Source organism: Pseudomonas sp. G3-39, assembly GCF_054790485.1.
Genome location: NZ_CP186497.1, coordinates 4,173,294 through 4,230,964, shown reverse-complemented (window position 1 = coordinate 4,230,964; position 57,671 = coordinate 4,173,294). Strand labels below are relative to the sequence as shown.

General features: G+C 56.5%; 46 protein-coding genes (2 of these 46 cut by a window edge). 37 read left to right on the top strand and 9 right to left on the bottom strand.

Annotated features, from left to right (window positions below):
• Positions 1–1,567, top strand: the 3' portion of a protein-coding gene (locus ACOYXG_RS18870) for an ABC transporter ATP-binding protein (protein WP_460353348.1). The gene continues 251 nt to the left of window position 1, outside the view; 1,567 of the gene's 1,818 nt are visible here — the last part of the coding sequence; the start codon falls outside the window, past its left edge; its stop codon occupies positions 1,565–1,567.
• Here the strand turns inward: ACOYXG_RS18870 and ACOYXG_RS18865 are convergent, their stop codons facing one another.
• Positions 1,568–6,184 carry a deaminase domain-containing protein gene (locus ACOYXG_RS18865; protein ID WP_460353344.1) on the bottom strand — a complete coding sequence of 1,539 codons (4,617 nt, stop codon included), beginning with the start codon at positions 6,182–6,184 and terminating at the stop codon, positions 1,568–1,570.
• Positions 6,185–6,357: 173 nt separating this feature from the next.
• Between ACOYXG_RS18865 and ACOYXG_RS18860 the strand changes: the two genes are divergently transcribed.
• Both ACOYXG_RS18860 and ACOYXG_RS18855 read left to right on the top strand, forming a co-directional pair.
• Entirely contained in the window at positions 6,358–8,817 is a 2,460-nt protein-coding gene (locus ACOYXG_RS18860) for an EAL domain-containing protein (RefSeq protein ID WP_097088389.1), read from the top strand.
• 79 nt (positions 8,818–8,896) lie between these two features.
• Positions 8,897–9,658 (top strand): TenA family transcriptional regulator, encoded by a 762-nt coding sequence (locus ACOYXG_RS18855; protein ID WP_440131030.1) that lies wholly within the window; start codon positions 8,897–8,899, stop codon positions 9,656–9,658.
• A 136-nt stretch (positions 9,659–9,794) separates the two neighbouring features.
• Here the strand turns inward: ACOYXG_RS18855 and ACOYXG_RS18850 are convergent, their stop codons facing one another.
• The 5 genes from ACOYXG_RS18850 to ACOYXG_RS18830 form a co-directional block, all read right to left on the bottom strand.
• On the bottom strand, positions 9,795–10,721 hold the full coding sequence (locus ACOYXG_RS18850) for a GGDEF domain-containing protein (protein ID WP_027612413.1): 927 nt from the start codon (positions 10,719–10,721) through the stop codon (positions 9,795–9,797).
• A 362-nt stretch (positions 10,722–11,083) separates the two neighbouring features.
• Positions 11,084–11,824, bottom strand: a complete 741-nt coding sequence (locus ACOYXG_RS18845; protein WP_460353340.1) for a YciK family oxidoreductase — start codon at positions 11,822–11,824, stop codon at positions 11,084–11,086.
• A gap of 167 nt (positions 11,825–11,991) precedes the next feature.
• Positions 11,992–12,663, bottom strand: a complete 672-nt coding sequence (gene mupP, locus ACOYXG_RS18840) for an N-acetylmuramic acid 6-phosphate phosphatase MupP (protein WP_003226921.1) — start codon at positions 12,661–12,663, stop codon at positions 11,992–11,994.
• A gap of 4 nt (positions 12,664–12,667) precedes the next feature.
• Complete coding sequence (gene ubiG / locus ACOYXG_RS18835; RefSeq protein ID WP_027612415.1) at positions 12,668–13,366, bottom strand: bifunctional 2-polyprenyl-6-hydroxyphenol methylase/3-demethylubiquinol 3-O-methyltransferase UbiG; 699 nt, start codon at positions 13,364–13,366, stop codon at positions 12,668–12,670.
• 58 nt (positions 13,367–13,424) lie between these two features.
• Positions 13,425–14,759, bottom strand: a complete 1,335-nt coding sequence (locus ACOYXG_RS18830) for a TRZ/ATZ family hydrolase (RefSeq protein ID WP_027612416.1) — start codon at positions 14,757–14,759, stop codon at positions 13,425–13,427.
• 108 nt (positions 14,760–14,867) lie between these two features.
• Between ACOYXG_RS18830 and mtnA the strand changes: the two genes are divergently transcribed.
• From mtnA to fabF, 29 genes are all read left to right on the top strand, one after another.
• Positions 14,868–15,944 (top strand): S-methyl-5-thioribose-1-phosphate isomerase, encoded by a 1,077-nt coding sequence (gene mtnA, locus ACOYXG_RS18825; RefSeq protein WP_096794920.1) that lies wholly within the window; start codon positions 14,868–14,870, stop codon positions 15,942–15,944.
• Positions 15,945–16,370: 426 nt separating this feature from the next.
• Positions 16,371–19,025 (top strand): DNA gyrase subunit A, encoded by a 2,655-nt coding sequence (gyrA, locus tag ACOYXG_RS18820; RefSeq protein ID WP_027612418.1) that lies wholly within the window; start codon positions 16,371–16,373, stop codon positions 19,023–19,025.
• 231 nt (positions 19,026–19,256) lie between these two features.
• Positions 19,257–20,342: a 3-phosphoserine/phosphohydroxythreonine transaminase gene (serC, locus tag ACOYXG_RS18815; RefSeq protein ID WP_183785977.1), complete on the top strand. Its 1,086-nt coding sequence runs from the start codon at positions 19,257–19,259 to the stop codon at positions 20,340–20,342.
• On the top strand, positions 20,342–21,436 hold the full coding sequence (gene pheA / locus ACOYXG_RS18810) for a prephenate dehydratase (protein ID WP_003226907.1): 1,095 nt from the start codon (positions 20,342–20,344) through the stop codon (positions 21,434–21,436). Before serC ends, pheA begins: the two co-directional genes overlap by 1 nt.
• Positions 21,437–21,449: 13 nt before the next feature.
• Positions 21,450–22,562 (top strand): histidinol-phosphate transaminase, encoded by a 1,113-nt coding sequence (hisC, locus tag ACOYXG_RS18805; RefSeq protein WP_095137263.1) that lies wholly within the window; start codon positions 21,450–21,452, stop codon positions 22,560–22,562.
• A 28-nt stretch (positions 22,563–22,590) separates the two neighbouring features.
• Entirely contained in the window at positions 22,591–24,798 is a 2,208-nt protein-coding gene (locus ACOYXG_RS18800) for a bifunctional prephenate dehydrogenase/3-phosphoshikimate 1-carboxyvinyltransferase (RefSeq protein ID WP_247268177.1), read from the top strand.
• A complete protein-coding gene (gene cmk, locus ACOYXG_RS18795; RefSeq protein ID WP_015093983.1) occupies positions 24,795–25,484 on the top strand; it encodes a (d)CMP kinase in 690 nt (229 codons plus the stop codon). The genes ACOYXG_RS18800 and cmk overlap by 4 nt, the downstream gene beginning before the upstream one ends.
• Positions 25,485–25,603: 119 nt before the next feature.
• A complete protein-coding gene (rpsA, locus tag ACOYXG_RS18790; RefSeq protein WP_027612422.1) occupies positions 25,604–27,289 on the top strand; it encodes a 30S ribosomal protein S1 in 1,686 nt (561 codons plus the stop codon).
• 216 nt (positions 27,290–27,505) lie between these two features.
• Positions 27,506–27,784 carry a hypothetical protein gene (locus ACOYXG_RS18785; RefSeq protein WP_027612423.1) on the top strand — a complete coding sequence of 93 codons (279 nt, stop codon included), beginning with the start codon at positions 27,506–27,508 and terminating at the stop codon, positions 27,782–27,784.
• Between the two features lie 152 nt (positions 27,785–27,936).
• Positions 27,937–28,233: an integration host factor subunit beta gene (gene ihfB / locus ACOYXG_RS18780; RefSeq protein WP_003189779.1), complete on the top strand. Its 297-nt coding sequence runs from the start codon at positions 27,937–27,939 to the stop codon at positions 28,231–28,233.
• 30 nt (positions 28,234–28,263) lie between these two features.
• The gene (locus ACOYXG_RS18775) at positions 28,264–28,503 is read left to right on the top strand and encodes a LapA family protein (protein WP_103368355.1); all 240 of its coding nucleotides are present in this window, start codon (positions 28,264–28,266) and stop codon (positions 28,501–28,503) included.
• 280 nt (positions 28,504–28,783) lie between these two features.
• Entirely contained in the window at positions 28,784–29,704 is a 921-nt protein-coding gene (locus tag ACOYXG_RS18770) for a glycosyltransferase (protein WP_103368354.1), read from the top strand.
• Positions 29,705–30,125: 421 nt separating this feature from the next.
• Complete coding sequence (locus ACOYXG_RS18765; protein ID WP_460353329.1) at positions 30,126–31,106, top strand: glycosyltransferase family 2 protein; 981 nt, start codon at positions 30,126–30,128, stop codon at positions 31,104–31,106.
• A gap of 4 nt (positions 31,107–31,110) precedes the next feature.
• Complete coding sequence (gene rfbB / locus ACOYXG_RS18760) at positions 31,111–32,169, top strand: dTDP-glucose 4,6-dehydratase (RefSeq protein ID WP_103368353.1); 1,059 nt, start codon at positions 31,111–31,113, stop codon at positions 32,167–32,169.
• Positions 32,166–33,065 (top strand): dTDP-4-dehydrorhamnose reductase, encoded by a 900-nt coding sequence (gene rfbD / locus ACOYXG_RS18755; protein WP_134787043.1) that lies wholly within the window; start codon positions 32,166–32,168, stop codon positions 33,063–33,065. The genes rfbB and rfbD overlap by 4 nt, the downstream gene beginning before the upstream one ends.
• 2 nt (positions 33,066–33,067) lie before the next feature.
• A complete protein-coding gene (gene rfbA / locus ACOYXG_RS18750; RefSeq protein WP_134787042.1) occupies positions 33,068–33,949 on the top strand; it encodes a glucose-1-phosphate thymidylyltransferase RfbA in 882 nt (293 codons plus the stop codon).
• A 102-nt stretch (positions 33,950–34,051) separates the two neighbouring features.
• On the top strand, positions 34,052–35,179 hold the full coding sequence (locus ACOYXG_RS18745; RefSeq protein ID WP_134787041.1) for a DegT/DnrJ/EryC1/StrS family aminotransferase: 1,128 nt from the start codon (positions 34,052–34,054) through the stop codon (positions 35,177–35,179).
• Positions 35,176–35,670, top strand: a complete 495-nt coding sequence (locus tag ACOYXG_RS18740; protein ID WP_134787040.1) for a GNAT family N-acetyltransferase — start codon at positions 35,176–35,178, stop codon at positions 35,668–35,670. The genes ACOYXG_RS18745 and ACOYXG_RS18740 overlap by 4 nt, the downstream gene beginning before the upstream one ends.
• Positions 35,671–36,468, top strand: a complete 798-nt coding sequence (locus ACOYXG_RS18735; protein ID WP_460353324.1) for an ABC transporter permease — start codon at positions 35,671–35,673, stop codon at positions 36,466–36,468.
• Complete coding sequence (locus ACOYXG_RS18730; protein WP_167734166.1) at positions 36,465–37,214, top strand: ABC transporter ATP-binding protein; 750 nt, start codon at positions 36,465–36,467, stop codon at positions 37,212–37,214. Before ACOYXG_RS18735 ends, ACOYXG_RS18730 begins: the two co-directional genes overlap by 4 nt.
• A gap of 10 nt (positions 37,215–37,224) precedes the next feature.
• A complete protein-coding gene (locus tag ACOYXG_RS18725) occupies positions 37,225–39,801 on the top strand; it encodes a glycosyltransferase family 2 protein (RefSeq protein ID WP_460353321.1) in 2,577 nt (858 codons plus the stop codon).
• Between the two features lie 9 nt (positions 39,802–39,810).
• On the top strand, positions 39,811–41,055 hold the full coding sequence (locus ACOYXG_RS18720) for a class I SAM-dependent methyltransferase (RefSeq protein WP_460353318.1): 1,245 nt from the start codon (positions 39,811–39,813) through the stop codon (positions 41,053–41,055).
• Positions 41,045–42,244 carry a glycosyltransferase gene (locus ACOYXG_RS18715; protein ID WP_134787036.1) on the top strand — a complete coding sequence of 400 codons (1,200 nt, stop codon included), beginning with the start codon at positions 41,045–41,047 and terminating at the stop codon, positions 42,242–42,244. The genes ACOYXG_RS18720 and ACOYXG_RS18715 overlap by 11 nt, the downstream gene beginning before the upstream one ends.
• A gap of 208 nt (positions 42,245–42,452) precedes the next feature.
• Entirely contained in the window at positions 42,453–43,466 is a 1,014-nt protein-coding gene (locus tag ACOYXG_RS18710; protein WP_460358503.1) for a UDP-glucose 4-epimerase family protein, read from the top strand.
• Entirely contained in the window at positions 43,463–44,491 is a 1,029-nt protein-coding gene (locus tag ACOYXG_RS18705; protein WP_103368343.1) for an MraY family glycosyltransferase, read from the top strand. The genes ACOYXG_RS18710 and ACOYXG_RS18705 overlap by 4 nt, the downstream gene beginning before the upstream one ends.
• Before the next feature lie 107 nt (positions 44,492–44,598).
• Positions 44,599–46,593: a polysaccharide biosynthesis protein gene (locus ACOYXG_RS18700; RefSeq protein ID WP_460353314.1), complete on the top strand. Its 1,995-nt coding sequence runs from the start codon at positions 44,599–44,601 to the stop codon at positions 46,591–46,593.
• Between the two features lie 109 nt (positions 46,594–46,702).
• On the top strand, positions 46,703–47,038 hold the full coding sequence (locus tag ACOYXG_RS18695) for a ComEA family DNA-binding protein (RefSeq protein WP_097088338.1): 336 nt from the start codon (positions 46,703–46,705) through the stop codon (positions 47,036–47,038).
• A gap of 212 nt (positions 47,039–47,250) precedes the next feature.
• Entirely contained in the window at positions 47,251–48,048 is a 798-nt protein-coding gene (locus ACOYXG_RS18690) for an SDR family NAD(P)-dependent oxidoreductase (protein ID WP_097088337.1), read from the top strand.
• A 17-nt stretch (positions 48,049–48,065) separates the two neighbouring features.
• Positions 48,066–49,340 carry a beta-ketoacyl-ACP synthase II gene (gene fabF, locus ACOYXG_RS18685; RefSeq protein ID WP_097088334.1) on the top strand — a complete coding sequence of 425 codons (1,275 nt, stop codon included), beginning with the start codon at positions 48,066–48,068 and terminating at the stop codon, positions 49,338–49,340.
• Here the strand turns inward: fabF and ACOYXG_RS18680 are convergent.
• From ACOYXG_RS18680 to eat, 3 genes are all read right to left on the bottom strand, one after another.
• Positions 49,337–49,894, bottom strand: coding sequence for a TetR/AcrR family transcriptional regulator (locus ACOYXG_RS18680; protein ID WP_097088332.1), 558 nt, complete (start codon positions 49,892–49,894; stop codon positions 49,337–49,339). The two genes, fabF and ACOYXG_RS18680, sit on opposite strands and share 4 nt — an antisense overlap.
• A 158-nt stretch (positions 49,895–50,052) precedes the next feature.
• Entirely contained in the window at positions 50,053–50,220 is a 168-nt protein-coding gene (locus ACOYXG_RS18675; RefSeq protein ID WP_003226857.1) for a DUF2897 family protein, read from the bottom strand.
• Positions 50,221–50,347: 127 nt separating this feature from the next.
• Positions 50,348–51,712, bottom strand: coding sequence for an ethanolamine permease (eat, locus tag ACOYXG_RS18670; protein ID WP_007963671.1), 1,365 nt, complete (start codon positions 51,710–51,712; stop codon positions 50,348–50,350).
• A 399-nt stretch (positions 51,713–52,111) separates the two neighbouring features.
• On the opposite strand from eat, the gene kdpF reads away from it, so the two are divergent.
• The 5 genes from kdpF to ACOYXG_RS18645 all read left to right on the top strand — a co-directional run.
• Complete coding sequence (gene kdpF, locus ACOYXG_RS18665; RefSeq protein ID WP_007963673.1) at positions 52,112–52,201, top strand: K(+)-transporting ATPase subunit F; 90 nt, start codon at positions 52,112–52,114, stop codon at positions 52,199–52,201.
• 8 nt (positions 52,202–52,209) lie between these two features.
• Complete coding sequence (gene kdpA / locus ACOYXG_RS18660) at positions 52,210–53,904, top strand: potassium-transporting ATPase subunit KdpA (protein WP_460353308.1); 1,695 nt, start codon at positions 52,210–52,212, stop codon at positions 53,902–53,904.
• Positions 53,905–53,914: 10 nt separating this feature from the next.
• Complete coding sequence (gene kdpB / locus ACOYXG_RS18655) at positions 53,915–55,978, top strand: potassium-transporting ATPase subunit KdpB (RefSeq protein WP_049827884.1); 2,064 nt, start codon at positions 53,915–53,917, stop codon at positions 55,976–55,978.
• A 131-nt stretch (positions 55,979–56,109) separates the two neighbouring features.
• Positions 56,110–56,655, top strand: coding sequence for a potassium-transporting ATPase subunit KdpC (gene kdpC / locus ACOYXG_RS18650; protein WP_097088328.1), 546 nt, complete (start codon positions 56,110–56,112; stop codon positions 56,653–56,655).
• A gap of 130 nt (positions 56,656–56,785) precedes the next feature.
• Positions 56,786–57,671, top strand: partial view of a DUF4118 domain-containing protein gene (locus ACOYXG_RS18645; RefSeq protein WP_460353305.1) — the 5' end (the start) only. Its footprint extends 1,766 nt past the window's final position; 886 of the gene's 2,652 nt are visible here — the first part of the coding sequence; the start codon lies at positions 56,786–56,788; its stop codon lies off the right edge, out of view.

Sequence of the window (57,671 nt, the reverse complement as noted above, 5' to 3'; positions counted from 1 at the left end):
GGCGGGTTACATCGGCCTGATGCTGGTGGTCACCCTGACTCTGCGTTGCAGCGCCCTGTGTTTTGGCGTGTTGCAGGCGCGGCTGTTTGCCCGGCTGGCCAAGGACATCGTCTATCGCATTCGCGTGCGGCTGATCGAGCGCCTGAAAAGGATTTCCCTCGGCGAATACGAAAGCCTCGGCAGCGGCACCGTGACCACCCATCTGGTCACCGATCTGGACACCCTCGACAAGTTTGTCGGCGAAACCCTCAGCCGGTTTCTGGTGGCGATGCTGACGCTGGTCGGCACCGCGAGCATCCTGATGTGGATGCACTGGAAGCTGGCGCTGCTGATCCTGCTGTTCAATCCATTGGTGATCTACGCCACGGTGCAGTTGGGCAAGCGGGTCAAGCACCTGAAGAAACTGGAGAACGACAGCACCTCGCGTTTCACTCAAGCCTTGAGCGAAACCCTCGATGCGATCCAGGAAGTGCGCGCCGGCAACCGTCAGGGTTTCTTCCTCGGGCGACTCGGCTTGCGCGCGCAGGAAGTGCGTAACTATGCGGTCAACTCACAGTGGAAGACCGACGCGTCGAATCGCGCCAGCGGTCTGTTGTTCCAGTTCGGCATCGACATCTTCCGCGCGGCGGCGATGCTCACGGTGCTGTTCTCCGACCTGTCGATCGGCCAGATGCTCGCGGTGTTCAGCTACCTGTGGTTCATGATCGGCCCGGTCGAACAACTGCTAAATCTGCAATACGCCTACTACGCGGCGGGTGGCGCACTGGCGCGGATCAACGAACTGCTGGCGCGGGCCGACGAGCCGCAATACCCCGGTGGCGTCGATCCGTTCAAGGGTCGGGAAACCGTGGGCATCGAGGTGCAGGGGCTGAGTTTCGGTTACGGCGATGAGTTGGTGGTGGATCAGATGAACCTGTCCATTGCCCCCGGTGAGAAAGTCGCGATTGTCGGTGCCAGTGGCGGCGGCAAAAGTACTCTGGTGCAGTTGCTGCTGGGGCTGTACACGCCGTCGGCCGGGACCATTCGTTTCGGCGGTTCGACCCAGCAGGAAATCGGTCTGGAGCTGATTCGTGAAAACGTCGCGGTGGTGCTGCAGCATCCGGCGCTGTTCAACGACACCGTCCGCGCCAACCTGACCATGGGCCGCACCCGCAGCGACGAAGCCTGCTGGCAGGCACTGGAAATCGCCCAGTTGGAGGCGACCATCCGGGCGCTGCCGGACGGTCTCGACAGCATCGTCGGACGTTCCGGCGTGCGTCTGTCCGGTGGTCAGCGTCAGCGTCTGGCGATTGCGCGGATGATCCTCGCCGAGCCGAAAGTGGTGATTCTCGACGAAGCCACTTCAGCCCTCGACGCTGCCACCGAATACAACCTGCATCAGGCCATGGCGCGCTTCCTCAATGGCCGCACCACGCTGATCATTGCCCATCGCCTGTCGGCGGTGAAGCAGGCGGATCGGGTGCTGGTGTTCGATGGCGGGCAAGTGGCCGAGGATGGCGACCACCAGCAACTGATCGCCGATGGCGGCCTCTACGCCAAACTCTACGGCCATCTGCAGCGCCTGTAATCAGCCCCACAGCACCTGTAACGCCGCCTCGCCGCCGTCATGGCCGAACTGCTTCATCACCACCGAACAGGATTCGCACGGGCGCATCGTTGTTGCGATGTCGACCGCGCGGATTTCTGTCGGGTCGGGATATTTCTCGCGCAGCACGCTGATCAGTTTGCTTTCGCTGTCCAGCGAGGTCGGCCGGCTGGTTTGCGTCGGCTGATAGGTTTTCAGCTCCTTGATGGTCAGCGGCACGGCCAGCAGTTGCCCTTGCTCGGCGACCTCCAGCGAGGTGCGCGGGAAGTCTGGGTTGTAGTCGATGTTGATGTAAGTGGTGTCGCCGATCCGCACGTGATTGGCACCCATGTGGCGAAACAGCGGCAGGCGCTGGGTGCTGCCTTGCGCGCCGGACACGCTGACGTAGATCTCCCGTTTGCCACTGGTCGTGGTGACTTCGGCATAGGCGATGTTACGTGCGTTGACCGGCCGCTCACGCACGGGCAACAGGTTGTGCAGTTTCTGCATGGCACTGTCGATGCGCAGGGCCGCGTTGCTGTTGGCCGGGTTGATTGTTGGCGACAGAAACAACGTGTCGAAAATCTCTGCGGTTTTCTGCCGAAAGGCTTCCGGCGCTTCCTTGCTGCGCGCCCAGGTGACGGCGCCTTCGGGCAGGCGGGTGACGATCATCCGTGTCGAGTGATCGAACATCAGTGCTTCGCCCGGGCTGGTGTCGACCTTCAGCCATTTCATATTGTTTGCAGGAATGGCCGTGGTGCCGATGGGGATCGCGATCTGTTCCATGGTGTGCATCGCGCGCTGCACCGATTCCAGACCATGGATGCGCACAATGTTGTTGGCGTGTAGCGAGCCGGTGTAGACGGTCAGCAGTTCAGCACCGAGGGTGCCGTCGGCCAGTTCGGCGGGTGCCAGGCGCCTGAAGGTCAATTGATCGGGCGCTTTTTTACCCTTGGCGATGGTGGCCAGGTAGTACTCCTGGATGTTGATTCGGAAGAACACGTAGGAGGCCGAGTCGTCGATGGCCGGCATTAGCACCGCACCAACCTGATGTGAGTCATTGATCCCGTCATAGCTGCCGCCGGTTTTTATCCGCGCATAAATGCCCTTGCGAAACTGCAGCGTGGCTTGAATCTGCTGTCTTGGTACCAGCCTGCCTTGATGGAATCCAAGGAGTCGCAGATCACCGGTGAACAGCCTCGGGCGGTTATCGATGATTTGATAAAGCCTGGCATCGACCGCCAGGAACATTCCGTCTTGATGGGGCAGCATGGCCGGCTCCGAAACCCGCTCGCCGAACCACGGTGCGTAACCCTTTTCCTTGTCGATCGTGCCGACGGCGGGCGTCGGGGCGGGTTCTGCGGTGATGTAGCTGACGCGGCAGTCGCCCGCGCCCGGTGCGCGACGGATCCGGCACGGCAGCAGCGTCCAGTGCTGGCTGTCATCGAGCAGATCGACCCGGCGCAGTTCATCGCCGTCGAGTCGATAAGGCACATCATCGATCAATACCGTGGTGCGTCCCCCAGCCTCGGGGACAAGCTCGATGCGGGTGTTCGGCGCCAGTTCGATATCGATCTGATCGTCGGTTTTTTTCACGGTGCGGTAGTGCGAACGCCCCAGCGAAAAATCATGCTCGTGTGCGAGCAACTGCGGCCCATAAGGGCGGTCGGACAGCGGATCGAGCAAGTGATGCCGCGAGCCGCCGACGTTGCGCACCGGCACATCGTCAATGCCTCTGACCACGGCCAGATGATCGGCAGGGTTCAGCGCTTTCCAGCGCCCGGCATCCAGTGCCTGGGGCAGACTGTGCAGCAGGTCATAGTCAGCGCTTCTGCCGGCCAGCCTTTTCAGACGTGCAACCGCGCGGTGTTCCAGATGCGCCACGGCCCGCACTGCGCCGATCGCACCTCGGCCGCCGAGCTTGAGCAAAGCAGGCGCAGCGTCCAGCGGATTGAGGTTTCTCAAGCTCGAAATCAGCAGGTTTTTCGACAATTGCGCCATGCGTGGCAGGGCGACGCGAATCGCCATTTTCCCGGCCACGGCCGCGAGGCGAATGCTGCCGGCGACGAATTTGCCCAAGGGAATCGCGAACGAGACGATATCGAGGAGCAGGCCGAGTACGCCCATTGCGCGTTTGCCCGGACTGTCCGACTGCAGGTCTTCGAGACTGCCCCAGAACGGGATGAAGCCCTTGAGGGCATGAGTCCAGTGCTTTTTGCGGCTGTCGCGCTCGAAACGGGTATCACCCCAGGCCTCACTGCGCAGCGCCTGCTCATCGGCATAGAACAACCGGGTCGCGATGAACGAGGCGATGTGCGCCGTGCGCGGCGAGGTGAAGGTCAGGTTCGGCGAACTGTCGTGATGGGCCGCCGGGATCATCGATACCGGGAGGGAGTCGCCCAGCGGTTCGAGGATCGCGACGCATTTGGCGTCGGGGGCAGGTGTCGAACCGTCCCAGTGTGCTTTTCGATCGAACGGCAGGCGGCGGGCGACGATGCGGCTGATGCTCTGGCCCTTGGTCCGTCCACGTTTGGGCGGCAGGGGTGGCAATAACAGGCCGCCCACATGTGTGTCATTCAGATCCGGGCGTTTGCGAAGGATGCCGGCGCGTGGCAGGCATTCGTAGAATTGTGGCGGGCCCTGATACGTCGCCTGCAACACGAAGCCCATGCGAGCCCGGTACGGCAGGATGTTTTCCGCTGTCTCCAGGTGAGCTTCGATATGCCGTGTCGGATCCCTGAGGCTGTGAATCCGCACTTCGCCGTGCTCCAGTGCCCGGCGGTCGGGCCACGGCAGTGTGACCAGCAGCGACTTGATCAGGTATTCATAGGCTTCGCGGGTCTCGCTCAGATAGTCATCGAACTGCTGCTCGAACAAGGGCCTGATCTCGGGCAAGGTGCAGTTGCTCGGAAACCGTGAAAGGCGTCGGCCTGGATGTCCGGTGTCGACAAAACCGCTTTGCAGTTTGCCTGCTGCGTTGAGGCTGATCCATTCGCTGGCACTGCGGCCATCGTTGCTGACGTACCAGCGTGTGTCGCTGCTCAACCCGCCGGCGGCATAGACCTCCAGCAACGGCCAGGTCGGCAATGCCACATCCGGGGTGTCGATAATGCTGCGTCGGCTACGGTTGGGCGTTGAAGGATGGTGGCGTTTGAGGCGAATCGTCGTGTGATCGTACAGCTCGTTGGCCAGCGCCTTCTCCAGTTGCTGTTTTGCCAGGGCGAGTCGCCGTGGCGGCTCGATGTCCAGTTGCAGGATCGCTGCGTTCATTTGCTTCTTGTGGTCTTCCAGCGCTTGCAGGGCAGCGTCATCGCCGGATGTCTCGTTCGCTGCGGCCTGGGCTCCGGTGGCCAGTGTCCAGGTCTGTGCGGCAGCCACTCGGGTCATGGCGATCAGGGTTTGCAGGTCGGTGCTGGCGTTTTCACTTTTGTGCAGCGGCAGATCGACCAGTTGTTGAAAGCTCAGATGTTCCAGCAACTGTGGATCGAGGGCATGGGCGAGGTGCACGCCATGCACGAAATTGACCCAGACCACCGAGCTGGCGTACGGCAGGTCGTCAGGAATGTCGCGCACTTGAAAATCCAGTCCGAACTGCGTCAGGCATACCCATCCCAGCACATGTTTTTCGGTCGGGGTCGAGGTTCGGTGAGAATCCTCCAGGTGCTTTAAAAAGTCCCGGCGAATGGCGGCGTAGCTGGCGCCGTAGTAAGCGCGTTGTTCCAGCGCAAAACCAGCCACTTCGGTCGAGCTGCCTTCGCCGGGCAGTTCGTACCACAGGCACAACGCCTCGAGCAGTAAACGCAGGCCGATATCGGGCACGGTCAGTTCATCGGGCCGCGCGCCATACCATTGCAGTTTCTGCAGCAGGCGCTGGCCCAGGTCACGCGCCTTGGGGGTGTCGAGCAGGCGTTCCAGGCAGGCGGCAGGCTGCTGTTCCAGTTGCTGGCGGGTGAATGGGGGCGTTACTTCGCTGGCCAGGCTGTCGATGGCCGACAGGGTTTTGCCGGTAAGCCAGTCACCAATCAGGTCGTGAATCGCGGCTTTGTCATCGTCGCTCATCAGTCCCGTCAGCGCCGGGTGATGTCGCAGATTCAGTCGATGGCTGGCGCGTTGTTCTTCGACCTTGCCGATCAGCCGGGCCAGTGCTGTGGCGTCCTGTACGTCGGCAAATGTGAACCCGGACTCACGCAGCAGTTGTGACAACGGCAGCAGCCTGTCGGAACGCAGGTGTGCGCCTATACTCAGCAACGCTCGCTGAAATTCTTGAATTGTGCTGGAGGCCCGGGTGACATCCTTGATGGTGAAGCGGGCGCAACTGCCATCGGGACGATTGAAGGAAAAGCTGCAGTGACCGGCTGCGGCGTCGACTTGCAGCAATGATCCTCTGGACGTTTGCAGGTAGGCCGCCAATTGTGGCTCGCCGCTGTCATCGAACAGTGCTTGCAGAAGGTTTTGCGCCTGGTCGTGTGCAGTACCCAGGCGTGAATGTGTCTGGGGTGTGAGGTAGTAGGTCTGCAGTGAGGTTGAAGCGCTGAGCACGGCGCGCAGGGCGGTGATCATTGCCCTGTATTCGCTCTGTTGGGCAGTATGGCGTTGCAGCGTGGCGGAAGGTGACTGCATGGAAAACGGCTCTGGAATGATTGAAAGCCGTCAGTGTCGAAGCATGGCGAACAGCGGGTGCGGTACATACGTATCGCCGGTTGAAAATGTCCTGGTTTGCTGGAAGGGGTCGCTCCCTTGTCTGGCTCTGGCGATCTCCCCTTGAAGATGACAGTGCGTGCGCAAAGGACCTCATGAAGCATAAAAGGACTCTCGGAACGCCACGGTTGTTGGGCATCGTCTGGCCATTTATCGCCGTCGTGTTATTTCAGGCGTTATTGGGGGGCGTGAGTCTTTACGTCCTGTCGGCCGTTCGCGGCTATGTCGCCGGCGAGAGCCTCTGGTCCAAGGGCCAGAAAGACGCCATCTATTACCTGAACCTGTATGCCGACAGCCGCGACGAGGCGATCTTCCTCAAATACAAGCAAGCGATTGCCGTGCCTCAGGGCGGTCACCAGTTGCGTCTGGCGCTGGATCGTCAGCCGCCGGATCTGCAGGCGGCACGGGAGGGGATCCTCAAGGGCGGCAACCATCCCGATGATGTGTCGAGCCTGATCTGGCTGTACCTCAATTTCCGCCATTTCAGTTATCTGGAAACCGCGATCGACCGCTGGACCATCGGCGACGCCTATCTGGTGCAACTGGACAATGTCGCGCGCGAGATGCATCAGGGCATCAGCGAAAACATCGCGACGCCGGCTGATATACAGCACTGGAAAGCGCAGATTTTTGCCATCAACGACGGTGTGACGCCGGCGGCCAAGGCGTTCAGCGATGCCTTGGGCGAAGGGTCACGGATGATCCTGCGCCTGCTGCTGTTCACCAACCTGGCCACGGCGCTGGGGTTGATCGTGCTGGCCCTGTTGCGCACCCACAAACTGCTCAAGCAGCGGCATGCCTTTGCCCAGGCGCTGCAGCTGGAGAAGGATCGGGCACACATCACCCTGCAATCGATTGGCGACGGGGTGATCACCACCGACGTCAACGGCGCGATCGATTACATGAACCCGGCGGCGGAGGCGATGACGCACTGGAAGTCCGAGCACGCGGCGGGGTTGCCATTGGCAGCGCTGTTCAATCTGCTCGATGACAATGCGCAGACCGAAGGGCTGACGCTGATCGAGCATATTCTCAGCGGGCAACTGATCGGTGGCAGCGAGCACTCCAAACTGATTCAGCGCCTGGATGGCAGTACGGTCTCGGTGACGCTGGTGGGCGCGCCGATCCGCAACGCCGAGAAGGTTATCGGTACGGTGCTGGTGCTGCATGACATGACTCAGGAACGGCAATACATCGCCAACCTGTCGTGGCAGGCGACCCACGATGCCCTGACCGGTCTGGCCAACCGCCGCGAGTTCGAATATCGCCTGGAGCAGGCCCTGCACAACCTGACGCGCCAGCCCGGTCGGCATGCGCTGATGTTTCTCGATCTGGACCAGTTCAAACTGGTCAACGACACCTGCGGTCACGCCGCTGGCGATGAGTTGCTGCGGCACATTTGCACGCTGCTGCAATCGGGCTTGCGCGAAAGCGACACCCTCGCGCGGCTGGGCGGCGACGAGTTCGGCATTCTGCTGGAGAACTGCGCCCCGGATGCCGCCGAGAAAATCGCCGAGAGCCTGCGCCAGACCGTGCAGAACCTGCACTTCGTGTGGAAGGGGCGGCCGTTTTTGACCACTGTGAGCATCGGCCTGGTGCACATCGCCCAGACCCCGACCACCCTCGAAGCGTCATTGCGCGCCGCCGACATGGCTTGCTACATGGCCAAGGAAAAGGGCCGCAACCGGGTGCAGGTCTATCATGCCGACGACTCCGAGCTGTCGCTGCGCTTCGGCGAAATGGCCTGGGTGCAGCGCCTGCACATGGCGCTGGAGGAAAACCGCTTCTGCCTTTATGCCCAGGAAATTGCTCCGCTGGGCGCTACAGCCCATGGCGGGGGGCACATCGAAATACTCTTGCGTCTGCATGACGAAGCCGGACGGATGATCCTGCCGGACAGTTTCATTCCGGCGGCCGAACGTTATGGTCTGATGAGCCAACTGGATCGTTGGGTCGTCGAGAATGTTTTTAAAGTGATTGCCCAATGTATTACCGAACAACATGAAGGTCCGTTGGCAATGTGTGCGATTAATCTTTCAGGCATTACTATCGGAGATGACGCGTTCTTGCACTTTCTGCGTGAACAGTTTGTTAATTACGCTATACCCCCTGAAATGATTTGTTTTGAAATTACTGAAACCAGCGCCATTGCCAATCTCGGCAGCGCAATTAGATTTATTAATGAACTCAAAGGCTTAGGTTGTTACTTCTCACTTGATGACTTTTGTGCCGGAATGTCTTCATTCGCTTATCTGAAACATTTGCCTGTAGACTTCCTGAAGATCGACGGGAGTTTCGTAAAGGATATGCTGGACGACCCGATTAACCGTGCAATGGTCGAGGTGATCAATCACATCGGGCATGTCATGGGTAAGCAGACAATTGCCGAGTTTGTTGAAACAACCCAGATCGAGCAGGCATTGCTTGAAATCGGGGTGGATTACGCTCAGGGTTATGTCATCGAACGCCCGCAGTTGTTTACCTGCGACAGTTTGCAAAGTCGGCCCGCCAGACCGCAGCCGCTGTTGTTCAAGGCGCCTGGCACGTTCCGTTGAAATATCTTGCCGATCCTTACAATCACAAATCAAAAGGAGCCGAACAGTGATCGACACATTCAACCGAACCGGACCACTCATGGAAGCTGCAAGTTATCCTGCCTGGGCACAACAGCTCATTGCAGATTGCAGCGAGAGCAAGCGCCGGGTTGTCGAACATGAACTGTACCTGCGCATGCGCGATAACAAGCTCAGCGCCAAAACCATGCGCCAGTACTTGATCGGGGGCTGGCCAGTAGTTGAACAGTTTGCGTTGTATATGGCGCAGAACCTGACCAAAACCAAGTTTGCCCGCCATCCTGGGGAGGACATGGCGCGCCGCTGGCTGATGCGCAACATCCGCGTCGAACTCAATCATGCCGACTACTGGCTGAACTGGAGTCGCGCGCATGGCGTCAGCCTCGAGGATCTGCAGGCCCAGCAAGTACCGCCGGAACTGCATGCGCTGAGTCACTGGTGCTGGCATACGAGTTCGGCGGATTCGCTGATCGTCGCCATCGCTGCGACCAACTACGCCATCGAGGGCGCGACCGGGGAGTGGTCGGCGCTGGTCTGCTCAACTGGCGTGTACGCGGCGGCGTTCCCGGAAGAAGAGCGCAAGCGCGCGATGAAGTGGCTGAAGATGCACGCCCAGTACGACGACGCTCACCCGTGGGAAGCGCTGGAAATCATCTGCACGCTGGCGGGCATGAACCCGAGCAAGGCGCTGCAGACCGAACTGCGTCAGGCGGTGTGCAAGAGCTACGACTACATGTACCTGTTTCTGGAGCGTTGCATGCAACTGGAGACCACGGAGCGCGCGTTGCACGGGCGTGAACGCCGGGCACTGGTAGAGAGCTGATAGCCAATAACGCCGCAAAAAAGTGTAGGAGTGAGCCTGCTCGCGATCCGGTGTGTCAGTCAACAAAGAAGGTGACTGACACACCGGATCGCGAGCAGGCTCACTCCTACAGTGGTTTGTGGTTGTCTGGAAGGACTCAGCCAGCCATCGCCAGCCGATTGCGCCCTTCGCGCTTGGCCACGTACAGCGCACTGTCGGCCCGGCGCAGCAGGCTGTCAGCTGACTCTCCCGGCAACAGAGTCGAGCAGCCAAGGCTCACGGTCAGGTCGATCAGTTTGCCGTCCGCGAAATATTCTGCAGTCTGCGCGGCGTGGCGCAGACGCTCGCCGACCATCGCTGCCGCTTCCCGGCCGGTGTTGCACAGCAAGATCAGAAATTCTTCCCCGCCATAGCGAAACACCATGTCGACGTTACGCAGTTGGCCCTTGATCGACGCTGCCACCGCTTTGAGCACGTCATCCCCGGCACTGTGGCCATGGCTGTCGTTGACCCGTTTGAAGTGGTCGATGTCGAGCATCAGCACCGACAACGGTTGCAGGTGCCGGCGTGACATGTCGATCTCGCGTTGCAGGGTCTGCTCCATGGCGATCCGGTTGCCGGTTCCGGTCAACGGGTCGCGCAGCGCACTTTGCGTTGCCGCGCGGTAGAGCAGGGCATTGCGCATCGGGAACAACAGCGACGACAGCAGCGATTCGAGGTTGCCCTGATCCTGCTCGCTGAAGCGCTGGTTGCGGCGAAACACCAGTTCGCCCAAATGCTCGCCTTCGTGGCTGAGGCTGTAGCTGACCGAATGGTGACCGCGGGCACCGAACTCCAGGCGCAAGTCGCTGCCCGAATGCACGTAGCTCAAGGCATCCAGCGGCACAAGACGCTGAACTTCGCGGAAAAACAGACCGAGGATTCGTTGCGGCTCAAGACTGGTTTGCAGTTGCAGGCTCATTTGCTGGCGCAATTGCGCCAGGCTGGCCGGGCGTTCCAGAAGCGGAGGCAGCTGACCAAAGCCCAGGCGTTGCAATTTGGCACTGTCAAAGTCAATTGCATTGGTCTGGGAAGGTGATTTCATATGGCGTGAGCCCCTAAGCAGTAAGTCTGTCTTACAGGCTGGGTGAGAGCGGCTATGGGCTGCGCGTCATACTGATCCATCAGTCCCGTAGGACATTTGGCGTAAGTTTAGTCTGCCTGATGACGATTAGTCAGCTATCGAAATCGGCCTTGCCCCAGTGCCTTCACACGGCATGCTTTGAGGAAAATTAGAGCGAAAGTCGTGCCATTCGGTTCAGGTTTATTAAAACCTTTATGAATCAACGGGATGGCTTTTTGCTTTGAGGGCGGGTGGCGGATATTTGACTGAGGTGTGACGGTGGGAAGCGGCAATTGCGTGCCGCGACGGTAATCCGCCACGGCAACAAAAGCGACGTATGGCAGTTATTGCGCGTTGAATGCCTGGCCATTGATGCCCGCGCTGTCAGGACCCATCAGGTACAGGTACACCGGCATGATCTCTTCCGGGGTCGGATTGTTCAGCGGGTTTTCTCCCGGATAGGCCTGTGCACGCATGCTGGTACGCGTGCCGCCCGGGTTGATGCTGTTGGAGCGCACGGGTGCCACGCCATCGACTTCATCGGCCAGGGTTTGCATCAAGCCTTCGGTGGCGAACTTCGATACTCCGTAAGCGCCCCAGTAGGCCCGGCCCTTGCGCCCGACGCTGCTGGAGGTGAACACCACCGAGGCATCCTGCGACAGCTTGAGCAGCGACAGCAGGGTGCTGGTCAGCATGAACATGGCATTGACGTTGACTTGCATGACACGCATGAAGTTTTCGCCCGACAGCTGCTCGATCGGCGTGCGCGGGCCGATGATCGAGGCGTTGTGCAGCAAGCCGTCGAGGTGGCCGAACTCGCTCTCGATCATCGCCGCCAGCTCATCGTATTGATGGGGCAAGGCGGTCTCGAGGTTGAACGGGATCACTGCCGGTTGTGGATGCCCCGCCGCTTCAATCTCGTCGTAGACCTGAGTCAGATTGGCTTCGGTCTTGCCCAGCAGCAGCACGGTGGCGCCGTGAGCGGCGTAGGTTTTCGCGGCAGCCGCACCGATGCCACGACCGGCACCGGTGACCAGAATGACCCGATCCTTGAGCAATTCGGGACGGGCGGTGTAATCGAACATAAGAACCTCACAATCCATTCATGAAGACCTGCTTCCTTGTGGTGAGGGGATTTATCCCCGACCGGCTGCGAAGCAGTCGTAAACCTGCATATCGAATCGACCTGAAAGATTGCGGGGGCTGCTTCGCAACCCATCGGGGATAAATCCCCTCGCCACAAAGGCCGTTTTCAGCAGCTGCACAGCGCGCTGTCGAGCACCTTGCGCAACTCCAGCGGATGATCCACCACCACATCCGCGCCCCAGTGCCGCGGGTTGTCGTCCGGGTGGATATAGCCGTAGGTCACGGCGCAGGTCTTGGTGCCGGCATCGCGCCCGGATTCGATATCGCGCAGATCATCGCCCACAAACAAAACCGTCGACGGATCCAGATCAAGCATCTTGCACGCGAGGATCAGCGGCTCCGGATCCGGCTTGCTGTTTTTCACGTGATCCGGGCAGATCAGCAGCGCCGAGCGCTCGGCCAGCCCCAGCTGTTGCATGATCGGCTCGGCAAAGCGTACCGGTTTGTTGGTGACCACGCCCCAGATCAGGTTGGCCCGCTCTATGTCGGCCAGCAGCTCGCCCATGCCGTCGAACAGCTTGCTGTGCACAGCGCAACCGGCCAGATAACGCTCGAGGAATTCCTGACGCAGCTCCTCGAAGCCCGGCGATTCCGGATCCATCGAGAACGTCACCGCGACCATCGCTTTGGCGCCGCCGGAGATTTCGTCGCGGATGTGCTTGTCGTTCATCGGCGGCAAGCCGCGATCCGCGCGCATCGCCTGACAGATGGCGATGAAGTCCGGCGCGGTGTCGAGCAGGGTGCCGTCCATATCGAAAAGGACTGCTCTGATGGCCATCGGCTTACTCCTCGCGCAGGGTCTGGATCATGTAGTTGACGTCAACGTCGCTGGCCAGCTTGTAGTGCTTGGTCAGCGGGTTGTAGGTCAGGCCGATGATGTCCTTGACGGTCAGGCCGGCGATGCGGCTCCAGGCGCCCAGCTCGGACGGGCGGATGAATTTCTTGAAGTCGTGGGTGCCGCGCGGCAGCAGCTTCATGATGTATTCGGCGCCGATGATGGCGAACAGGTACGCCTTCGGGTTGCGGTTGATGGTCGAAAAGAACACCTGGCCGCCGGGCTTGACCATGCGGTAGCAGGCGCGGATCACCGACGACGGGTCCGGTACGTGCTCCAGCATTTCCAGGCAGGTTACGACGTCGAACTGCTCGGGCATTTCTTCAGCCAGGGCTTCGGCGGTGATCTGCCGGTATTCGACGCTGACGCCGGACTCCAACTGATGCAATTGCGCTACCGCCAGTGGCGCTTCGCCCATGTCGATGCCCGTGACAGTGGCGCCGCGCTGGGCCATGGCTTCGCTGAGGATGCCGCCGCCGCAACCGACGTCGAGAACTTTCTTGCCGGCCAGATTGACTCGCTCGTCAATCCAGTTGACGCGCAGCGGGTTGATGTCGTGCAGCGGTTTGAACTCGCTTTCACGGTCCCACCAGCGATGGGCCAGGGCTTCGAATTTGGCGATTTCGGCGTGGTCGACGTTGCTCATGATGTATTCCTCGAAAAACTTGAAAAGGGCTGTAGCCGCGGAGTCTGCTCCGCGGTGTTTACGATTCGGTGTGGCCGCTGATGCGCTGGCCCCAGGCCCGGGCGGTGGCGCCCAGCTGTTGTTCGTCCAGACGGGTCAGGCGCCGGTCGTCGAGTAACTGTTTGCCGGCGACCCACAGGTGTTTCACACAGTCGCGGCCGGTGGCATAAATAAGCTGCGACACCGGGTCATAGACCGGTTGCTGAGCCAGGCCGGACAGGTCGAAAGCGACAATGTCCGCAGCCTTGCCGATCTCCAGCGAACCGACCTGCGCCTCGATGCCCAAGGCCCGTGCGCCGTTGAGCGTGGCCATGCGCAGCGCACGATGGGCGTCCAGCGCGGTGGCCGAGCCGGCGACGGCTTTGGCCAGCAGCGCGGCGGTGCGGGTTTCGCCGAGCAGGTCAAGGTCGTTGTTGCTCGCCGCGCCATCGGTGCCGACGGCGACGTTCACGCCAGCCTGCCACAGGCGCTCCACCGGGCAGAACCCGCTGGCCAGCTTCAGATTCGATTCCGGGCAGTGGATCACGCTGGTGTTGCTTTCTACCAGCAATGCCAGATCGTCATCGCTGATCTGGGTCATGTGCACCGCCTGGAAGCGCGGGCCGAGCAGGCCGAGGCGACCGAGGCGGGCCAGTGGCCGCTCGCCGCGATGCTCCAGCGATTGCTGGACTTCGAAGGCGGTCTCGTGGACGTGCATGTGGATCGACGCGTCCAGCTCTTCGGCGATCACGCGGATTTTTTCCAGGTTCTCGTCGCCCACGGTGTAGGGTGCATGTGGGCCGAAGGTGATCTTGATCCGTTCGTGATGCTTCAGATCGCCGAACAGCTCGACGCCCTGACGAATGGCCTCATCGGCGCTGCTGGCGCCGGGGATCGGGAAATCGAGGATCGGAATCGCGATCTGCGCGCGAATGCCGCTGTTGTGCACGCGCTCACTGGCGACTTTCGGGAAGAAATACATATCCGAGAAACAGCTGATGCCACCCTTGATCTGCTCGGCAATCGCCAAGTCAGTGCCATCACGGACGAACTCTTCATCGACCCATTTGGCTTCGGCCGGCCAGATGTGGTTTTCCAGCCAGGTCATCAGCGGCAGATCGTCGGCCAGACCGCGGAACAGGGTCATCGCCGCATGCCCGTGAGCGTTGATCAGGCCCGGGCTGAGCAGCACGTCCGGCAATTCGCGGACTTCAGTGGCGTTACACTTCAATGCTTCGGCGCGCGGGCCGATAAACACGATGCGACCGTCGCGAATGCCCAGGCCATGCTCCTTGAGCACAACGCCTGCGGGTTCGACGGGTACCAGCCAGGTCGGCAGCAATAATAAGTCGAGCGCAATGGCAGGTTTCGGCATCGAGGGTCGGTTCCAGTGCTTTTGTAAAGGATGGCGAAGTATACCCGAGCGTCTTCGCGGGGGGATCGCTATAATCGGCGGCTTTTGTTCATGAGTGCGGGGTGAGGGATGCGCGATCGACTGTTGGCTGCGGAGAAAGTAAAGGCCATCGATTGGCGAGATGGCGCGCTCCACCTGCTGGATCAGCGTATTTTGCCGTTCGAGGAAACTTGGATTGCCTACACCAGCGCTGCCGGTGTGGCTGAGGCGATTCGTTCGATGGTGGTGCGTGGCGCACCGGCCATCGGCATCAGCGCGGCCTATGGCATTGTGCTGGCGGCCCGCGCCCGCGTGGCTGAAGGCGGCGACTGGTACGCGGCGCTGGAAGAGGATTTCGCCCTGCTGGCGGATTCCCGCCCGACGGCGGTCAACCTGTTCTGGGCGTTGAATCGCATGCACGATCGGCTCGATCGTCTGAAGGACAATGCCGATCCGCTGGTGGCGCTGGAAGCCGAAGCCATTGCCATTCATGAAAGCGACCGCGAAGCCAACCTGACCATGGCTCAGCTCGGCGTCGATCTGATCCGCAAACATCAGGGCAATGCCCAGGCGATTCTGACCCACTGCAACACTGGTGCTCTGGCCACCGGCGGTTTCGGTACCGCGCTGGGGGTGATTCGTGCGGCGTATCTGGAAGGCATGGTCGAGCGGGTGTATGCCGATGAAACCCGGCCATGGCTGCAGGGTTCGCGCCTGACCGCGTGGGAGCTGGCGAACGAAGGCATCCCGGTGACGCTGAATGCCGATTCGGCCGCTGCACACATCATGAAGACCAAAGGCGTGACCTGGGTGATCGTCGGCGCTGACCGCATCACTGCCAATGGCGACGTGGCGAACAAGATCGGCACCTATCAACTGGCGGTCAACGCCATGCACCACGGCGTGCGTTTCATGGTGGTGGCGCCGAGTTCGACCATCGACATGCATCTGGCCAGTGGCGACGACATCCCGATCGAGGAACGTGACGGCGCCGAGTTGCTGGAGGTGGGTGGCAAGCGCGTGGGGGCGGACGTCGAGGCGTTCAACCCGGTGTTTGACGTGACGCCGGCGGATCTGATTGATGCGATCGTCACTGAAAAAGGCATCGTCGAGCGGCCGGATACGGCGAAAATGGCTCAGTTGATGTGCCGCAAGCGCCTGCATTGATTGGCTTTGGCGTCTGTAAGGACGCCATCGCGAGCAGGCTCACTCCTACAAGGTTTTGTGTCGAACGCAAACCCTGTAGGAGTGAGCCTGCTCGCGATGGGGCCATCAAAGTCAATAAACATCTCCAAATCAAGCCCCAAAACTGTATTCAAAGAGGCTCTGAGCCTCTCTCGTCCCCTTTACGCCTGTCATCGGTCAACTAACTATGCTCCATGCGCATCTGGGGGATAGGTGCGTGGCGGCTCTTGTGATAACATCCGGCGTTTTCCGAGGCAGCTTCACGGAGCTGTCTTTACTGCGCAAATCCACGGTTCGATTTGTTGATTTGTCGTAAGTCGGCGCATGGCACTCAGCCTGCCCCGACGAGCTTCGTACATCCCATATGGATATGACGAAGTTTCACCAGAAAAAGGAATCAGGCTTCTCATGGGCGAACTGGCCAAAGAAATCCTCCCGGTCAATATCGAAGACGAGCTGAAACAGTCCTACCTCGACTACGCGATGAGCGTAATCGTCGGCCGTGCACTGCCGGATGCGCGCGATGGCCTCAAGCCCGTGCACCGTCGCGTACTGTTCGCGATGAGCGAGCTGGGCAACGACTTCAACAAGCCGTACAAGAAATCTGCCCGTGTTGTCGGTGACGTGATCGGTAAGTATCACCCGCACGGTGATACCGCGGTGTACGACACCATCGTCCGCATGGCTCAGCCTTTCTCCCTGCGCTACCTGCTGGTTGACGGTCAGGGCAACTTCGGTTCGGTGGACGGCGACAACGCCGCGGCCATGCGATACACCGAAGTGCGCATGACCAAGCTGGCGCATGAACTGCTGGCCGACCTGCACAAGGAAACCGTGGACTGGGTGCCGAACTACGACGGCACCGAAATGATCCCGGCGGTGATGCCGACGCGCATCCCGAACCTGCTGGTCAACGGTTCCAGCGGTATCGCCGTGGGCATGGCGACCAACATTCCGCCGCACAACCTCGGTGAAGTCATCGACGGTTGCCTGGCCCTCATCGACAATCCCGAGCTGACCGTCGATGAGCTGATGCAATACATCCCTGGTCCGGACTTCCCGACGGCCGCGATCATCAACGGTCGTGCCGGCATCATCGAAGCCTACCGCACCGGTCGCGGCCGCATTTACATGCGTGCCCGTTCGATCATCGAAGACATCGACAAGGTCGGTGGCCGTCAGCAGATCGTCATTACCGAACTCCCGTATCAGCTGAACAAGGCGCGTCTGATCGAGAAGATCGCCGAGCTGGTCAAAGAGAAGAAGCTTGAAGGCATCACCGAGCTGCGCGACGAGTCCGACAAGGACGGTATGCGTGTCGTGATCGAACTGCGTCGCGGCGAAGTGCCTGAGGTGATCCTCAACAACCTCTACGCCCAGACCCAGCTGCAATCGGTATTCGGCATCAACATCGTGGCGCTGATCGATGGCCGTCCGCGCATCCTGAATCTCAAGGATCTGCTGGAAGCTTTCGTCCGTCACCGTCGTGAAGTGGTCACCCGTCGTACCGTATTCGAACTGCGCAAGGCTCGCGAGCGTGGTCACATCCTCGAAGGTCAGGCCGTTGCCCTGTCGAACATCGACCCGGTGATCGCCTTGATCAAGGCGTCGCCGACTCCGTCGGAAGCGAAAGAAGCGCTGGTCAGCACCCCTTGGGAATCCAGCGCCGTAGTCGCGATGGTTGAACGTGCCGGCGCCGATTCGTGCCGTCCGGAGAACCTCGATCCGCAATACGGTCTGCGTGAAGGCAAGTACTTCCTGTCGCCAGAGCAGGCGCAAGCCATTCTGGAACTGCGTCTGCACCGTCTGACCGGTCTGGAACACGAGAAGCTGCTGGCCGAGTATCAAGAGATTCTCAACCAGATCGGCGAGCTGATCCGCATCCTCAACAGCGCCGTGCGCCTGATGGAAGTGATCCGCGAAGAGCTGGAAGTGATCCGCGCCGAATACGGCGACGTGCGCCGCACCGAGATTCTCGATGCGCGTCTCGACCTGACCCTGGGCGACATGATCCCGGAAGAAGAGCGCGTCGTGACCATCTCCCACGGTGGCTACGCCAAGACTCAGCCGCTGGCTGCGTACCAGGCTCAGCGTCGTGGCGGCAAAGGCAAATCGGCGACCGGCGTCAAGGATGAGGACTACATCGCTCACCTGCTGGTGGCCAACAGTCACACCACCCTCCTGCTGTTCTCCAGCAAGGGCAAGGTGTACTGGCTGAAGACTTACGAAATTCCGGAAGCATCCCGCGCCGCCCGTGGTCGTCCGCTGGTCAACCTGCTGCCGCTGGATGACGGTGAATACATCACCACCATGCTGCCGGTCGAGGAATACACCGAAGGTCACTACATCTTCATGGCGACCGCCAACGGCACCGTGAAGAAGACCCCGCTGGAATCCTTCAGCCGTCAGCGCAGCGTCGGTCTGATCGCGCTGGAGCTGGACGAAGGCGACGTGCTGATCTCTGCGGCCATCACCGATGGCGAGCGCGAAGTGATGCTGTTCTCCGATGGCGGCAAGGTAACGCGCTTCAAAGAGTCCGACGTGCGTGCCATGGGCCGTACCGCCCGCGGTGTACGCGGCATGCGTCTGCCGGAAGGGCAGAAGCTGATTTCGATGCTGATCCCGGAAGAAGGCAGCCAGATCCTCACCGCTTCCGAGCGTGGTTATGGCAAGCGCACCGCGATCACCGAGTTCCCTGAGTACAAGCGTGGCGGCCAGGGTGTAATCGCCATGGTCAGCAACGAGCGTAACGGCCGTCTGGTCGGTGCGGTTCAGGTGCTCGACGGCGAAGAAATCATGCTGATCTCCGATCAGGGCACTCTGGTGCGCACCCGTGTCGACGAAGTGTCGAGCCTGGGCCGTAACACCCAGGGCGTGACCCTGATCAAACTGGCCAAGGATGAAACCCTGGTTGGTCTGGAGCGGGTTCAGGAGCCGTCGGAAGTCGAAGGCGATGAGCTTGAAGGTGAAGAGGGTGCCGGGTTCGAGGGGGATGTCGTGATCGACGACGTTGCCGAGGACCAGCAACTCGACGCCGCAGCTGACGAAGAGCCGCAGGAATAAGCGGACAAGCGAGGGGGCGGATGAAAATTCGCCCCCTTGTTATTTGTCCGGTATGAAATTTCGACATCATGGAGATCCCCTGTGGGAGCGAGCCTGCTCGCGAATGCAGGCGCTGCGGTACCTCTGACCCACCGCGGTGATGCATTCGCGAGCAGGCTCGCTCCCACAGGGCTGTGTTGATCGGTAGTGTGATTTATTGCGTGATACCACCAAATCAGAGCGAGATTGGATGTGAGCAAGCGAGCCTATAACTTCTGTGCCGGTCCTGCGGCGCTTCCTGAAGCTGTCCTGCAACGTGCCCAGGGTGAACTCCTTGATTGGCATGGCAAGGGTCTGTCGGTCATGGAAATGAGCCATCGCAGCGATGAGTTCGTGTCCATCGCCACCCAGGCCGAGCAGGACCTGCGTGACCTGCTGAATATCCCGTCGAACTATAAAGTGCTGTTTCTGCAGGGGGGCGCCAGCCAGCAATTCGCGCAGATCCCGCTGAACCTGTTGCCGGAAAACGGCTCTGCCGACTACATCGACACCGGTATCTGGTCGCAGAAAGCCATCGAAGAAGCCTCGCGCTACGGCCACGTCAACGTTGCCGCCACCGCCAAGCCTTACGACTATTTCGCCATTCCGGGCCAGAACGAGTGGAATCTGTCGAAAGACGCCGCTTACGTTCACTACGCGCCGAACGAAACCATCGGCGGTCTGGAATTCCAGTGGATCCCGGAAACCGGTGATGTGCCGCTGGTCGCCGATATGTCCTCGGACATCCTCTCGCGTCCGGTCGACATCTCGCGTTTCGGCATGATCTACGCCGGCGCACAGAAGAACATCGGCCCGAGCGGTATTGTCGTCAACATCATCCGCGAAGACCTGCTGGGCAAGGCGCGTTCGCTGTGCCCGACCATGCTCAACTACAAGGTCGCGGCCGATAACGGCTCGATGTACAACACCCCGCCGACCCTGGCCTGGTACCTGTCCGGCCTGGTGTTCCAGTGGCTGAAAGAGCAGGGCGGCGTCGAAGCGATCGCCAAGCTCAATGACGTCAAGCAGCGCACGCTGTACGACTTCATCGACGCCAGCGGCCTCTATAGCAACCCGATCAACAAGTCGGACCGCTCGTGGATGAACGTGCCATTCCGTCTGGCTGACGATCGCCTGGACAAGCCGTTCCTCGCCGGTGCCGACGAGCGCGGCCTGCTCAACCTCAAAGGCCACCGCTCCGTGGGCGGCATGCGCGCCTCCATCTACAACGCCGTCGACATCAACGCCGTCAACGCGCTGGTGGCGTACATGGCTGAATTCGAGAAGGAACACGGCTGATGTCCGAGCAAGAACTCAAGGCACTGCGCGTTCGCATTGACGCTCTGGACAGCAAGGTCCTCGAGCTGATCAGCGAACGCGCCCGCTGCGCCCAGGAAGTTGCGCGAGTAAAGATGGCCTCGCTGGCCGAAGGCGAAGTGCCGGTGTTCTATCGTCCCGAGCGTGAGGCTCAGGTGCTCAAGCGGGTGATGGAGCGCAATCAGGGGCCGTTGGGCAACGAAGAGATGGCGCGGTTGTTCCGCGAAATCATGTCCTCGTGCCTGGCGCTCGAGCAGCCGCTGAAAGTGGCTTACCTCGGCCCTGAAGGTACCTTCACCCAGGCGGCGGCCATGAAGCACTTCGGTCACGCGGTGATCAGCAAGCCGATGGCGGCAATCGACGAAGTGTTCCGTGAAGTGGCGGCGGGTGCGGTGAACTTCGGCGTGGTACCGGTGGAGAACTCCACCGAAGGCGCGGTCAACCACACCCTCGACAGCTTCCTCGAGCACGACATGGTGATCTGTGGCGAAGTCGAGCTGCGCATTCACCATCACCTGTTGGTTGGTGAAAACACCAAGACCGACAGCATCAGCCGCATTTACTCCCACGCCCAGTCGCTGGCCCAGTGCCGCAAGTGGCTGGACGCGCATTACCCGAATGTCGAGCGCGTGGCGGTGTCGAGCAACGCTGAAGCGGCGAAGCGGGTCAAGGGTGAGTGGAATTCGGCGGCGATTGCCGGCGACATGGCCGCAGGCTTGTACGGCCTGACGCGTCTGGCCGAGAAGATCGAAGACCGTCCGGACAACTCGACGCGCTTCCTGATGATCGGTAACCAGGAAGTGCCGCCGACCGGCGACGACAAGACTTCGATCATCGTCTCGATGAGCAACAAGCCCGGCGCGCTTCACGAGCTGCTGGTGCCGTTCCATGACAACGGGATCGACCTGACCCGGATCGAAACCCGTCCGTCGCGCAGCGGCAAATGGACCTACGTGTTCTTCATCGACTTCGTCGGCCACCACCGTGATCCGCTGATCAAAGGTGTGCTGGAAAAGATCAGTCAGGAAGCAGTAGCACTCAAAGTGCTGGGTTCCTACCCGAAAGCAGTTCTCTAAGGGGCGGTAGCAAATGAGTGGCAACTTCCTCGCTCTGGCACAGCCGGGCGTGCAACAACTTTCGCCGTACGTTCCGGGCAAGCCTGTGGACGAACTGGCGCGCGAGCTGGATCTGGATCCGGCGAAAATCGTCAAACTGGCAAGCAACGAAAATCCGCTGGGCGCTAGTCCGAAAGCCTTGGCGGCGATCCGCGAAGAGCTGGCCGAGCTGACCCGCTATCCGGACGGCAACGGCTTCGCGCTGAAATCGCTGTTGGCCGAGCAGTGCCGCGTCGAGCTGAATCAGGTGACCCTGGGCAACGGCTCCAACGATATTCTCGAGCTGGTGGCGCGCGCCTATCTGGCGCCGGGCCTGAACGCCGTGTTCAGTGAGCACGCGTTCGCTGTCTACCCGATCGCCACCCAGGCTGTCGGTGCGCAGGCCAAAGTGGTTCCGGCCAAAGACTGGGGGCATGACCTGCCTGCGATGCTTGCGGCCATCGACGCCAATACCCGCGTGGTATTCATCGCCAATCCGAACAACCCGACCGGTACCTGGTTCGGCGCCGAAGCGCTGGACGAGTTCCTGCAGGACGTGCCGGAGCACGTGCTGGTGGTGCTGGACGAGGCGTACATCGAGTACGCCGAAGGCAGTGATCTGCCGGACGGTCTGGATTTCCTCGCGGCGTATCCGAATCTGCTGGTATCGCGCACGTTCTCCAAGGCCTACGGTCTGGCGGCGCTGCGCGTCGGTTATGGCCTGTCCACTGCGGTAGTAGCGGACGTGCTGAACCGCGTGCGCCAGCCGTTCAACGTCAACAGCCTGGCCCTGGCCGCGGCCTGTGCGGCGCTGAAAGACGAAGAGTATCTGGCGCAAAGCCGTCAGCTCAACGAATCCGGCATGCAGCAGTTGCAGGCAGGGTTCCGTGAGTTGGGTCTGAGCTGGATCGAGTCCAAAGGCAACTTCATCTGCGTCGATCTCGGTCAGGTTGCTGCGCCGATTTTCCAGGGGCTGCTGCGTGAAGGCGTGATCGTGCGTCCGGTGGCCAATTACGGCATGCCGAACCATCTGCGGGTGACCATCGGTCTGCCGGCGGAAAACAGCCGCTTCCTCGAAGCGCTGCGTAAGGTTCTGGCTCGTGGGTGATGTCACTGCTCTGCAATCTGCTGCACCTATGATCGGTCGCCTTGTAGTGGTCGGTCTGGGCTTGATCGGTGGTTCGTTTGCCAAAGGCTTGCGTGAAAGCGGTCTCTGCCGCGAGGTGGTCGGGGTCGATCTCGACCCGCAATCGCGCAAGCTGGCGGTCGAGTTGGGTGTGGTGGATCGTTGTGAAGATGATCTGATCGCTGCGTGTCAGGGCGCCGACGTGATTCAGCTGGCGGTGCCGATTCTGGCCATGGAGAAAGTCCTGGCTCGTCTGGCGAGCGTTGATCTGGGGCAGGCGATTCTGACCGATGTCGGCAGCGCCAAGGGCAATGTGGTGCGCGCGGCGACCGAGGCGTTTGGCGGTATGCCAGCGCGCTTCGTGCCGGGCCATCCGATTGCCGGCTCCGAGCAGAGCGGGGTGGAAGCCTCCAACTCTGAGCTGTTCCGTCGGCACAAGGTGATTCTGACGCCGCTCGAGCAGACCGACCCGGCCGCACTGGCGGTGGTTGATCGCTTGTGGCGCGAACTGGGTGCCGACGTCGAGCACATGCAGGTCGAGCGCCACGATGAAGTGTTGGCCGCGACCAGTCATCTGCCGCACCTGCTGGCCTTCGGTCTGGTCGACTCGTTGGCCAAACGCAATGAAAACCTTGAGATCTTCCGTTACGCTGCGGGCGGTTTCCGCGATTTCACAAGAATCGCCGGAAGCGACCCGGTGATGTGGCACGACATCTTCCTCGCCAACCGCGAGGCTGTCCTGCGCACACTCGATACATTTCGCAGCGACCTCGACGCCTTGCGCGACGCGGTCGATGCAGGGGATGGGCACCAATTGTTGGGCGTCTTCACGCGCGCCCGGGTTGCCCGCGAGCATTTCAGTAAAATCCTGGCCCGCAGGGCCTATGTGGACGCTATGAATTCCAACGATCTGATTTTCCTGGCTCAACCTGGTGGCCGCCTGTCCGGTCGGATTCGCGTACCAGGTGACAAATCGATTTCCCACCGCTCGATCATGCTCGGCTCGCTGGCCGAAGGCGTGACCGAGGTTGAAGGTTTCCTCGAGGGCGAAGATGCCCTGGCGACCTTGCAGGCATTTCGTGACATGGGCGTGGTCATCGAAGGCCCGCACCACGGTCGTGTGACCATTCACGGCGTCGGCCTGCACGGTCTGAAGCCAGCGCCGGGTCCGATCTATCTGGGCAACTCCGGCACCTCGATGCGTCTGCTGTCCGGCCTGCTGGCGGCGCAGAACTTCGACAGCACCCTGACCGGCGATGCGTCGCTGTCCAAGCGTCCGATGAATCGCGTGGCCAATCCGCTGCGTGAAATGGGCGCCGTGATCGAAACCGCCGCCGAAGGTCGTCCGCCGATGACCATTCGTGGCGGGCACAAACTCAAGGGTCTGACCTACACCATGCCGATGGCCAGTGCTCAGGTGAAGTCCTGCCTGCTGCTGGCGGGTCTTTACGCCGAAGGTAAGACCACCGTGACCGAGCCGGCGCCGACCCGTGACCACACCGAGCGCATGCTGCGCGGTTTTGGCTACCCGGTAAGCGTCGATGGCGCCACCGCGTCGGTCGAGTCCGGCGGCAAGCTGACTGCGACCCATATCGAAGTGCCGGGCGACATCTCGTCGTCGGCGTTCTTCCTGGTGGCCGCGTCGATCGCCGAAGGTTCCGAGCTGGTGCTGGAGCACGTTGGCATCAACCCGACCCGTACCGGCGTCATCGACATCCTGCGTCTGATGGGCGCAGACATCACCCTGGAAAACCAGCGTGAAGTTGGCGGCGAGCCAGTGGCTGACCTGCGTGTGCGCGCTGCTAAACTCAAGGGTATCGAGATTCCGGAAGCGCTGGTGCCACTGGCCATCGACGAATTCCCGGTGCTGTTCGTGGCGGCGGCGTGTGCCGAAGGTCGTACCGTGCTGACCGGTGCCGAAGAGCTGCGCGTCAAGGAATCGGATCGCATTCAAGTCATGGCGGACGGCTTGCTGGCGCTGGGCGTCAAGTGCCAGCCGACTCCGGACGGCATCATCATTGATGGCGGCCAGATCGGTGGCGGCGAAGTGCATGGTCACGGTGATCACCGTATCGCCATGGCTTTCAGCGTCGCTTCGCTGCGCGCCACTGCACCGATCCGCATTCATGATTGCGCCAACGTCGCGACGTCGTTCCCGAACTTCCTCGCGCTGTGCGCGCAAGTCGGCATTCGCGTGGCTCAAGAGGCTCAGTCGTGAAAAACATTGCACCGGTCATCACCATCGATGGGCCAAGCGGTTCGGGCAAGGGCACGGTCGCCGGGATCCTGGCCAAGCGTCTGGGCTGGAATCTGCTGGACTCCGGTGCGCTGTATCGCCTGCTGGCGTTCGCTGCGCATAACCATGGTGTCGACCTGACCAATGAAGAGCTGCTGAAGAAACTGGCCGCTCATCTGGATGTTCAGTTCATCGCGGCGACCGACGGTCAACTGCAGCGCATCATTCTGGAAGGTGATGAAGTCAGCGATGTCATCCGTACCGAAAGCGTCGGTTCCGGTGCTTCTCAGGTGGCCGCATTGCCGGCGGTACGCGAGGCGCTGCTGCAGCGCCAGCGTGCTTTCCAGGAAGCGCCGGGCCTGGTGGCCGACGGTCGCGACATGGGAACGGTGGTTTTTCCGGATGCGCCGCTGAAGATTTTCCTCACTGCCAGTGCCGAGGAACGGGCGCGCCGCCGATATTTGCAGTTGAAGGGCAAAGTCGAGGGTGTTAGTCTGTCGAGTCTGCTAGATGAGATCCGTGCACGCGACGAGCGTGATACCCAGCGCGCAGTAGCCCCGCTCAAGCCGGCGGCTGATGCGATACAGCTGGATTCCACGGAGTTGTCCATCGATCAGGTGCTTGAACGCATCATGAGCGAGATCGCCATTCGCGATATCGCCGGGTGACCAAGAAGGTCGCAGGGGACCAGTCATAGTCCTGCGGCGCTTCTTTTAAATGAAACTAACCCACACCGTCTGGGGTGTGGAGATGGGCGTATTCTTCGCCCTCATCTACAGGAATTAAAATGAGCGAAAGCTTTGCGGAACTCTTTGAAGAAAGCCTAAAGACCCTGAACCTTCAGGCAGGCTCCATCATCACCGGTGTTATCGTTGATATCGATTACCAGGCTCGCTGGGTAACCGTTCACGCTGGCCTGAAGTCTGAAGCACTCATCCCGCTGGAACAGTTCTACAACGATGCTGGTGACCTGACTATCAATGTCGGTGACGAAGTTCACGTTGCTCTGGATTCGGTTGAAGACGGTTTCGGTGAAACCAAGCTGTCCCGTGAAAAAGCCAAGCGCGCTGAATGCTGGATCGTTCTGGAAGCAGCCTTCGCAGCTGAGGAAGTGGTCAAGGGCGTTATCAACGGTAAGGTTAAAGGCGGCTTCACTGTCGACGTTAACGGCATCCGTGCGTTCCTGCCAGGTTCCCTGGTTGACGTCCGTCCAGTGCGCGACACCACGCACCTGGAAGGCAAAGAGCTGGAATTCAAGGTCATCAAGCTGGACCAGAAGCGCAACAACGTTGTCGTTTCCCGTCGCAGCGTCCTGGAAGCCGAGAACTCCGCCGAGCGTGAAGCTCTGCTGGAATCCCTGCAGGAAGGCCAGCAAGTCAAAGGTATCGTCAAAAACCTCACCGATTACGGCGCATTCGTCGATCTGGGTGGCGTGGACGGCCTGCTGCACATCACCGACATGGCGTGGAAGCGTATCAAGCATCCTTCCGAAATCGTCAACGTTGGTGACGAAATCGACGTCAAGGTTCTGAAATACGATCGCGAACGCAACCGTGTTTCCCTGGGCCTGAAGCAACTGGGCGAAGATCCATGGGTTGCTATCAAAGCCCGTTACCCAGAAGGCACTCGCGTTACCGCTCGTGTAACCAACCTGACCGACTACGGCTGCTTCGCTGAGCTGGAAGAAGGCGTTGAAGGTCTGGTACACGTTTCGGAAATGGACTGGACCAACAAGAACATCCACCCTTCGAAAGTCGTACAAGTCGGCGACGAAGTGGAAGTCATGGTTCTGGACATCGACGAAGAGCGTCGTCGTATCTCCCTGGGCATCAAGCAGTGCAAGTCGAACCCATGGGAAGACTTCTCTGGCCAGTTCAACAAGGGCGACAAGATCTCCGGCACCATCAAGTCGATCACCGATTTCGGTATCTTCATTGGTCTGGACGGCGGCATCGACGGTCTGGTTCACCTGTCCGACATCTCCTGGAACGAAGTGGGCGAAGAAGCCGTACGTCGTTTCAAGAAGGGCGACGAGCTGGACACCGTCATCCTGTCGGTTGACCCAGAGCGCGAGCGCATCTCCTTGGGTATCAAGCAACTGGAAAGCGATCCGTTCTCCGAGTACGTTTCGGTTAACGACAAGGGCGCTATCGTGACCGGTACCGTGAAAGAAGTTGACGCCAAAGGCGCCATCATCGTTCTGGCCGACGACATCGAAGCAACCCTGAAAGCCTCCGAAATCAGCCGTGACCGCGTTGAAGACGCGCGCAACGTTCTGAAAGAAGGCCAGGAAGTTGAAGCCAAGATCATCAGCGTTGATCGCAAGAGCCGCGTAATCCAGCTCTCGATCAAGTCGAAAGACGATGCTGAAGAGAAAGAAGCCATCCAGAGCCTGAAAGCAGCTCCGGAAGGCGAAGCAGCTGACACCACTATGGCGGCACTGCTGCGTCAAGCAATGGCCAAACAGAACTAAGTTCTGCTTGATCATGAAAAAGGGCGACTTCGGTCGCCCTTTTTTGTGCCTGCGATTTGGTGGCGGTGCGCGCCGCGGTTTGCGTGTATCGAGGCTACGGTGAAACCAATCACTTCAACGGGTTGTCTGTTTCTTTAATCGGATCAATCGCCTATTCGCGACTAAGCTGGGTATTAGTCGTGCAGTAGTCGGGCGTTGCCTGGCATAAGGAAGTGGATGAACAGATTTATTGTATTGATCGCGGTGTTGGTATTGGCTGGCTGCACCACAAGTGCCAAGACGCATGCCGTCCGTGGCGTCAGCGGTATCGAGATCGACTGCTCTGGTCTGGGTTCGGGGTGGGAGAAATGCCAAAAGCGCGCAGCGAAGGAGTGCAAGGGCGCGGGTTACAGGGTAATCACCCGATCTGATCAGGCCAAGGATGAAGATGAATATCCGTTTGGCTTCAATCCCGCAGGCTACGTCACTCGAACCATGCTGGTCATGTGCCGTTGAGTGTGTACTGCTTCGGCTTGTGCTTGTGTGCACTGAAAACAGGCGTTTCAGCGCCAAGGAAGATATGTCAATCCCTGGGCTGTTCAAAATCTTTCGGGCGTGCTAAAACCTTTCAAGCGCTGATCTAGCTGCTTGAAAAAGAAGGGAAAAATATGACGAAGTCGGAGTTGATCGAACGAATTGTCACCCATCAAGGGCTACTCTCATCCAAGGATGTGGAGCTGGCCATCAAGACCATGCTTGAACAAATGTCCCAATGTCTGGCCACTGGTGATCGCATCGAGATCCGTGGGTTTGGCAGCTTCTCCCTGCACTATCGTGCGCCGCGCGTCGGTCGCAATCCAAAGACTGGTCAGTCGGTTAGTCTCGACGGCAAATTCGTTCCGCATTTCAAGCCGGGCAAGGAGCTGCGTGACCGGGTGAATGAGGAAGAGGAGGAAGGCGTTTGATCCGCGCTACTAATTATCAAGGGGGCGTAGGTGCGTAATCTCAAACGTATATTTTTTGGTGTTTTCGTTCTTTTGTTGGTGCTGGTGATCCTGGCTTTCGTGCTGGAAAATCAGCAGTCAGTGTCGTTGTTGTTTCTCGGATGGTCTGTGCCTCAGCTGCCCATCTCCCTCGTTGTGATCGCGGCATTGCTGATTGGAATGCTTGTGGGGCCGATGCTCGCCTGGTTTCTGGGGCGTTTTGCTAAGCGTGCGCGCAAGCGTTTTGTTTAAGTTGTGACAATGCACCTAGGGCTGGCTAGGCTTAAGGTGTGAATGGTTGCTTAACGGTTGAAGCGCTCCTCCGGGTTGATTTTTAGTGGTCATGATCTCCCGCTGCGATGACTCCGTTTTCGATCAGCTGCAAGTCAGCGTTTTACGTTCTTCTATGCTAGCGGTATTGAAGCTCGCTGGTGTGTATACGCTATGCGCATTTAAATCTTCGGAAAGTTTCAGTGCGGGCTTGTTGTCTGAGGTTTTCAGTTTTCAAGTTTAACGTTACAAGTGGGATGGCATGTCAGGGAAAATACCAAAAGTTGCGGTCTTGTTGGCCGCTTACAATGGCATGCAGTGGATTGAAGAGCAAATTGCTTCGATTTTTGCTCAGTCCGGGGTGGATGTTAGCGTATATATTAGTATCGATCCTTCCACTGATGGCACGGAAGCTTGGTGTGCGGCGCTGGCAACGAGAGTGTCGAATGTCATTGTACTGCCCGATGCCGGAAAGTTTGGTGGTGCGTCGCGCAACTTTTTTCGACTGATTCGTGATGTTGAATTCGACGGGTTTGATTTTGTTGCTTTTGCTGATCAGGATGATATCTGGTGCGTTGATAAGTTGCAGCGCGCTGTGGTCGGCCTCGGGCGGCAGGAGGTTGATGCATATTCCAGTAATGTCACTGCTTTCTGGTTAGATGGTAAGACGCGTTTGTTGGATAAGGCTCAGTCTCAAGTTAAATGGGATTATCTGTTTGAGGCGGCTGGTCCGGGCTGTACTTATGTCTTTAGCAGCAGGTTGTCGCAGTCCATTAAATCTTCGGTGCTTGCGAATTGGGAAGCTTTACAGGGCGTGAGTCTGCATGATTGGTTTTTCTACGCATACGCACGGAGTCATGGATATCGTTGGTATATCGATCCAGTGCCTTCTATGCTGTATCGGCAGCACGATCGTAATCAAGTAGGTGCCAATACGGGGCTTCGGTCTTTAATTTCTCGATACAAAACTATTCATGATGGTTGGTGGTTCAGTCAGGTGCAACTCATTGCTCGACTAACGGGGCAGGAGTTTGATCCTTTTGTAGCGAGTTGGCTCCCATTGCATGGTTTGCAAATGCTCAGGCTATCGTTCAGTGCGTGGAGTTGCCGGCGTCGGATGCGCGATAAAGTATTATTCTTTTTTGTTTGCTGGCTAAAAATGCTGGTAAAAAATAAAGGCTGAAAGTCTAAAAAATTATTATGAGTTCAGTGATCGCCTCCCGGGTGATCCGTGGTGGTTTCATCATGCGGTGTACGTGGTGCAGATGATGTATACCTCCGCATCCTTGCGGCCTGTCCATTTCGCCATCCCTTAAAGCTGTCAGATTCTCAGGTTGGGAGGCAGGATTTTTTTGTCAGCATGGCGTGCGGGGTGGGGCGATACGGCTCGTTTCGGTCAGACTGCATTCGTTTTCGCAAGCACTGCTGAGTGAGGGCGAGGCAAGCGCTGATGGTGGTGGCTGTCGTCGCTTTTTTAAGTGTGCGTTGCATCAATTGATGTAGAATGTAGCATTGCTTGCTAAGAACAAAAGCAAATACTGATTGGCTTTTTTATAAGTGATGGCGCTCTTTGCGGGGCGACGGTTCGTGCAAAGAGGGATTTTGTGACGGTTTCCAGCCAGAGTTTTGGTACAGATAATGCCGCCCAGGTAGCTGGCGAGCGTGTTGCGGACGTCGCAATTCTTATGTGTACATACAACGGCGCATCATTTCTCGCTGAGCAACTCGACTCGCTCGAGCGTCAGACGTATCGCAATTGGAAACTATATGTTTCCGACGATGGTTCTCAGGACGCGACACTGGCAATCCTGAAAGCATTTCAAGTCAAGGTGGGCGCAGAGCGCGTCCACATCGCGACAGGCCCCAAAAGAGGGTTTGTAGCCAATTTCCTGTCTCTCGCCTGCCGAGCGGATATCGATGCGGACTTCTTTGCCTGGTCTGATCAAGACGACATCTGGAAGGATTTCAAACTCCAGAAGGCACTTGATTGGCTGCAGGGTATCCCCGGTGATGTCCCTGCGTTGTACTGTGGTCGCACAGAGCTGATCGGTGAAACAGGTGATTCGTTTGGGTATTCGCCCCGGTTTAGCCTTCCACCACGTTTCTCGAACGCTCTCGTTCAAAGCATTGGTGGCGGTAACACCATGGTATTCAATAGGGCGGCCCAAAAGCTTTTGCTTGAGGCAGGCTATGACGTGGATATTCCATGTCACGATTGGTGGGCTTATTTGCTTGTTTCCGGGGCGGGGGGCGAGGTTCATTACGATCCTGAACCGGCGTTGTTGTATCGCCAGCACGACGAAAACCTGATTGGTGGAAACTCCGGTTGGTCTGCGCGTCTCAAGCGCATACCGCTGATTTACCAGGGCCGGTTCAGCAAGTGGAATGATCAGATCATCAAAGCGCTCGAAGCAATGCATCATCGTCTGAGCCCTGAGCACCAGGTGACGTTGGATCGCTTCAAAAAAGCACGCAAGCAGAAACTCTTCTCAAGAATCCTGGGATTCCAGCGGGCTGGTATCTACCGGCAGACACTGCTTGGAAACCTGGGGCTTATTCTCGTAGTTCTACTGAAAAAGATCTAAATTTATGACCATCTTAGTCACCGGCGGGGCCGGTTTTATCGGGGCGAACTTTGTACTGGACTGGCTGGCGCAGTCGGATGAACAGGTGATCAACCTGGACAAGCTGACTTATGCGGGCAACCTGGAAAGCCTGGCCAGTCTGGACAAAGATGTGCGCCACGTATTTGTGCAGGGCGATATCGGTGATGGTGAGCTGATAGCTCGCCTGTTGAACGAGCATAAGCCACGTGCGATCTTGAATTTCGCTGCTGAATCGCACGTCGACCGCTCTATTCATGGTCCGGAAGATTTCATCGAAACAAACATCGTCGGCACCTTCCGCCTTCTGGAAGCAGTGCGCGCCTATTGGGGCGGGCTCGAGTCAGGCGCCAAAGAAGCGTTCCGCTTCTTGCACGTTTCCACTGATGAGGTCTATGGCTCGCTGGCTAAAGATGATCCGGCGTTCACCGAAACTCATCAGTACGAGCCGAATAGTCCCTACTCTGCAAGTAAGGCTGCCAGTGACCACTTGGTACGCGCCTACCATCACACCTATGGTTTGCCCGTACTGACCACCAACTGCTCGAATAACTACGGGCCTTATCATTTCCCGGAAAAACTCATCCCGTTGATGATCGTCAACGCGCTTGCCGGTAAATCATTGCCTGTTTATGGCGACGGTCAACAAATTCGTGATTGGCTCTATGTCAAAGACCATTGCAGCGCTATTCGTCGTGTATTGGAAGCTGGGGTGGTTGGCGAAACCTACAACGTTGGCGGATGGAACGAGAAGCCAAACCTCGAGATCGTACACACTGTTTGCAGTTTGCTGGACGAGTTGCGCCCACGTGCCGATGGCCAGCCATATAACCAGCAGATCGCGTATGTGACAGACCGTCCAGGCCACGATCGCCGCTACGCAATTGACGCTCGGAAGCTTGAGCGTGAATTGGGCTGGAAGCCGGCGGAGACTTTCGAAACGGGTATTCGAAAGACTGTCGAATGGTACCTCGACAACCAGGTGTGGGTAGGTAACGTCACGAGCGGTGCTTATCGAGAGTGGGTAAGCAGGCAGTACGTATGAGAAAAATTGTGCTGCTTGGGAGTAATGGACAAGTAGGTTGGGAGTTGCAACGCTCTCTGTCCCCACTTGGAAACGTAGTGCCTTGTGATCGCAGCAAAGTTGACTTGACTGATCTAGAAGCCTTGTCAACTTATCTGGAGCATGAGCGCCCTGATGTTATCGTCAACGCAGCGGCCTACAATGCGGTCGACTTGGCTGAGTCTTTCGAAGATGAAGCCCAGAAAATCAATTTTGATTTAGTTAAAGTGTTAGCGGAGTATGCTTCGCTTAATAACGTTTGGCTGGTTCATTATTCAACGGATTATGTCTTTGATGGTGTGGCGGTGCTTCCGTATTCTGAGGAGGATGTTCCTAATCCTCTGAGTGTCTATGGAAGATCAAAGGCCAATGGTGAGTGTGCAGTTATTGCAAGTGGGTGTAATTATCTGCTGTTGAGGACGAGTTGGATTCACTCTTCGCGGGGAAGTAATTTTGCAAAAACAATACTGCGTCTAGCGGAGACCAGAGACAGTTTCTCAGTGGTGGATGATCAAACTGGCGCGCCAACAAGTGCCTCGCTCGTTGCTGATGTCACTGCACTTTGTCTTTACCGAATTGTAAATGGTACAAACTCTGAAGATCTGAGTGGAGTTTATCACTTGGTGGCGTCGGGATTTGCAAGTTGGTATGAATATGCTTGTTATTTAGTGTCTGAAGCAATTGGATTGGGCATTAAGTTGAGTTGTTCTGAACTCGATATCCGTGCGGTTAGCAGTTCTGAGTATCCTACTAAAGCAATTAGACCCAAAAATTCGCGACTCGATAATAGTAAAATTCAAGATGTGTTCAATATAAGTATTCCGGACTGGAAGATTTGTGTGAAAAGAACGCTTTCTGATATAGCTAGGCAGGGATGATTATGTATCGTAAAGGTATAATTCTAGCGGGTGGCTCTGGTACGCGTTTGCATCCAGCAACCCTCGCAATTTCAAAGCAGCTCCTTCCGGTTTTCGATAAGCCGATGATTTATTACCCCCTCAGCACATTAATGCTGGCGGGGATCAGAGATATATTGATTATTTCCACGCCACAGGATACGCCTCGTTTCGAGCAGCTTCTTGGTGACGGCGCAAAGTGGGGTATCAATTTAAGCTACGCTGTCCAGCCCTCTCCGGACGGGCTGGCACAAGCTTTCATTATCGGCGAGGAGTTTCTCGACGGTAGTGCATGTGCGTTGGTGCTTGGCGATAATATTTATCATGGGCATGATTTCCAGGAACTTCTGGCAAATGCAATGCAGCGTGATAGTGGAGCCAGTGTATTTGCATATCATGTAAACGACCCTGAGCGCTACGGCGTTGTTGAGTTTGATAAGTCAGGCAAGGCTATCAGCCTGGAAGAAAAGCCATCAGTGCCCAAATCCAGCTACGCTGTGACTGGTCTGTATTTCTATGATGCCGATGTTGTAGAAATCGCTAAAAGCATCAAGCCTTCTGAGCGTGGCGAACTGGAAATCACGGATGTGAACCGCGTCTATCTAGAGCGCAACAGCCTCTCGGTAGAAATCATGGGAAGGGGCTATGCCTGGTTGGATACGGGAACTCATGAGTCTCTTCTTGAGGCGAGTCATTTCATTGCAACGTTGGAAAACCGACAAGGCCTCAAAGTCGCTTGCCCTGAAGAACTGGCATGGCGCAAGGGGTGGATTTCGGACGAGCAATTACTCGCGTTGGCGGCTCCATTGATCAAAAACGGATATGGAAAGTATCTTAAGCGTCTCCTGGAACACGAGAGTCACTGATTTGCAAACAGCAGAACAGACCAGATTTCGGCCCGTTCTGTGAAAAATATACCTGAACCAAAACTTAAAATCGCACAGCACTTGTAATTCGAGGCTAAATACATGTCAATTCAACTGTTTGTACCTAACTTTCGTGTCGACGAATGCCTTGAAGGTATTCGTGAATGTCTTGAGAAAGGCTGGACTGGATTAGGTTTTAAAACTGTTGAGATGGAAGAAGCATGGAAGTCCTACACCGGACTGCCGCACGCACATTTTCTTTCGTCGAATACTGTGGGTCTTGAATTGGCTTTCAGACTGTTCAAGACAAAGAACGGCTGGGACGATGATGCAGAGGTCATTACTACTCCTCTTACTTTCGTATCCACTAACCACGCGATTCTCTGCGCAGGTCTGAAGCCTGTATTTGCGGATGTTGATGACTCGCTGTGTCTGGATCCTGCAAGCGTCGAGCAGCGCATTACTGACAAGACCAAAGCACTGATCTTTGTAGGTATTGGCGGCAATGTCGGTCAGTACCAGAAAATTGTTGAAATTTGCAAGGCGCGCAACATCGCGTTGATTCTCGATGCTGCCCACATGTCCGGCACCCGTATTAATGGACGTCACGTATGTCCGGAAGCGGACGTTGTGGTGTTCAGCTTCCAGGCTGTAAAAAATCTGGCAACCGCTGACTCCGGCATGATCTGCTTCAAAAACGCGGAAGATGACGAGCGTGTTCGCAAGATGAGCTGGCTGGGCATCAACAAGGATACTTATGCACGTACTGCCGCTCAGGGCGCGTATAAGTGGATGTATGATGTTGAAGAAGTAGGCTTCAAGTACCACGGCAACTCGATCATGGCAGTAATGGGTCTGGTGGCATTGAAGTATTTGGATCGTGATAACGCCTACCGCCGCCAAATCGCTAACTGGTACCGCGAAAACCTGGCTGGTAACGACAAGGTACGGTTTATCGACATTAATCCAGAATGTGAATCGTCGACTCACCTGGTGCAAATTCGTGTCAAAAACCGTGAAGAGCTGATGCTCGCACTCAATGAACATCAAGTCTACCCAGGCGTGCATTACCGTGATAACACGGAATACCGCATGTACGCGCATGGTAATGGCTCTTGCCCTAAAGCAGCGCTAGCCTCTCAGGAAATCATTTCGTTGCCGGTGCATATGGGTCTAAGCAAAGCCGATGTTGACACCGTATCTCAACTGGTAGCCAAGTACGCAAAATGAAACCTACCCTCTACTCAACATCTGATGAAGTCGTCGGGATCCGTCTACTAGAAGTAGCTGATTTACCAGCCACTCTGGCCTGGAGAAACAGGGACGAAAACCGCCGATGGTTTATTAACTCGAACATCATTGAATGGGACAGCCACGTAAAGTGGTTCGAATCCTATCAAAAAAAGTCTGACGATTTTGTGTTTGTTATCGAGGCAGATGGTGAGTTGGTAGGGCAATGTGCTGTCTATGGCGTGGATTTGGAACGAAAGCGAGCCGAAGTGGGCCGCTTTCTAGCTGCGCCGGACAATGCAGGTAAAGGCTATATCAAGCGAGGCTGCCAACTGTTGATTGAAACATGTTGGCAGCAGCTTTCGCTTGAAAATGTATTTCTAGAAGTTCTGGATGAAAATGTCAGGGCTATAAAGTTATACGAAAAGCTGGGCTTTAACGAAGTTTCCCGTAAGGGTGAATTAATAGTGCTTGAGCTAAATAGGCTTTAGATGATCAGTCAGAATAGTTTTATATCCGGTGCAATAAAATCGCTTCTTGAGTGGCGTGTATGGCTATACATGGGACTTCAGGATATTAAGGCTCGTTTTCGCAGATCGGCGATCGGCCCACTTTGGATTCTGATAAACCTGGCAATGATGGTTCTAGGTGCTGGTGTAGTTTATGGCGTTTTGCTAAAGCAACCCATGGAGGAATTTCTTCCTTACCTCACGTGCGGCCTGATTATTTGGGGGTTTTTAGTTGCCTCGTTTGTTGAAGGTGGCTATGCGTTTGTGGGGTCTGAAGGCTATATAAAGCAGTTCTCGTTTCCAAAACAAATTTATCTGCTCCGTGTGTTGGTCGCGCTGTTCGCGGTTATGTTGGTTGGTGTTGTCGCGCTGGCGGGTACGTTATTAGTCTTTGAGCGCTTCAAGCCCATAGGCTGGTTATATGCGTTGCCGGGTCTCGGAATTCTTTTGGCCGCAGGCCTGGGGCACATTACTCTCAGTGCGTATTTGTCTGCTCGTTTTAGGGATCTGCCTCATGCTTTAACAGGGATTTTTCAGGTGTTATTTTTTGTTACGCCGATTATGTTTCCTGTGACGATGCTTAAAGATCGTGGTTTGGATTTTGTTTATAAATATAATCCGCTGTATTATTTAGTGGATGTTATTAGATTTCCAATTTTAGAAGGTACATTTGCAGTCAAGCAAGACTATATTTTTTGTGCCGCTTATTTGTTGCTTCTGTGGGTCGTCTGCATTTTGCTTGCATCTAAAATGGATAAAAAAGTGGTTTACATGTTATGAGCGATATTTCTATAGATTTGCGAGATGCAAGTGTGGTGTTCACTGGTCGGACAGATTTCCTCGGACGAATGAAAAATGCAGTATTGCGTCGTCCAGGAACGGCTAATACTCAAGAATATACAATTAACGCTCTTTCAAATGTGAATCTTTCAGTAGCGCGAGGGGAGCGTGTAGGCCTGATTGGCTTGAATGGTGCGGGTAAAAGCACCTTGTTGAAGGTGATGGCTAGAATTTATCCAACTACCAGCGGCACTGCTCAAACACTTGGTCATGTATGCCCAATGTTTGAGTTCGCTACAGGCTTTGAGATGAATCAGTCTGGTTGGGATAATATAAAAATCCGGGCGCTCTTATTAGGTCTGAAACCCAAAGAAATTAAAGCCAAAATGCAAGAAATTGCGGAATTTTCGGAATTGGGTGAGTTTTTAAATTATCCAGTTCGTACCTATTCTGCAGGTATGTTTATACGTTTGGCGTTTTCTGTGTCGACAGCTATTAACCCCGAAGTCCTGTTGCTTGATGAAGTTATGGGTGCTGGTGACATAAACTTTGCTCACAAAGCCCAAGAGCGCATGAAGAAATTTATGACTCAAGGTAAAATTCTTGTTTTTTCGAGTCATTCGCCTGATTTGGTAAGTGATTTTTGTGAGCGAACAATCTGGCTGGAAAAAGGAAAAATACGCATGGATGGTGAAACTCAAAAAGTGCTAAAAGCTTATTCAGAAAATTATTCGGCAACTGTCTAAGGTTTCGAACATGAAAGTCAAAGATCTCATTCGCGAAACTCAGTGGTTGCCTGGTAGTTCTTATGTTGACGGTCCGCTCCCAATTGTCTCCGTTTTTCTTCCCACCTTTCGGCGCGCGAAGAGTGGTAAGTTTCGTAAGGCGATAGAGTCAGTATTAAGTCAAACGCTGACTGAGCTTGAGTTGATCATCGTTGATGATGCCAGTACAGACGGTAGTGCTGACATTATTGCGGAGTTCATGGAAAAAGATGGGCGTGTGAGCTGTCTTCGCCATGTAGTAAACATTGGTCTTCCTGCGATTTCTGAGTATGAGGCGTATTCAAAGTCTCGCGGTCGCTACATCGCATTTGCGTTTGATGATGACGAATTCTTTCCTGATGCTCTGGAAGAGCTTTACAAGCATGCTCAAATGACGCCAGACCAAGTAGTCTATGGGTCTGTCGGTATGAGAGTAAGGGAGTTGGGCTCTGGTACTGAGCAGTTTGTGCACTTGGGCGAAAGTATTTCATCGCACAATATAAATAGCTGGAATTGCATCTCAAATAACGCAGTCTTAGTACCACGTTTCATCCTTGATGATATAGGTCTATACGATCCGCACATACTCATGACGCGTCTTTGCGATTGGGATCTGTGGAGAAGGATTTCCAGAAAGTATATTTTGCGTTATGTAGATGTTTGCGTTGGCGAAGTCGGTGGTCCTGCAACTGACGATAGTTTAGGAAAAACGTACGCGCTGGATACTTGGGCCTCGGAAGAGCAAATGAGGCAAGAGCGTGATTGGTCTCTCCGTCCAGAGAACTTTGAGGAGTATGATATCTTCGCGTTGCCGGATTCAGCGGCGCATTGTACAGCTATCGCCGTGAGAGAAATGGCAGTTGCGCACGGACGAACGAGAGAAAATTTTGATATCAGTAGCTCTTTGTCCCGCTCAGATGATAATCGAAAGGTATTGGTTCTTACAGGCAATCACGATGCATGCACCAGTATATACTTCGACTTTTTGCCTGATGAATGGAAAAGCCGTGTAAGAGTTATTCGATACCCAGGTGGTTGGCCGATTTCCGAAATTGCACATGCTAGCTGTATTGTATTTGTCCGGCAACTGGATCCGTTCTTCGAATGGATTGCTGCTGCACAGAAGATGCAAATTCCTTGCTATTATTTCACCGACGATAATCTCACTCTGCTTCAAGAAAATAAGGAGATGAATTTTTTTGAGGACTTAAGCAAGAAGACGTTGCGTAATAAACTGAAAGATTTTTCAGGAGTCTTGACCAGCACTCTTGAACTGCAAGAATACTTTAGAGAGCATCTTATTCATTCGAATGTAGATTTTTTTCCGCCTACATTCTGTGATCTGAAAATCACTACCAGCAAGGTTGTTCCGGTACGTGACCGGTTGGTTATCGCTTTCGCGGGAGGCAGTCATCGGCTGTCCGCTCTCCGTGATGTCATGTTGCCCGCTTTTCTCAAGTACACAGAGTCGGGTAAAACTATTCAGCTAATTGTTGGTGGAGCAGGTTCGGATTTTTCGGAAGAATTCAAAAAGCATGATTTTCTTGAATTGGTAACGCTACCCTTTGAGCTGAACTGGGAAACTGCGCTACTGCAGATCTCGCGATATAGTCCAGATATTCTTATTCATGCTCCGAGCGAGTCGGCCAATAATAAGTATAAAACAACAAATGTCGCATTGTCTGCAGATGTATTAGATGCCGTACTTGTTGTTCCAGATTACATGCCTTATTCCGACTTTAAAGAACTGAATAACGCTTATGTAGTCTCATCGCCGTTTAGCGCTCGCTCATGGCTTGAAGTTCTTGAAGGTTTGGATTTTTCCAAGTTTTCAGAAATGAAGAAAAATAACAAAAAATATTGTAATGAACACTTCTCTGGAGTTTTAAGTTGCAGAGTTCTGGCGTCCATTTCTAAGCCTACTACGTTTAATGGTTTTACCACCGTAGAAGGTAGGTTGAAATTAATGTCTAAGAGCCATGGCAGCCATATATCTATTGCGGGTGGTGATGTAATAAAAGATCCACAAAAATTGCTTGAGAGTCTTGAGGAGTTAGCTCGGCTACGGCAGGCGGCTTCTAGATCTAAGCGTCTAGGGTTTTTGTCTCGTAAGCACGATTTGTGGGACAACTTGATGCCACAATTCGCAAAGTTGAAGGAGTTTTCTCAACAAGCTAAGAGCGGAAGCTCGGAGATTAAGCTGGAGCTATCCAAGTCGCTGCACGATGTTCCATATGTTGAGTACTCAATTAATTTTCCTGCGGCAATAAAGTCCGTTTTAATAGCTTTTGCCACTGATGGGCTTCAGGATGGTTTAGTTGGTATTGAACTTGTTGGGGCAACCGGATCCATTGTTTTCAATGGAGTTGCATCGTTAAGCGGAGTGGATCTGTCTTTGCCTGTTGAATTCGTGGTCGATCAGGCGGCAGTTTCTTCGTCGGCTGATTATCGATTGCGAGTTTTTGCGCGTACGTCTCACCCTGTATATATGTTTGAACTGGTTAAATATCGTTATGCAGGCTTGAAGCGTTTCCCTGTGTATCCGTTCGTGGAAATATCGACTGTATAGGTATTGCCGATGAAATTAGATATAGGCTGTGGGCCAAAATGCCTTCCGGGATTTATCGGTGTCGATAGGTTTCCACTACCAGGTGTCCAAGTGATAGCGGATCTTGATAAACCGCTCCCATTTGAAGACGACTCTGTAGAGCTAGTGCATGCAGCGCACAGCTTGGAACACGTCTCAGATCTAATGTTTACAATGAGGGAGCTTTATCGTGTATGTAAACATAAAGCTCAGATCTGTATTGTCGCTCCCTATTATGAGCAGAAGCTTAACGTAGCTAATCCTTATCATCTTCAGGTATTCAACGAGCACACTCCAAGATTTTGGTCCAGCTGTTCTTGGGCACCCATTGATAAAAAGGAGTATTTCCATCCCCATGCAGTCACGTGGGGTTTGTCGCAGTCTGATAATTCGGATCCGGGTTTAGAAATACGACTGCTGCGGATGGAGTTTTTCTATTTTCCACGATTCAATCAGATGGAACCATCTTGTCAGCGAGAGTTGCGACAGCACTTAACTGATGTTTGCCATCAGGTTGTTTATCATCTTGTTGTTTGGAAGGATGATGATGAGAATGACTACGTTGAGCTAACAGAAAATCTGGAATCTTACCCATTTTTGGACACTCCTGCGCTGCAGGAGTCTAGGGCTGATGCAGAAGAGTATGAAGTAGAGAGTTTTTCTACCTTGTCTTTTGCTGAGAAGCGTCTAAGCGAGAGGTTGAAAGAGCAACATCATTATGTTGTTGAGTGTGAAAAAAAGCTTTTTAGAAATGAGAGGCTGATTAACTTACTTACCGCTGGGCCAGATCTGCCCGAATCTGATTCGAAGCTTTTTGATGAATATTTTTTCAAAAAATACAACTCCCGAGAGCCAAGGGACTATCGGCTTGGTAAAGAAATACCGGGTACTGGATATGTTGAGTATCCAATAAGAGGGGGCGGCGAGTTCAATTCGATTTCTGTGTGTATTTACCTGGCTGCAGATACCACAGATGCTCTGTTGGGCTTGGAACTGGTCGATAAAGGCAACAATATTGTATTCAGCTCAACTGAAAGTCTGTCCGAAATAAATATTATAGGAGTTGTACGCTTTTCTATCGGAGAACCGCTTAGACAAGAAAATTTGGCCTATATGCGTTTTTTCGGTCGAAACTTGAATATCTGCGCCAAGGTTGTAGAGTGTTCGGTTGCATCTCGTTGGCCTTTACGCCCCAGCAAACTGGTTCCATACGCATGTTTTTCAAATGATGAGTGATGTTGATTCAAGTATTGAAGTTCTACTGATTGTCGAAGCGGATATCGCGACAACGCAGTTGACTGAACAGTTGTTGTCTGAGTGTTCTTGCCTCGGTATTAGATACAAGAAAGTATATCTTACTGATCTCGATCAGCATGTTTTTTCAGAGTCTGCGTTACCTCTGTTTGTGAGAACGGCCGATCCAGTTGCTATATCATGGATGCAATCTTTAAAGCGTAGCAATATTCCGTATTTCTACTATATTGATGATAATTTCTGGCTGATAGACGGTGATACTGCTTTGGCGAAGTATTACCAGCATCCGATTATCCGTCGTTCGCTTAAATATGCTGTTGAAAAGGCCAGTGCCGTCATTACCAATTCGGTTGCTCTAAGAGAGTTCATCCTTCCGAAAAACCGCAATACGGTGCTCCTGCCGGCTTTTTTTGACTTCTCGTTACTGCCAACTGGCGACGTCAAAACTGTCTCTGAGTACCGTATCGGTTTCGCGGGGAGTGCCTCGCGTGAGGCTGATCTGGAAGTGCTCAAGGACGTCATTCCTTATTTTCTCGCGCAAAGAGACGATGTCGTCTTTGAGTTTGTCGGCTGTCTTCCCAAGTGGTTGGAGCAGGGTCCCAAGGTGCGTTTTTTTGGGCATATGAACAGCTATGCTGACTATATAGCCTTTCAGGTGCAGCGCGGTTGGAAGATTGGTTTGGCGCCTTTGGATAACAAGACATCCAATAGGTATAAGACGAATAATAAGTATCGCGAATATTCGGCGTTCCGTTGTGCTGGGATTTATACAGATTCCGAAAGCTATGTGGATTCTGTTGTAGATGGTAGAACTGGTTTGCTCATCAAGAATAATACTGCGGCATGCTGGATTGCCGCAATCGAGCGCTACCTGGATGATGAAAAGTTCAGGATTTCCATTGCTGAACGGGCGCACATTGATGTCTACCAAAGATTTGATATCGTTGCTGTTGCTGCTCAGTGGGCCGAACTTTTCCAGCAGGGTGCGCGCGAGTTGAATAATAATAAAACGCGTCCAGTTCGTAGTTCGTTTTGGAGCGGTATTTCCAGAAAACTGGCGCATTATTGGTTGTTGGTTGAGATCTCCATGTACGAGGGTGGTTGGAGACTTACCTTTTCTAGAGCGTTTAGAAAATTATTGCGTCATTTTAGTCAACGAGAGAAACGCTAATCCGAAAGGTAAATAACGGCCTCTTTAACTGGGGAAGCTAGCAAGGCATGTAGTCAGTGCATATTTGTTCCTGCGCTGGATACGTGCCTTGGCACGTTCCCAGGCAACGAAGTGAAATAAATCCTCGCATTCTGCTCGCCGGTGAAGGCGATTCTGCTTGAATGATTCCCTGAGAGGACCGTGGAGCAATGTCTCCCGCCGGTTTTTCATGATAAATTGCAGCCTTGCTTTCTACAGTCTGAATCGGTTTAACATGCCAAAAAAAATACTTGTCACCGGTGCGACAGGATTTCTTGGGAGGTCCTTGGTTCGGCATTTTTGCAATTTTCCGGAGATATCTATTGTTGCTCCACTACGTAATGTAGGTGCGAGGCTATCCGAAAGAGTTGTAGTTACACATTTGTCGGATATCAATGAAGAAACAGACTGGCACGAATCACTTGTGGGTGTAGATGTTGTTGTACACGCAGCAGCGCGAGTGCATGTCATGCAAGAGGAATCAGCGCAAGCCATTGCGAAGTTTCGGGCTGTAAATTTAAGAGGAACGCTTTGCCTTGCACACCAGGCCGTTCAGGCCGGGGTTAAAAGATTTATCTATATTAGTTCCATCAAGGTTAATGGTGAAAGCACTCCGGTAGGTCACCCGTTCACCGCAAGCGATACGCCGCACCCTTCGGACGCTTATGGGATCTCCAAGTACGAAGCAGAGCAACAACTCATGCAGCTTGCCCAGACAGGCGCGATAGAGGTTGTCATTATTCGACCTGTACTTATTTATGGTCCTGGGGTTCGAGCGAATTTCCAGCAAATGATGCACTGGCTGGTGAAAGGGATTCCCCTGCCATTCGGGGCAATTAGTAATTCAAGAAGCCTTGTTTACGTAGACAATGTCGTCGATCTGGTTACGACTTGTATCGATCATCCTGGTGCCGCGAACCAGGTGTTTTTGGTCAGTGATGGCGAAGACGTTTCCACGACGCAGTTAATGAGCCGTCTCCTGATTTCGCTCGGCGTGAAGACATGGCTCATCCCTATTCCTGTCGCAGTGCTGAAGCTCCTTGCCATCTCCGTCGGACGAGGTGCTGTCGCACAGCGTCTTTTCGGATCGTTGCAAGTCGATATCAAGAAAAATCGTGAGTTGCTTGGCTGGCGGCCACCGTTCAGTCTTAACGATGGTTTGAAAGCAACAGCGGAGCATTTTTTGGAGTCTCGAAAAAGATGAGTTACGCGTGGGTCATACCTGTGGTTTTCGGTATTTCTTTTGTCATGACTGCAGTATTGCGTCGTTATGCAATATCCCGAAGTCTGATGGATGTTCCAAATGCGCGCAGTTCACATGTCGTTGCGACGCCTCGTGGCGGCGGCGTTGCAATTGTCCTGGCTTTTTTCGTATCCCTGGGTTTACTGCTTTTTACAGGCTTGATTTCTGTCGAGCTGTTTTTCGCTCTCGCAGGTGGTGGCGGCGCGGTTGCCCTGATCGGGTTCATGGACGACCACGGACATATCGCTGCACGCTGGCGGTTATTGGGTCATTTCGGTTCAGCTTTCTGGGTGCTGGGATGGATCGGGAGCTTGCCGCCAATCGCGGTGTTCGGTGTTTCCATCGATTTAGGCTGGGCAGGTTATTTAATGGCAGCTTTCTACCTGGTTTGGCTGCTCAACCTCTACAATTTCATGGACGGCATTGATGGTATCGCCAGTGTAGAAGCGATTTGTGCTTGTCTGGGGGCCAGTCTGCTTTACTGGTTATCGGGTATGGAGAGCCTGATTTGGGCACCGTTGTTGCTGGCTGCTTGCGTTGCCGGGTTTTTCTACTGGAATTTTCCTCCAGCGAGGATATTCATGGGCGATGCTGGCAGCGGATTTCTCGGTATGGTTTTGGGAGCCTTGTCTCTACAGGCTGCATGGATAAGTGCACCAATGCTCTGGGCTTGGTTGATTCTGCTTGGAGTCTTCATTGTCGACGCGACCTTTACGTTGTTGCGCCGCATGTTTCGAGGGGAAAAGGTCTACGAGGCTCACCGAAGCCATGCTTACCAGTTTGCGTCGCGTCGATTTGGCAGGCACTTGCCGGTAACAGCGGCGGTCGGTTTGATCAATCTGTTCTGGCTGTTGCCCATAGCGTTGTGCGTCACATGCCTGGATCTGGACGGTGCCTGGGGAGTAGTTCTGGCTTACACACCGCTGATCGTATTGGCGATAAAGTTTCGTGCTGGAGATCTGGAGACTCCGGCAGTCAAGAACTAAGCAGCAATCATTGGGTCATTTAGGTTTAGAGTGATCACCGAGCGCGCCGCAAGCTGCCACCATGGTGCGTGCCGCTGAGCAGAGTGATCAAGGTAATTGAAGGGTTTATGGATAAAATCAGAGAGTACCTGGTAAGCCTGCCTCGGCGCCGTAAGAGGTTGATTCAGGTCACCACAGACATGGTGCTTGTCTGGGCCGCCCTGTGGCTGGCCTTTATCGTCCGCCTCGGCCTGGACGATATGTATAACCCCTTCAAGGTGCATTTCTGGCTTTTCGTGTGCGCACCTATCATCGCAATTCCCTTGTTTATTCGTTTTGGCATGTATCGGGCGGTCATGCGCTATTTCGGCAACGATGCGCTCATTGCGATTATAAAAGCGGTCAGCCTGTCTGCGCTGATTTTGGCGCTTGTGGTTTATTGGTACAGCAATCACGAGGCTGTCGTTCCACGCTCGATTGTCTTCAACTATTGGTGGCTGAGTCTCGTCATTCTTGGCGGATTACGGCTTTGTATGCGGCAGTATTTCATGGGCGACTGGTTCGCCGGCGCTCAACACGTGCCTTTTACAAACCGCGATGACGGCCTGGTCAAAGTTGCGATCTACGGTGCCGGTGTTGCTGGCAATCAGCTGGTGGCGGCCCTGCGCATGGGGCGAGCCATGCGCCCAGTGGCATTTATCGATGACGATCCAAGTATCTCGGATCGGGTGATAGCAGGCCTGCAGGTTTACAAACCAAAACACATTCAACAAATGATCGATGAAACCGGGGCTCAGGAAATTCTTCTGGCTCTGCCGTCATCAACCCGTGCACGCCGCCGGGAAATTCTCACACTTCTGGAGAGCTTTCCTCTCCACATCAGGAGCGTGCCCAACTTCACTGATCTGGCCAGCGGCCGTGTGAAAGTTGAAGATATTCAAGAGGTGGACATCGCTGATCTGCTTGGACGCGATTCCGTACCTGCGCAAGCGGATTTGCTTGAACGTTGTATCAAAGGCAAAACGGTCTTGGTCACTGGCGCGGGTGGCTCGATTGGGGCGGAACTGTGCAGGCAGATTTTCGCACTCGGTCCGACCACTCTACTGTTGTTTGATCACAGTGAATTCAATCTCTATAGCATTCTTTCGGAGCTGGAGCAGAGAGGGTGTCGAGAGTCGGTAGCGGTCAGATTATTGCCAATTCTCGGCTCTATTCGTCATCCACATAAGTTGTTGGATGTCATGAAAACCTGGAACGTTGAAACGGTCTACCATGCCGCTGCTTACAAGCATGTGCCCATGGTCGAGCACAACATTGCCGAAGGTGTGTTGAATAACGTCATTGGTACTCTCAATACTGCTCAGGCTGCGCTGCAGTCGGGTGTGGCAAACTTTGTGTTGATCTCAACTGACAAGGCGGTTCGCCCCACTAATGTGATGGGCAGTACCAAACGCCTTGCAGAGCTTACGCTGCAAGCTTTGAGTCGGGAAATTGCGCCGGTGCTATTCGGCGACAAGTCCAATGTCTCCCGAGTCAACAAGACTCGCTTTACAATGGTGCGTTTCGGTAATGTCCTGGGTTCTTCCGGTTCAGTGATTCCTCTGTTTCACAGTCAGATAAAATCCGGCGGCCCGTTAACCGTTACTCATCCCAAAATCACCCGTTATTTCATGACCATTCCGGAAGCTGCGCAGCTGGTTATTCAGGCTGGCTCCATGGGGCAGGGCGGCGATGTATTCGTGCTCGACATGGGAGAACCGGTAAAGATTGTCGAATTGGCCGAGAAGATGATTCATCTGTCCGGTTTGAGCGTACGTTCGGAAAAAAATCTGCAGGGCGATATATCCATCGAGTTCACCGGATTGCGCCCCGGTGAGAAGCTTTATGAAGAGCTGCTGATTGGCGATAACGTATTGGCGACTGAGCATCCGATGATCATGAGCGCAAAGGAAGATCATCTCTCCTGGGAGTCACTCAAGCTGCGTTTGACGGAATTGATGACTGCCGTTGAGCAGGACGACTATTCCCGCGTCCGCCAACTCCTGCGCGAAACTGTCAGCGGCTACACCCCCGACGGCGAAATCGTCGACTGGATCTACCAGCAGCGCCGCCTCGAACCCTGATTGTTTCACATCCTGTAATAGACGCATTTTTGACACCCGCCAACCATCGCCTAAGTTTGGAGAGCAGCTTCGGAAAGCTGCTTTCCCAAACGATGATGGAGCGTCATTTATGCGTAACGGTTTTTTCTACTCTCTGGTTTTTGCTTTGCTCACCAGTGCTTCAATCGCTGTAGTGGCGGCACCTGCCGTTGTCCAGAACACGGATAAGGCTACGATGGTGAGCGATACCGTTGCGACGTCTACCAGTGAAAAGGTCGATCTCAACGGTGCGGATGCGATAACGCTGCAAAAACAGTTGTCCGGAGTCGGCGAGGCGAAAGCCAAAGCGATTGTTGCGTATCGTGATGCTAATGGGCCATTCGCCTCGGTGGATGAACTGCTTGAAGTGAAGGGTATCGGCAAGGCAATCCTGGATCGCAACCGCGACAAGCTGGAAGTGAACTAAGCTGATTATTCAACGCCAAGGGGCCGGTCATTGACCGGCCTTTCTGCTTTCTGGTGGTAGAGATGCGACAGAGGGAGTGGCGTCGCGTTTGTCGGTGAGCTGAAAATTATGGGTATCATATTGTCTTTGGATTATGCCTATAATAATTTCCGTCACCTCCAGGCCAGTGAGCGTTGGAGGCCTATCTCCCAATATGTTTCAGGAGCGCTCTCATGAGTTCAGTCCAGTCTCAAGGTACCGCTGTCGTCACTGGCGCATCGTCCGGTATCGGTGCCATCTACGCGCAGCGGCTGGCAGCGCGTGGTTTTGATTTGTTGTTGGTTGCCCGTGATCAACAGCGTCTGGAAACCGCTGCGAACCAGTTGCGCGAGGCCCACGGTGTAAAGGTTGAAGTGCTCAAGGCCGACCTGACGCAAAAGAATGATGTCCTCAAACTCCAGCAACGCCTGCGCAGTGATTCGAGCATCAGCCTGTTGGTGAATAACGCGGGGGTCGCAGCCGATGGCCTGCTGGCCAATTCCGATGCCGAGCAACTGGAGCGTCTGATCCAGTTGAACGTCACCGCCGTGACGTTGCTGGCCTCGGCAGCCGCCGCCAGTTTCGCCAAGGCTGGACGCGGCACGATCATCAATATCGCCTCGGTGGTGGCGCTGTTTCCAGAACGCTTCAATGCAACCTACAGCGCGAGTAAAGCCTACGTGTTGAGCCTGACTCAGTCGCTCAACGCCGAGCTCGAAGGCACTGGCGTGAAGGTGCAAGCGGTGCTGCCCGGCGTTACCCGCACTGAAATCTGGGAGCGTTCCGGCATCGACGCCAGCGGCATTCCGGCGGAGATGGTGATGGAGGCCGGCGAGATGGTCGATGCGGCGCTCGCCGGTCTGGATCAGGGCGAGTTGATTACCATCCCTTCGTTGCCGGATGAGGGGGAGTGGCAGGCATTTGTCCGTGCGCGGCATGTCATGGCACCGAATCTGTCGCGCAGCTCCGCGGCCCAACGCTATAAAAATTGATCAGAGGTAACTGCGGTATGAGTCAGCGTCGAATTGTTGTCACCGGTATGGGCCTGGTTTCGCCTTTGGGCAGTGACGTCGAGAGGGTCTGGCAGCGTTTGCTCGCCGGGCGCTCGGGCTTGCGCAATTTGCCGGAGGCGGTGAGCGCAGATCTGCCGACCCGGGTCGCCGGGATGGTGCCAACGGCGGCGGAGGACGTCGAGGCCGGTTTCGATCCGGACCTTGCCACGCCACCCAAGGAACAGAAAAAGATGGATCGCTTCATCCTGTTTGCAATGGAAGCAGCACGGCAGGCGTTGGCGCAAGCCGGATGGCAGCCGTCCGAGGCCAAGGATCAGGAGCGCACCGCGACCATCATCGGCTCCGGTGTTGGTGGGTTCGGTGCAATAGCCGACGCCGTACGCACCACCGACAGTCGTGGCCCGCGTCGGCTGTCGCCGTTCACCATTCCATCGTTTCTGGTCAATCTGGCGGCCGGTCATGTGTCGATCCAGCACGCTTTGAAAGGCCCGCTCGGCGCACCGGTGACTGCTTGTGCTGCCGGGGTCCAGGCAATCGGCGATGCTGCGCGGATGATTCGTGCCGGTGAAGCGGATATCGCGGTTTGCGGCGGCGCGGAAGCCTGCATTGATCGGGTCAGCCTGGCCGGTTTTGCCGCGGCGCGAGCGCTATCCAGCGGTTACAACGACACCCCCGAACGTGCCTCACGACCCTTTGATAGTGGTCGCGATGGTTTCGTGATGGGCGAGGGCGCCGGTCTGCTGGTGATCGAATCGCTGGAGCACGCGCTGGCACGTGGCGCGCAGCCTTTGGCTGAACTGGTCGGTTACGGCACCACTGCCGACGCCTATCACCTCACCGCCGGGCCGGAGGACGGCAGCGGTGCACGACGGGCGATGCAGTTGGCGCTGGCTCAGGCGGGTGTTGCGCCAGATCAGGTGCAGCATCTCAATGCGCATGCGACCTCGACGCCGGTGGGCGATCTTGGTGAGTTGGCAGCGATCAAGGCGCTGTTCGGTACGGAGAATAAAATCGCCGTGACGTCGACCAAATCCGCCACCGGGCATTTGCTCGGCGCTGCCGGCGGGTTGGAAGCGATCTTCACCTTGTTGGCCATCCGCGATCAGGTCGTCCCGCCGACGCTCAACTTCGACAATCCCGATCCTGCGAGTGCCGGGGTAGATATTGTTCACGGTCAGGCGCGGCCGACGCCGATCAAATATGCCCTGTCCAACGGTTTCGGTTTTGGCGGGGTGAATGCCAGTGTGCTGTTCAAGCGTTGGCAGGCTTAGTCCTGTGACTGTTTGAGGTGATCGCGCGTGACGTCGAGGATGCGTTGGGCAAACTCGACGTCAGCGACACTGCGTGACAGCAAGAGCGCGCCGACCAGCGTCGACATGATGACAATGGCCCGGTCGGCGTTGTTGTCGCCCTCGAGGGTGCCTTCGATTTGACTCAGTCGGGCATTGAGTACCGCATCACTGGTCGGGCTCGGCTGGCCGCGCAGACCCAGCTCTGAGGAAATGGTCAGCAGCGGACAGCCTTCGTGCGGGGAGGTCTGATGCCATTCGGACAGGTAGGTGTCGATAAACGCCTGCAGCGGCTGTTCCTTGGCAAAGATCTCGGCGCACAGGCCATCGACTTGATTGCTTGCCTCCTGCAAGGCTTTCTCGACCAGTTCGTCCTTGGATTTGAAGTGCGAATAAAAGCCGCCGTGGGTCAGCCCCAGTGCTTTCATCAAAGGTTGCAGACCGGTAGCACCAATGCCGTCCTTGCGAAAACGCGCCGAGGCTTCCTTGATGATCCGCTGATGGGTTTGAGCTTTATGATCTTGCGAGTAACGCATGTGGAACTCTCCGCAACAAGACCACCATCTTAACCAAGGTAAATGACATGGTGACTGTACTTCTACTTCTTAAAAGCGCGCCGCTGAGTCCAACACGATCCTTGGAGTTAATACGCCGCAAAAAAACAAACCCCGCCGATTCAGGCGGGGTTTTTCGTTCAGCGATCCTGCGCGTCCTTGATGTCCGCTTCGGCATTGCGCTGCGCAACGCGTTTGCGTTCTTCATCGGTCAGTTCAACCTTGTTGGCAGTGTCGCGCAGCATCATCAATCCGCCAACGATCGAGCCGATTGCAACGACCAGAATCAACCAGGCATACCAGGGCATAACGGCTCTCCTTAATGGCAGCTCGACGGGCGAGGGTTTCGCCAGCGACGCTGCATACCACTTTGAGCGAAGTGAGTTCGCAGTGGTTCCATTCTAGGCCGGTTAAGCCCGGTGTACCCGAAATCCCTCAGCGGCCGGTCAGCATCGCATCGGCCGGAGCGTCAGCGCGCAGTTGCCCGGTGAGCAGAAAGTAGCCGAAGCCGACCGCCATGAAGCCAAGGAAAATCAGCCCGATCAGTGCATTGAACCAGGCCATGGCGATCAGACACACCACCGCCAGCACCAGTGCGATCAGCGGAATCAGCGGATAGCACGGCGCACGGAAAGTCCGCTCGAGATTGGGTTCGGATTTACGCAATTTGAACAGGCTGAGCATGCTCATGATGTACATCACGATCGCGCCGAACACGGCCATGGTGATCATCGCCGCAGTGAGGGTCATGCCGCCGAGGTTGATCAAACCATCGCTGTAGATCGCGGCGATGCCGATGATGCCGCCGGCAATGATCGCCCGGTGCGGGGTCTGGAAGCGCGAGAGTTTCGCCAGCGACGCCGGCAGGTAACCGGCGCGGGCGAGGGCGAAGAACTGCCGCGAGTAGCCGAGGATGATCCCGTGGAAACTCGCCACCAGACCGAACAGACCGATCCACACCAGCATGTGCAGCCAGCCGGAATTGTCGCCGACCACGGTCTTCATCGCCTGCGGCAACGGATCGTTGATGTTCGCCAGGGTGCGCCAGTCACCGACGCCGCCCGCGAAGAACATCACGCCCATCGCCAGCAACACCAGGGTCAGGATCCCGCTGATGTAGGCCTTGGGGATCGTGCGCTTCGGATCCTTGGCTTCTTCGGCAGCCATCGCCGCGCCTTCGATGGCGAGGAAAAACCAGATCGCAAATGGAATCGCGGCGAACATCCCGGCAATCGCTGGCGGCCCGAACACATCGGAGCCGGCCCAGCCGTTCAACGCAAAACTGCTGAAGCTGAACGCTGGCGCGACCACACCCATGAACACCAGCAATTCGATCACCGCCAGCACGCAGACGATCAGTTCGAACGTCGCGGCCAGTTTCACCCCGAGGATGTTCAAGGTCATGAACACGATATAGGCGCCGACTGCCGCATGTTTCGGGTCGAGCGCTGGAAATTGCACATTCAGGTAGGCGCCGATCGCCAGCGCAATCGCCGGAGGTGCGAAAACGAATTCGATCAGCGTGGCCAGCCCGGCGATCAGCCCGCCTTTCTCACCGAACGCACGACGGCTGTAAGCGAACGGCCCACCCGCATGGGGAATCGCCGTGGTCAGTTCAGTGAAGCTGAAGATGAAACAGGTGTACATGGTCGCGACCATGAACGAGGTCACCAGAAAACCCAGCGTGCCTGCCACGCCCCAGCCGTAACTCCAGCCGAAATACTCGCCGGAAATCACCAGCCCGACGGCGATGCCCCACAGGTGCAAGGTGCCCAGCGTGGGTTTGAGTTGTGTGTTCATGCGCATGCTCCCGGAACGGTTTGGAAAGCTCGGGGGAGGGCGTGTGCAGTGGGCGTGCCATTGCTGGGAGTCAGGTCGTAATGCGCTGAAAGCTGTCGTATCGGGGATGTTCGCGGCTGGATGAGCGTTTTTTGTGCGCCAGTTGGGTGCGATGTTGTCGGTTATGCCGTCTTCGCGAGCAAGCTCGCTCCCACAGGGGAATGCATTTCAAAATGTGGGAGCGAGCCTGCTCGCGAAGAGGCTAGCCCATACGGCGCAAAACCCCGCTGTAACGCGAGCATAAACCCACTCTTTACGCTTTCTTTATGCCCAGCCAACTCCCTCGGTCTCGTTCCTTTACAGCCTCCTTTCCGACAATGCCTCCACACGCGGCAATACGCCGTAAAACGGAGATCTTCCATGAGCGTTCTGGACGGGGTGTCCCTGCTGTTGGCAGCCGGGCTGTTCATTTATCTGTTGGTTGCGCTGTTGCGCGCGGATCGGAACTAGGAGCGGCTATGCACAGTTATGACTATTGGCTGATCCTCGCGTTTTTTGCGGTGGTCTTGCTGCCGGCGCCGTTCCTCGGGCGCTTTTACTACAAGGTTATGGAAGGTCAGCGCACCTGGCTGACGCCGATTCTCGGCCCGGTCGAGCGCGGTTGCTATCGAATTGCCGGGGTTGATCCGCAGGCTGAACAAAGCTGGCAGAAGTACACGCTGGCCTTGCTCGCGTTTAACCTCGCCGGTTTCCTGCTGCTGTTCGCGATCCTGTTGTTTCAGGATCACCTGCCGCTGAACCCGCAAAACCTGCCGGGCCAGGAGTGGACTCAGGCGTTCAACACCGCGGTCAGCTTCATGACCAACACCAACTGGCAGTCCTACAGCGGTGAAGCGACCCTCAGCTACCTGAGTCAGATGGTCGGCCTTACCGTGCAGAACTTCGTCAGTGCCGCCACCGGTCTCGCCGTGCTGGTTGCGTTGTGCCGTGGCATCGGTCGCAAGTCAACCAAGACTCTGGGCAACTTCTGGGTCGACATGACCCGCGCCACCCTCTATGGCCTGCTGCCGCTGTGCCTGCTGCTGGCGCTGTACCTGGTGTGGCAGGGCGTACCGCAGACCTTCGCGCAATACGTCAATGCCGTCACCATGCAGGGCGTCGATCAAGTGATCCCGCTCGGCCCGGCGGCCAGCCAGATTGCGATCAAGCAACTGGGCACCAACGGCGGTGGCTTCTTCGGTGTCAACTCGGCGCATCCGTTCGAGAACCCGACCGCGTGGAGCAACCTGTTCGAAGTCGCTTCAATCATCCTGATCCCGGTGGCGTTGGTGTTCACCTTCGGTCATTACGTGAAAGACCAGCGTCAGAGCCGCGCGATCATCGCCTGCATGCTCGCACTGTTCCTGATCGGCGGCGCGACGTCGCTGTGGGCCGAATATCAGCCTAACCCGGCGCTGAACAATGTCGCGGTCGAACAGACCGCGCCACTGGAAGGCAAGGAAGCACGCTTCGGTACCACCGCCACCGTGCTGTGGTCAGTGACCACGACTGCGGCGTCGAACGGTTCGGTCAACGGCATGCATGACAGCCTCAACCCGCTCAGCGGCATGGTCGCGCTGGTCAACATGATGGTCGGCGAAGTGATCTTCGGCGGCGTCGGTGCCGGGCTCTACGGCATGTTGCTCAACGTGCTGATCGCAGTGTTCCTCGCCGGCCTGATGATTGGCCGCACCCCGGAATACCTGGGCAAGAAATTGCAGGCGCGGGAAGTGCAATTGCTGGTGGTGACCTTGCTGGTGATGCCGGTGGGCGTGCTGGTACTCGGCGCCATCGCGGCTGCTCTGCCTGGCCCGGCGGCGACCATCAGCAACCCCGGCCCGCACGGTTTCAGCCAGTTGCTCTATGCCTACACCTCGGCCAGCGCGAACAACGGTTCGGCGTTCGGTGGCCTGAGCGCCAACACCCCGTTCCACAACCTGATGCTCGGTCTGGGCATGTTGATCGGTCGCTTCGGTTACATCCTGCCGGTTCTGGCCCTGGCCGGCAGCCTGGCGATGAAGAAAACCGCACCGATCGGCCAGAACAGCTTCCCGACCCACGGCCCGCTGTTTGTGACCCTGTTGACCGTGACCATTTTGCTGGTGGGCGGCCTGACCTTCCTGCCGACCCTGGCGCTCGGTCCGATTGCTGAACACTTGAGCATGGGCTTCTAAGGAATCGATGATGAATATGCATGTTCCTGCAAAACCTGCGGTGCCGACCCAGTCGGCAGAAGCACCGAAAACCGCGATCTCGGCCCTGTGGCGTCCGGCGCTGGTGCAAGCTTTCGTCAAGCTCGACCCGCGCCAACTGGTGCGTTCGCCAGTGATGCTGGTGGTCGAACTGACGGCGATTTTCACCACCGTGCTGTGCTTCATCCCGGACAACGTCGTGCCGACGTTCGTCGCCGCGCAGATTGCCCTGTGGCTGTGGTTCACGGTGCTGTTCGCCAACTTCGCCGAGGCCTTGGCCGAAGGTCGCGGCAAGGCCCGCGCCGACAGCCTCAAGGCCGGCAGCGAAGGCCTCAGCGCGCGGCGCAAACTGGCCAATGGCAGCTTTCAGGTGGTACCCGCCGCCAGCCTGCGCAAAGGCGACGTGGTGCGCGTCGAAGCGGGGGAGATGATCCCCGGTGACGGCGAAGTCATCGAAGGCATTGCGGCGGTCAACGAAGCGGCGATCACCGGTGAATCGGCGCCAGTGATTCGCGAGTCCGGCGGCGATCGCTCCGCGGTTACCGGCAACACGCGTCTGGTGTCCGACTGGCTGCTGGTGAAGATCACCGCCAACCCCGGTGAATCGACCCTCGACCGTATGATCGCGCTGGTCGAAGGCGCCAAACGCCAGAAGACCCCGAACGAAGTCGCGCTGGATATCCTGCTGATCGGCCTGACCCTGATCTTCCTGCTGGTGGTGGTGACCCTGCAGCCGTTCGCCCATTTCGCCAACGGCAACCTGCCGCTGGTGTTTCTGGTGGCGCTGCTGGTCACGCTGATTCCGACCACCATCGGTGGCCTGTTGTCCGCCATCGGTATTGCCGGGATGGATCGACTGGTACGCCTGAACGTGATCGCCAAGTCCGGGCGCGCCGTGGAGGCGGCCGGTGACGTGCACGTGTTGCTGCTGGACAAGACCGGCACCATCACCTTCGGTAACCGCCGTTGCAGCGCGGTGTATGCGGCGCCGGGCGTGAGTGGTCGCGAGTTGGCCGAAGGCGCGTTGTTTGCCTCGCTGGCGGACGAAACCGCCGAAGGCAAATCCATCGTCGAGTACCTGCGCGGTCTGCATCCGCAAACCGAGCCGGCACTGGATACGTTGACTGCCGTGCCGTTCAGTGCGGAAACCCGCTTGTCCGGTGTCGACTATCAGGGCCGCGTGTATCGCAAGGGCGCAGTCGATTCGCTGCTGTCGTTCCTCGGCCAACAACGCTCCGATCTGGCCCCGGCGCTGTCGCGGGAAATCGACAAGATTGCCCAGAGCGGCGGTACGCCGTTGCTGGTCTGCGCCGACGGCAAGCTGCTCGGTGCGATCCATCTCAAGGACGTGGTCAAGCCAGGCATTCGCGAGCGTTTTGCCGAGCTGCGCAAACTGGGGATTCGCACGGTGATGGTCACCGGCGACAACCCGTTGACCGCTGCGGCCATCGCGGCTGAAGCGGGCGTCGATGACGTGCTGGCCGAAGCAACCCCGGAGAAAAAACTGGCGCGCATCCGTCTTGAGCAGAACGACGGTCGTCTGGTCGCCATGTGCGGCGACGGCGCCAACGACGCCCCGGCGCTGGCACAGGCTGACGTCGGCATGGCGATGAACGACGGCACGCAAGCCGCACGCGAAGCCGCAAACATGGTCGACCTCGACAGCGACCCGACCAAGCTGCTGGACGTGGTGCAGATCGGCAAGGAATTGCTGGTGACCCGTGGCGCGCTGACGACGTTTTCCATCGCCAACGACGTCGCCAAATACTTCGCGATTCTACCGGCGCTGTTCGCCGCGATCTATCCGCAACTGGGCGTGCTGAACATCATGCACTTGACCAGTCCGCAGAGCGCGATCCTCTCGGCGATCGTCTTCAACGCCCTGATCATCGTGGTGCTGATTCCACTGGCATTGCGTGGCGTACGCGTACAGGCAGCGAGTGCCGCGGCGCTGCTGCGGCGCAACCTGCTGATCTACGGACTGGGCGGGATTCTGGTGCCGTTCGTGGGGATCAAGGCGATCGACATGCTGCTCACGGCTTTGCATTTGGTGTGATCCATTCGCGAGCAGGCTCGCTCCCACATTTGCAATGCGGCCTCCTGTGGGAGCCAGCCTGCTGGCGATGAAGTCGACTCGGTCCACCTGAATTAACGCGGTATCCGCTTTCTGAATTCGAGGATTTTGCAATGTCCACAATGATACGTCCGGCCCTGAGCCTGCTGGTGCTGATGACCCTGATCACCGGCGTGGCCTATCCACTGGTGGTGACCGGCGTTGCGCAGGTCGCTTTCCCTGAACAGGCCAATGGCAGCCTGGTGCACGACGCCGATGGCAAGGTGCGCGGCTCGTCGTTGATCGCCCAGGATTTCGTCGGTGATGCGTGGTTCCATCCGCGCCCTTCGGCGGGCGCCTTTGCCACCGTGTCCAGCAGCGCCAGCAACCTCGCGCCGAGCAATCCGGCGCTGGCCACTCGGGTAATCGACGACGCCAACAAGTTGCAGGTGCCCGGCCAGGGGCCGGTGCCATTGGCGCTGCTGACCACCTCCGGCAGCGGCCTCGATCCGCACTTGCCACCGGCGGCAATTGCCTATCAACTGGCGCGTGTCGCGCAAGCGCGCAACTTGCCGGTGGCGACCTTGCAGCAACTGCTCGATGCGCACATCGAACAGCCGCTGGTGGGGCCGCCGGTGGTGAATGTGCTGGAGCTGAACATGGCGCTGGAAAAACTCTGAACCGGCGGCGCGGCCATTCGCGAGCAGGCTCGCTCCCACAGGAATACGTGTTCCAAATGTGGGAGCGAGCCTGCTCGCGAAGAGGACCGAAAGAACACCGCATAACTATCTGGAAGAGAGAACATCAAGCATGAGCGACTCCGGCCGCGCCGACGCGCTGTTAGCAGACCTGCCCCGCGACGGCCGTGGCCGGCTGAAGATTTTCCTCGGCGCCGCCCCCGGGGTCGGCAAGACCTACGCGATGCTCCAGGCCGCGCACACGCAATTGCGCCAGGGCGTGAAAATCATCGCCGGCGTCGTCGAAACCCATGGTCGTGCGGAAACCGAAGCGCTGCTCGGCGGTTTGCCGCAGCAGCCGCTGGTGCGCTCGGAATACCGTGGCGTGATGCTCGAAGAAATGGACCTCGACGGCCTGCTCGCAGCCAAACCCAAGCTGGTACTGGTGGACGAACTGGCGCACACCAACGCCCCCGGCAGTCGTCACACCAAGCGCTGGCAGGATATTCAGGAACTGCTCGCCGCCGGCATCGACGTCTACACCACGGTCAACGTCCAGCACCTGGAAAGTCTCAACGATCAGGTGCGCGGGATCACCGGTGTGCAGGTGCGCGAAACCCTGCCGGACTGGGTGCTGCAGGAAGCCTACGAACTGCTGCTGATCGACCTGCCGCCGCGTGAATTGCTGGAGCGTCTGCGCGAAGGCAAGGTCTACGTGCCAGAACAGGCGCGGGCGGCGATCGATGCGTTTTTCACCCAGACCAACCTCACCGCGTTGCGCGAACTGGCGATGCAAACGGCGGCCGCGCAGGTCGATAACGATCTCGCTCAAGGCTACCGCCAACTTGGTCAGGCAGCTCCAGCGGTGCGCGGGCGTTTGCTGGTCGGCGTTGATGGCGATGCGCATGCCGAACGCCTGGTGCGTCACGCCAGCCGCGTCGCCCAGCGTCGGCATTTACCGTGGAGTCTGGTGCATGTCGACAACGGCACAGTGCGCGACGAGCAATCGCGCCTGCGCC

Coding starts and splice junctions, on each gene's coding strand:
- ACOYXG_RS18865 (WP_460353344.1), bottom strand. CDS start 6,184: ATGCAGTCACCTTCCGCCACGCTGCAACGCCATACTGCCCAACAGAGC.
- ACOYXG_RS18860 (WP_097088389.1), top strand. CDS start 6,358: ATGAAGCATAAAAGGACTCTCGGAACGCCACGGTTGTTGGGCATCGTC.
- ACOYXG_RS18855 (WP_440131030.1), top strand. CDS start 8,897: ATGGAAGCTGCAAGTTATCCTGCCTGGGCACAACAGCTCATTGCAGAT.
- ACOYXG_RS18850 (WP_027612413.1), bottom strand. CDS start 10,721: ATGAAATCACCTTCCCAGACCAATGCAATTGACTTTGACAGTGCCAAA.
- ACOYXG_RS18845 (WP_460353340.1), bottom strand. CDS start 11,824: ATGTTCGATTACACCGCCCGTCCCGAATTGCTCAAGGATCGGGTCATT.
- mupP (WP_003226921.1), bottom strand. CDS start 12,663: ATGGCCATCAGAGCAGTCCTTTTCGATATGGACGGCACCCTGCTCGAC.
- ubiG (WP_027612415.1), bottom strand. CDS start 13,366: ATGAGCAACGTCGACCACGCCGAAATCGCCAAATTCGAAGCCCTGGCC.
- ACOYXG_RS18830 (WP_027612416.1), bottom strand. CDS start 14,759: ATGCCGAAACCTGCCATTGCGCTCGACTTATTATTGCTGCCGACCTGG.
- mtnA (WP_096794920.1), top strand. CDS start 14,868: ATGCGCGATCGACTGTTGGCTGCGGAGAAAGTAAAGGCCATCGATTGG.
- gyrA (WP_027612418.1), top strand. CDS start 16,371: ATGGGCGAACTGGCCAAAGAAATCCTCCCGGTCAATATCGAAGACGAG.
- pheA (WP_003226907.1), top strand. CDS start 20,342: ATGTCCGAGCAAGAACTCAAGGCACTGCGCGTTCGCATTGACGCTCTG.
- hisC (WP_095137263.1), top strand. CDS start 21,450: ATGAGTGGCAACTTCCTCGCTCTGGCACAGCCGGGCGTGCAACAACTT.
- ACOYXG_RS18800 (WP_247268177.1), top strand. CDS start 22,591: ATGATCGGTCGCCTTGTAGTGGTCGGTCTGGGCTTGATCGGTGGTTCG.
- rpsA (WP_027612422.1), top strand. CDS start 25,604: ATGAGCGAAAGCTTTGCGGAACTCTTTGAAGAAAGCCTAAAGACCCTG.
- ACOYXG_RS18785 (WP_027612423.1), top strand. CDS start 27,506: ATGAACAGATTTATTGTATTGATCGCGGTGTTGGTATTGGCTGGCTGC.
- ihfB (WP_003189779.1), top strand. CDS start 27,937: ATGACGAAGTCGGAGTTGATCGAACGAATTGTCACCCATCAAGGGCTA.
- ACOYXG_RS18770 (WP_103368354.1), top strand. CDS start 28,784: ATGTCAGGGAAAATACCAAAAGTTGCGGTCTTGTTGGCCGCTTACAAT.
- rfbB (WP_103368353.1), top strand. CDS start 31,111: ATGACCATCTTAGTCACCGGCGGGGCCGGTTTTATCGGGGCGAACTTT.
- rfbD (WP_134787043.1), top strand. CDS start 32,166: ATGAGAAAAATTGTGCTGCTTGGGAGTAATGGACAAGTAGGTTGGGAG.
- rfbA (WP_134787042.1), top strand. CDS start 33,068: ATGTATCGTAAAGGTATAATTCTAGCGGGTGGCTCTGGTACGCGTTTG.
- ACOYXG_RS18745 (WP_134787041.1), top strand. CDS start 34,052: ATGTCAATTCAACTGTTTGTACCTAACTTTCGTGTCGACGAATGCCTT.
- ACOYXG_RS18740 (WP_134787040.1), top strand. CDS start 35,176: ATGAAACCTACCCTCTACTCAACATCTGATGAAGTCGTCGGGATCCGT.
- ACOYXG_RS18735 (WP_460353324.1), top strand. CDS start 35,671: ATGATCAGTCAGAATAGTTTTATATCCGGTGCAATAAAATCGCTTCTT.
- ACOYXG_RS18730 (WP_167734166.1), top strand. CDS start 36,465: ATGAGCGATATTTCTATAGATTTGCGAGATGCAAGTGTGGTGTTCACT.
- ACOYXG_RS18725 (WP_460353321.1), top strand. CDS start 37,225: ATGAAAGTCAAAGATCTCATTCGCGAAACTCAGTGGTTGCCTGGTAGT.
- ACOYXG_RS18720 (WP_460353318.1), top strand. CDS start 39,811: ATGAAATTAGATATAGGCTGTGGGCCAAAATGCCTTCCGGGATTTATC.
- ACOYXG_RS18715 (WP_134787036.1), top strand. CDS start 41,045: ATGATGAGTGATGTTGATTCAAGTATTGAAGTTCTACTGATTGTCGAA.
- ACOYXG_RS18710 (WP_460358503.1), top strand. CDS start 42,453: ATGATAAATTGCAGCCTTGCTTTCTACAGTCTGAATCGGTTTAACATG.
- ACOYXG_RS18705 (WP_103368343.1), top strand. CDS start 43,463: ATGAGTTACGCGTGGGTCATACCTGTGGTTTTCGGTATTTCTTTTGTC.
- ACOYXG_RS18700 (WP_460353314.1), top strand. CDS start 44,599: ATGGATAAAATCAGAGAGTACCTGGTAAGCCTGCCTCGGCGCCGTAAG.
- ACOYXG_RS18695 (WP_097088338.1), top strand. CDS start 46,703: ATGCGTAACGGTTTTTTCTACTCTCTGGTTTTTGCTTTGCTCACCAGT.
- ACOYXG_RS18690 (WP_097088337.1), top strand. CDS start 47,251: ATGAGTTCAGTCCAGTCTCAAGGTACCGCTGTCGTCACTGGCGCATCG.
- fabF (WP_097088334.1), top strand. CDS start 48,066: ATGAGTCAGCGTCGAATTGTTGTCACCGGTATGGGCCTGGTTTCGCCT.
- ACOYXG_RS18680 (WP_097088332.1), bottom strand. CDS start 49,894: ATGCGTTACTCGCAAGATCATAAAGCTCAAACCCATCAGCGGATCATC.
- ACOYXG_RS18675 (WP_003226857.1), bottom strand. CDS start 50,220: ATGCCCTGGTATGCCTGGTTGATTCTGGTCGTTGCAATCGGCTCGATC.
- eat (WP_007963671.1), bottom strand. CDS start 51,712: ATGAACACACAACTCAAACCCACGCTGGGCACCTTGCACCTGTGGGGC.
- kdpF (WP_007963673.1), top strand. CDS start 52,112: ATGAGCGTTCTGGACGGGGTGTCCCTGCTGTTGGCAGCCGGGCTGTTC.
- kdpA (WP_460353308.1), top strand. CDS start 52,210: ATGCACAGTTATGACTATTGGCTGATCCTCGCGTTTTTTGCGGTGGTC.
- kdpB (WP_049827884.1), top strand. CDS start 53,915: ATGAATATGCATGTTCCTGCAAAACCTGCGGTGCCGACCCAGTCGGCA.
- kdpC (WP_097088328.1), top strand. CDS start 56,110: ATGTCCACAATGATACGTCCGGCCCTGAGCCTGCTGGTGCTGATGACC.